The sequence below is a fragment of the Streptomyces aureus genome (genome assembly GCF_000725495.1).
GTDB classification, from domain to species: domain Bacteria; phylum Actinomycetota; class Actinomycetes; order Streptomycetales; family Streptomycetaceae; genus Streptomyces; species Streptomyces aureus_B.
Window position 1 is genome coordinate 344,749 of record NZ_JNZD01000013.1, and the last position, 57,671, is coordinate 402,419.

General features: G+C 72.7%; 44 protein-coding genes and 2 pseudogenes (1 of these 46 running past the window's edge). 30 read left to right on the forward strand and 16 right to left on the reverse strand.

Annotation, left to right across the window (positions count from 1 at the left end; all coding sequences use genetic code 11):
- Positions 1 to 122: 122 nt before the first annotated feature.
- From IO36_RS19980 to IO36_RS20080, 21 genes and pseudogenes are all read left to right on the forward strand, one after another.
- The gene (locus IO36_RS19980) at positions 123 to 1,601 is read left to right on the forward strand and encodes a sugar transferase (RefSeq protein ID WP_037621675.1); all 1,479 of its coding nucleotides are present in this window, start codon (positions 123 to 125) and stop codon (positions 1,599 to 1,601) included.
- Between the two features lie 73 nt (positions 1,602 to 1,674).
- Positions 1,675 to 2,991: a nucleotide sugar dehydrogenase gene (locus IO36_RS19985; RefSeq protein ID WP_037621677.1), complete on the forward strand. Its 1,317-nt coding sequence runs from the start codon at positions 1,675 to 1,677 to the stop codon at positions 2,989 to 2,991.
- A pseudogene (locus IO36_RS19990) lies at positions 2,981 to 4,248 on the forward strand (glycosyltransferase family 4 protein). The gene IO36_RS19985 and the pseudogene IO36_RS19990 overlap by 11 nt, the downstream one beginning before the upstream one ends.
- On the forward strand, positions 4,245 to 5,609 hold the full coding sequence (locus IO36_RS19995; protein ID WP_037621681.1) for a YveK family protein: 1,365 nt from the start codon (positions 4,245 to 4,247) through the stop codon (positions 5,607 to 5,609). Before IO36_RS19990 ends, IO36_RS19995 begins: the two are co-directional and overlap by 4 nt.
- A complete protein-coding gene (locus IO36_RS20000; RefSeq protein WP_037621683.1) occupies positions 5,606 to 7,120 on the forward strand; it encodes a Wzz/FepE/Etk N-terminal domain-containing protein in 1,515 nt (504 codons plus the stop codon). Before IO36_RS19995 ends, IO36_RS20000 begins: the two co-directional genes overlap by 4 nt.
- 3 nt (positions 7,121 to 7,123) lie before the next feature.
- Positions 7,124 to 9,058, forward strand: a complete 1,935-nt coding sequence (gene asnB / locus IO36_RS20005) for an asparagine synthase (glutamine-hydrolyzing) (protein ID WP_037621685.1) — start codon at positions 7,124 to 7,126, stop codon at positions 9,056 to 9,058.
- A 25-nt stretch (positions 9,059 to 9,083) separates the two neighbouring features.
- Positions 9,084 to 11,264, forward strand: a complete 2,181-nt coding sequence (locus tag IO36_RS20010; RefSeq protein ID WP_037621687.1) for a bi-domain-containing oxidoreductase — start codon at positions 9,084 to 9,086, stop codon at positions 11,262 to 11,264.
- Positions 11,261 to 13,216 (forward strand): heparinase II/III family protein, encoded by a 1,956-nt coding sequence (locus tag IO36_RS20015; RefSeq protein ID WP_037621689.1) that lies wholly within the window; start codon positions 11,261 to 11,263, stop codon positions 13,214 to 13,216. The genes IO36_RS20010 and IO36_RS20015 overlap by 4 nt, the downstream gene beginning before the upstream one ends.
- Before the next feature lie 13 nt (positions 13,217 to 13,229).
- On the forward strand, positions 13,230 to 14,750 hold the full coding sequence (locus tag IO36_RS20020; protein ID WP_037621691.1) for a right-handed parallel beta-helix repeat-containing protein: 1,521 nt from the start codon (positions 13,230 to 13,232) through the stop codon (positions 14,748 to 14,750).
- A 1-nt stretch (position 14,751) separates the two neighbouring features.
- Complete coding sequence (locus tag IO36_RS20025; protein WP_037621694.1) at positions 14,752 to 15,987, forward strand: membrane protein; 1,236 nt, start codon at positions 14,752 to 14,754, stop codon at positions 15,985 to 15,987.
- 2 nt (positions 15,988 to 15,989) lie between these two features.
- A complete protein-coding gene (locus tag IO36_RS20030) occupies positions 15,990 to 17,258 on the forward strand; it encodes a glycosyltransferase (RefSeq protein WP_037621696.1) in 1,269 nt (422 codons plus the stop codon).
- A complete protein-coding gene (locus tag IO36_RS20035) occupies positions 17,258 to 18,493 on the forward strand; it encodes a class I SAM-dependent methyltransferase (protein ID WP_037621698.1) in 1,236 nt (411 codons plus the stop codon). The genes IO36_RS20030 and IO36_RS20035 overlap by 1 nt, the downstream gene beginning before the upstream one ends.
- A complete protein-coding gene (locus tag IO36_RS20040) occupies positions 18,490 to 19,320 on the forward strand; it encodes a sugar phosphate nucleotidyltransferase (RefSeq protein WP_037621700.1) in 831 nt (276 codons plus the stop codon). Before IO36_RS20035 ends, IO36_RS20040 begins: the two co-directional genes overlap by 4 nt.
- Positions 19,317 to 19,964, forward strand: coding sequence for a PIG-L deacetylase family protein (locus IO36_RS20045; protein ID WP_037621701.1), 648 nt, complete (start codon positions 19,317 to 19,319; stop codon positions 19,962 to 19,964). Before IO36_RS20040 ends, IO36_RS20045 begins: the two co-directional genes overlap by 4 nt.
- Before the next feature lie 3 nt (positions 19,965 to 19,967).
- Positions 19,968 to 20,993, forward strand: a complete 1,026-nt coding sequence (locus tag IO36_RS20050; RefSeq protein WP_037621704.1) for an NAD-dependent epimerase/dehydratase family protein — start codon at positions 19,968 to 19,970, stop codon at positions 20,991 to 20,993.
- Positions 20,981 to 22,279: a DUF4910 domain-containing protein gene (locus IO36_RS20055; RefSeq protein ID WP_037621706.1), complete on the forward strand. Its 1,299-nt coding sequence runs from the start codon at positions 20,981 to 20,983 to the stop codon at positions 22,277 to 22,279. The genes IO36_RS20050 and IO36_RS20055 overlap by 13 nt, the downstream gene beginning before the upstream one ends.
- Before the next feature lie 5 nt (positions 22,280 to 22,284).
- Positions 22,285 to 23,574, forward strand: coding sequence for an MATE family efflux transporter (locus IO36_RS20060; protein WP_037621990.1), 1,290 nt, complete (start codon positions 22,285 to 22,287; stop codon positions 23,572 to 23,574).
- The gene (locus IO36_RS20065; protein WP_037621708.1) at positions 23,571 to 24,518 is read left to right on the forward strand and encodes a glycosyltransferase family 2 protein; all 948 of its coding nucleotides are present in this window, start codon (positions 23,571 to 23,573) and stop codon (positions 24,516 to 24,518) included. The genes IO36_RS20060 and IO36_RS20065 overlap by 4 nt, the downstream gene beginning before the upstream one ends.
- Positions 24,515 to 25,747: a polysaccharide pyruvyl transferase family protein gene (locus tag IO36_RS20070; protein WP_037621711.1), complete on the forward strand. Its 1,233-nt coding sequence runs from the start codon at positions 24,515 to 24,517 to the stop codon at positions 25,745 to 25,747. The genes IO36_RS20065 and IO36_RS20070 overlap by 4 nt, the downstream gene beginning before the upstream one ends.
- Positions 25,744 to 26,295, forward strand: coding sequence for a dTDP-4-dehydrorhamnose 3,5-epimerase (gene rfbC / locus IO36_RS20075; RefSeq protein ID WP_037621713.1), 552 nt, complete (start codon positions 25,744 to 25,746; stop codon positions 26,293 to 26,295). Before IO36_RS20070 ends, rfbC begins: the two co-directional genes overlap by 4 nt.
- A 10-nt stretch (positions 26,296 to 26,305) precedes the next feature.
- Complete coding sequence (locus IO36_RS20080; protein WP_037621991.1) at positions 26,306 to 27,631, forward strand: glutamate-1-semialdehyde 2,1-aminomutase; 1,326 nt, start codon at positions 26,306 to 26,308, stop codon at positions 27,629 to 27,631.
- Between the two features lie 26 nt (positions 27,632 to 27,657).
- On the opposite strand, the gene IO36_RS20085 is transcribed toward IO36_RS20080, so the two are convergent.
- Positions 27,658 to 28,428, reverse strand: a complete 771-nt coding sequence (locus tag IO36_RS20085) for a phosphatase PAP2 family protein (RefSeq protein WP_078943308.1) — start codon at positions 28,426 to 28,428, stop codon at positions 27,658 to 27,660.
- Between the two features lie 124 nt (positions 28,429 to 28,552).
- Positions 28,553 to 30,883, reverse strand: coding sequence for an FdhF/YdeP family oxidoreductase (locus tag IO36_RS20090; protein WP_037621714.1), 2,331 nt, complete (start codon positions 30,881 to 30,883; stop codon positions 28,553 to 28,555).
- 292 nt (positions 30,884 to 31,175) lie between these two features.
- Here IO36_RS20090 and IO36_RS20095 point away from each other — a divergent pair, with 292 nt between their 5' ends.
- The gene (locus IO36_RS20095) at positions 31,176 to 31,640 is read left to right on the forward strand and encodes a GreA/GreB family elongation factor (RefSeq protein ID WP_037621715.1); all 465 of its coding nucleotides are present in this window, start codon (positions 31,176 to 31,178) and stop codon (positions 31,638 to 31,640) included.
- Positions 31,641 to 31,714: 74 nt separating this feature from the next.
- Here the strand turns inward: IO36_RS20095 and IO36_RS20100 are convergent, their stop codons facing one another.
- The 6 genes from IO36_RS20100 to IO36_RS20125 form a co-directional block, all read right to left on the reverse strand.
- Positions 31,715 to 32,008 carry a hypothetical protein gene (locus IO36_RS20100; RefSeq protein ID WP_037621716.1) on the reverse strand — a complete coding sequence of 98 codons (294 nt, stop codon included), beginning with the start codon at positions 32,006 to 32,008 and terminating at the stop codon, positions 31,715 to 31,717.
- 130 nt (positions 32,009 to 32,138) lie between these two features.
- Positions 32,139 to 34,682 (reverse strand): ATP-dependent Clp protease ATP-binding subunit, encoded by a 2,544-nt coding sequence (locus IO36_RS20105; protein WP_037621718.1) that lies wholly within the window; start codon positions 34,680 to 34,682, stop codon positions 32,139 to 32,141.
- A gap of 236 nt (positions 34,683 to 34,918) precedes the next feature.
- Positions 34,919 to 35,794: a family 1 encapsulin nanocompartment shell protein gene (locus IO36_RS20110; RefSeq protein ID WP_051900696.1), complete on the reverse strand. Its 876-nt coding sequence runs from the start codon at positions 35,792 to 35,794 to the stop codon at positions 34,919 to 34,921.
- Complete coding sequence (locus tag IO36_RS20115) at positions 35,791 to 36,828, reverse strand: Dyp-type peroxidase (protein ID WP_037621720.1); 1,038 nt, start codon at positions 36,826 to 36,828, stop codon at positions 35,791 to 35,793. Before IO36_RS20115 ends, IO36_RS20110 begins: the two co-directional genes overlap by 4 nt.
- Before the next feature lie 119 nt (positions 36,829 to 36,947).
- Positions 36,948 to 37,592: a DUF1345 domain-containing protein gene (locus IO36_RS20120; protein WP_051900698.1), complete on the reverse strand. Its 645-nt coding sequence runs from the start codon at positions 37,590 to 37,592 to the stop codon at positions 36,948 to 36,950.
- Between the two features lie 58 nt (positions 37,593 to 37,650).
- Entirely contained in the window at positions 37,651 to 38,136 is a 486-nt protein-coding gene (locus tag IO36_RS20125) for a PaaI family thioesterase (RefSeq protein ID WP_037621722.1), read from the reverse strand.
- Positions 38,137 to 38,238: 102 nt separating this feature from the next.
- Between IO36_RS20125 and IO36_RS20130 the strand changes: the two are divergent.
- The 3 genes and pseudogenes from IO36_RS20130 to IO36_RS20140 form a co-directional block, all read left to right on the forward strand.
- Positions 38,239 to 38,694: pseudogene (locus IO36_RS20130) on the forward strand (winged helix-turn-helix transcriptional regulator); the annotation flags it as partial.
- Between the two features lie 236 nt (positions 38,695 to 38,930).
- Entirely contained in the window at positions 38,931 to 40,313 is a 1,383-nt protein-coding gene (locus IO36_RS20135; protein WP_037621724.1) for a diacylglycerol/lipid kinase family protein, read from the forward strand.
- Positions 40,314 to 40,536: 223 nt separating this feature from the next.
- Positions 40,537 to 40,977 carry an SRPBCC family protein gene (locus IO36_RS20140; RefSeq protein WP_037621725.1) on the forward strand — a complete coding sequence of 147 codons (441 nt, stop codon included), beginning with the start codon at positions 40,537 to 40,539 and terminating at the stop codon, positions 40,975 to 40,977.
- 47 nt (positions 40,978 to 41,024) lie between these two features.
- Here IO36_RS20140 and IO36_RS20145 read toward each other — a convergent pair whose 3' ends face one another.
- The 6 genes from IO36_RS20145 to IO36_RS20170 all read right to left on the reverse strand — a co-directional run bounded on the left by IO36_RS20145 (position 41,025) and on the right by IO36_RS20170 (position 49,244).
- Positions 41,025 to 42,218, reverse strand: a complete 1,194-nt coding sequence (locus IO36_RS20145; RefSeq protein WP_037621727.1) for a glycoside hydrolase family 6 protein — start codon at positions 42,216 to 42,218, stop codon at positions 41,025 to 41,027.
- A gap of 145 nt (positions 42,219 to 42,363) precedes the next feature.
- Positions 42,364 to 43,518 carry an XdhC family protein gene (locus IO36_RS20150; RefSeq protein WP_037621728.1) on the reverse strand — a complete coding sequence of 385 codons (1,155 nt, stop codon included), beginning with the start codon at positions 43,516 to 43,518 and terminating at the stop codon, positions 42,364 to 42,366.
- A gap of 57 nt (positions 43,519 to 43,575) precedes the next feature.
- Positions 43,576 to 45,033: an NCS2 family permease gene (locus IO36_RS20155; protein WP_037621729.1), complete on the reverse strand. Its 1,458-nt coding sequence runs from the start codon at positions 45,031 to 45,033 to the stop codon at positions 43,576 to 43,578.
- Between the two features lie 328 nt (positions 45,034 to 45,361).
- Positions 45,362 to 47,749 (reverse strand): xanthine dehydrogenase family protein molybdopterin-binding subunit, encoded by a 2,388-nt coding sequence (locus tag IO36_RS20160; RefSeq protein WP_037621730.1) that lies wholly within the window; start codon positions 47,747 to 47,749, stop codon positions 45,362 to 45,364.
- 2 nt (positions 47,750 to 47,751) lie between these two features.
- Positions 47,752 to 48,354: a (2Fe-2S)-binding protein gene (locus IO36_RS20165; protein WP_037621732.1), complete on the reverse strand. Its 603-nt coding sequence runs from the start codon at positions 48,352 to 48,354 to the stop codon at positions 47,752 to 47,754.
- The gene (locus IO36_RS20170; RefSeq protein ID WP_037621733.1) at positions 48,354 to 49,244 is read right to left on the reverse strand and encodes an FAD binding domain-containing protein; all 891 of its coding nucleotides are present in this window, start codon (positions 49,242 to 49,244) and stop codon (positions 48,354 to 48,356) included. The genes IO36_RS20165 and IO36_RS20170 overlap by 1 nt, the downstream gene beginning before the upstream one ends.
- A gap of 343 nt (positions 49,245 to 49,587) precedes the next feature.
- On the opposite strand from IO36_RS20170, the gene IO36_RS20175 reads away from it, so the two are divergent.
- Both IO36_RS20175 and IO36_RS20180 read left to right on the forward strand, forming a co-directional pair.
- Positions 49,588 to 51,261 carry a PucR family transcriptional regulator gene (locus IO36_RS20175; protein WP_037621734.1) on the forward strand — a complete coding sequence of 558 codons (1,674 nt, stop codon included), beginning with the start codon at positions 49,588 to 49,590 and terminating at the stop codon, positions 51,259 to 51,261.
- 136 nt (positions 51,262 to 51,397) lie between these two features.
- A complete protein-coding gene (locus IO36_RS20180; protein ID WP_037621997.1) occupies positions 51,398 to 52,171 on the forward strand; it encodes a hypothetical protein in 774 nt (257 codons plus the stop codon).
- Positions 52,172 to 52,413: 242 nt separating this feature from the next.
- Here IO36_RS20180 and IO36_RS20185 read toward each other — a convergent pair whose 3' ends face one another.
- On the reverse strand, positions 52,414 to 53,289 hold the full coding sequence (locus IO36_RS20185; RefSeq protein WP_107065765.1) for a GntR family transcriptional regulator: 876 nt from the start codon (positions 53,287 to 53,289) through the stop codon (positions 52,414 to 52,416).
- 945 nt (positions 53,290 to 54,234) lie between these two features.
- On the opposite strand from IO36_RS20185, the gene IO36_RS20190 reads away from it, so the two are divergent.
- Positions 54,235 to 55,119 (forward strand): (2Fe-2S)-binding protein, encoded by an 885-nt coding sequence (locus IO36_RS20190; protein ID WP_051900702.1) that lies wholly within the window; start codon positions 54,235 to 54,237, stop codon positions 55,117 to 55,119.
- A gap of 255 nt (positions 55,120 to 55,374) precedes the next feature.
- Positions 55,375 to 56,415, forward strand: coding sequence for a DUF2637 domain-containing protein (locus IO36_RS20195; protein WP_037621735.1), 1,041 nt, complete (start codon positions 55,375 to 55,377; stop codon positions 56,413 to 56,415).
- 68 nt (positions 56,416 to 56,483) lie between these two features.
- Here the strand turns inward: IO36_RS20195 and IO36_RS20200 are convergent, their stop codons facing one another.
- A complete protein-coding gene (locus tag IO36_RS20200) occupies positions 56,484 to 56,936 on the reverse strand; it encodes an ATP-binding protein (RefSeq protein WP_245173355.1) in 453 nt (150 codons plus the stop codon).
- A 215-nt stretch (positions 56,937 to 57,151) separates the two neighbouring features.
- Here IO36_RS20200 and IO36_RS20205 point away from each other — a divergent pair, with 215 nt between their 5' ends.
- Positions 57,152 to 57,671, forward strand: partial view of an alpha-mannosidase gene (locus tag IO36_RS20205; protein WP_037621736.1) — the beginning only. It continues 2,495 nt past the right edge of the window; only the first 520 of its 3,015 coding nucleotides appear in the window; it begins with the start codon at positions 57,152 to 57,154; its stop codon lies off the right edge, out of view.

A 57,671-nucleotide genomic window follows, 5' to 3' on the forward strand; every position in this document is an offset into this window, starting at 1 on the left:
CGGGAGGCGGGGGCCTTCCGGGGGGAGGAACAGCGCGGCGCGGCGCGGGGGGCGGGGGTGCCTCCCGGGGCGAGAAACAGTGTTAGGCGAACACGTCGAACCACTGGAACCTGGGGGGTTCTGTGCGGCAAGGGGGACTAGTACGCCCGTTTCCGTCTGCGCGCGGGCGTCTGGAGGACGAGGCGGTCAACCAGCCTGCGACCGACTGGGAGCAGCGGTACCGCCGTACCGTCATCACCAGCGACACGGTGGCCACCGCCTGCGTGGTGGCGGCGATCGGCAACTTCTTCGGGGCCCGCGACGCGGCCAACTGGCATGAGAAATGGGGGATTCTCGCCTTCGGCACCGAGCTGCTGGTGCTGGGCTCGCTCTGGGTGAGCCGGGCGTGGGCTCCGGCCGTCCTGGGCCAGGGCGCCGAGGAGTTCCGCCGGCTCGGGCGCTCGCTGTTCACGGCGACCGTCGTGCTGGCGCTCGGCGGGATCGCCCTGACCTCGCGCAACATCAAGCTCTGGATCTTCGTGGCGATCCCCGCGATAGCGGTCGTGACCATGACTGTGCGGTATCTGCTGCGTCTGTGGCTGCACAAGCAGCGCAAGGAGGGCCGCTGTCTGCGGCCCGTGCTCGCCGCCGGGAGCCCGGCCACGGTCCGCGACCTGGTCACCCGCACCCGCAAGTTCCCGCATCTGGGCTGGCGGGTGGAGGCGGTGTGCACGACGGACGGGCACGGGCTCGACGGTGACCAGCTGGACGGGGTGCCGGTCGTCGGCCGGCTGGCCGACGTCGCGGGGCACGTCCACCGCGACGGCTACCGGGTCGTCGCGGTCACCCCGGACCCGCACTGGTCGCCGGACAAACTGCAGCGGCTCGCCTGGAACCTCGAGGGCAGCGACGCCGAGATGGTCGTGGCGCCGGTGCTGATGGAGGTGGCGGGCCCGCGGCTGCACGTCGACGCGGTGCTCGGGATCCCGCTGCTGCGGGTCAGCATGCCGACCTTCACCGGGGGCCGCCGCGCGGTCAAGGTGGTCGTCGACCGGCTCGGCGCTGCGGTCCTGCTGCTGCTGTTCGCGCCGCTGATGGTGCTCGTCGGGCTGCTCGTGCTGTTGGACAGCCGCGGCGGGGCGTTCTACCGCCAGCGCCGGGTCGGCAAGAACGGCCGCGAGTTCACGATTCTCAAGTTCCGCACCATGGTCGCCGGGGCGCACCAGGCACGGGCGGAGCTGGCCGGCCTCGACGAGGGCGCCGGTCTGCTGTTCAAGGTCCGCCGGGACCCCCGGGTGACCCGGGTCGGAGCGGTGCTGCGCCGGTATTCGATCGACGAACTCCCGCAGCTGTTCAACGTGCTGACCGGATCGATGTCGCTCGTCGGGCCGCGGCCTCCGTTACCGGAGGAGTCCGCCGCGTACGGCCCGGACATCCGGCGGCGGCTGCTGGTCAAGCCGGGGCTCACCGGTCTGTGGCAGATCAGCGGGCGCAGCGACCTGTCGTGGGAGGAGGCGGTGCGGCTGGACCTGCGGTACGTGGAGGACTGGTCGCTCGCCCTGGACACGGTGATCTTGTGGAAGACGCTGCGTGCGGTGCTGTACGGGCAGGGGGCCTACTGATGCGCGCGGAGCGTCGTCGGGCAGGGGTGCGGAGGGCGGGCCGCAAGGGCCTGCCCAGGGGGAGGAACGGGTCATGAAGGTCAGCGTTTTCGGGCTCGGCTACGTGGGCTGTGTGTCGGCCGCGTGCCTGGCCGGCCGGGGACACGAGGTCGTCGGTGTCGACGTGAACCAGGTGAAGGTCGACCTGGTCAACGACGGCAAGGCCCCGGTGGTCGAGGAGGGGATCGGCGAGCTCGTCGCCGACGTCGTGGGGAGCGGCGCCTTACGCGCCACCACCGACGTGCGGGAGGCGATCGCGAACAGCGAGGTGTCCCTGATCTGCGTGGGCACGCCGTCGGAGCCCAACGGCAGTCTGTGCACCACGTACTTGGAGCGGGTCACCGAGGAGATCGGTACCGCGCTGGCCGAGCGGGGCGGGCGGCACACCGTCGTGTTCCGCAGCACCATGCTTCCGGGCACCTGTCTGAACCTGCTGGTGCCGATCCTGGAGAAGGCCGTCGGCGGCACGGCCGGCGTGGACGTCGGGGTCGCGGTCAACCCGGAGTTCCTGCGCGAGGGCACCAGCGTGCGGGACTTCTTCGACCCGCCGAAGACCGTCATCGGCCAGCTCGACGTCGCGAGCGGCGACGTGGTGGCGGAGCTCTACGAGGGCCTGCCCGGCGAGGTGTTCCGGGTGCCGGTCCCGGTGGCCGAGGCGATCAAGTACGCGGACAACGCGTTCCACGGCCTCAAGATCGGTTTCGCGAACGAGCTGGGCGCGGTGTGCCAGGCGCTCGGGGTCGACTCGCACCAGGTGATCGACGTGTTCCTGGCCGACCGTAAGCTGAACATCAGCCCCGCCTATCTGCGGCCCGGTTTCGCCTTCGGCGGTTCCTGCCTGCCCAAGGACCTGCGCAGTCTGGTCCACGCGGCGCAGCGGGCGGACATCTCGGTGCCGATCCTGTCGCATGTGCTGCCCTCCAACGCCGACCATCTCCAGCGTGCGGTGGAGCTGGTCGAGCGCACCGGCAAGCGCAAGGTGGGCCTGTTCGGACTGTCGTTCAAGCCCGGCACCGACGACCTGCGCGAGAGCCCGCTCGTCGAGCTGGCGGAGCGGCTCTTCGGCAAGGGCTACGACCTGAAGATCCACGACGCCAACGTGAGCCTGTCCCGGCTCCTCGGCGCGAACCGCGAGTACATCGAGACCCGGCTGCCGCACCTCGCGCAGCTGCTCGCGGATTCCGTCGACGAGGTGCTGGAGCACGCCGACGTGTGCCTCGTCGGTACCAAGGATCCGGCCGTGCTCGCGGCGCTTCCCCACGGTGACGGCCCCGTCATCGTCGACCTCGTCCGCCTTCCCGACGCCGAAGCGCGCCGGGCCGAACCGGGATACATGGGCCTTGCTTGGTAATGAGACCAGCGGCGACCGGCACGGCCGGCGCGCGCTGATCCTGGTGGAGAACCTGTCGGTGCCGTTCGACCGGCGGGTGTGGCAGGAGTGCACGACGCTGCGGGACGCGGGCTGGACGGTCCACGTCATCTGTCCGCAGGGAACCAAACGGGACACGGAGGCCTACGCGGAGATCGACGGGGTGCGGATCCACCGCTACCCGCTGCGCGCGGCCACTGGCGGACCGGCCGGCTATCTGCGGGAGTACGGGTCGGCGCTGTGGCACACGCTGCGGCTGGCCCGGAAGGTCGGGCCCGTCCACGTCGTGCACGCCTGCAATCCGCCGGACCTGCTGTTCCTGCCGGCGCGTTGGCTGAAGCGGCGCGGCGCGCGGTTCGTCTTCGACCAGCACGACCTGGTGCCCGAGCTGTACCTCTCCCGGTTCGACCGCGGCGAGGACCTGCTCTACCGCGGGGTGTGCGCCCTGGAACGGATGACCTACCGGGCCGCGGACGTCGTCCTGGCCACGAACGAGAGCTACAAGGACACCGCGGTGCGCCGCGGCGGCCGGCGGCCCGAGGACGTGTTCGTGGTGCGCAGCGCCCCGGACATCGACCGTTTCCATCCCGTACCGCCGGAGCCGGAGCTGAAGCGCGGCAAGCCCCATCTGCTGTGCTACCTCGGGGTCATGGGCCCGCAGGACGGTGTCGACTACGCGCTGCGGGCCCTGGCGAAGCTGCGCGACGAGGTCGGGCGGAGCGACTGGCACGCGGTGTTCGTCGGCGGCGGCGACACCTTCGACGCGATGGTGGAGCTGTCGCGGGAGCTCGGGCTCTCGGAGCAGGTGGAGTTCACCGGGCGCATCCCGGACGCGGATCTGGTGCGCTACCTGTCCACCGCGGACGTGTGCCTCTCCCCCGACCCGCACAATCCGCTCAACGACGTGTCGACCATGAACAAGGTCCTCGAGTACATGGTGATGGGCCGGCCCATCGTCTCCTTCGAACTGCGGGAGGCGCGCGTCTCCGCCGGGGACGCCGCCGTGTACGCGCCCGCCAACGACGAGTTGGCGTTCGCGCGGCTCGTCGCCCAGCTCATGGACGACCCGGAGAAGCGGGCCCTCATGGGCAAGATCGGCCAGGAGCGGATCAGCGGACCGCTGTCCTGGCGCAACTCGCAGGCCTCGCTGCTCGCCGCCTACGCCGCCGCCTGCGGTGACGACGCCCCGGCGTCGGCCGGCGACCCGGACCGTGCACAGGGCGGAGGCCGCACCGTTGAACGATGACACGATACGCCTGGCCACCATCGGGCGGATCATCCGACGGCGCTGGCGGCTGCTCGCCGCGATCGCCCTGGTGGGCGCGCTCGTCGGGTACGGCGCTTCCCTGCTGTTCCCCGCGCGGTACACGACGTCGGCGTCGGTGCTGCTGCCGGGGGCGTGGGAGGAGCGCGAACTGCTGACCCAGGAGGAGATCGCGACCAGTTCGGTCGTGGTCGACCAGGCGGCCGGCACCTTGCACTGGTCCGACGTCTCCAAGAGCGAACTGCGCGACAGTGTGACCGCGAAGACCGCCGACGGGAACATCATCAAGATCTCGGGCACGGCGGACACCCCGGAGCGCGCTCAGCGGCTCTCCGACGCGGTGGCCCAGCAGTTCGTCGCCTTCGCCGCGCGGGTCGTGGACGACAACACCGACCCCGAGGCGGCGGCGCAGCGCGAGGCGCTCCAGCAGACGGTGACCCAGACCAGCCGCCGCATCACGCAGCTGGCCGACGCCGCCGACCCGGGCAAGACGGTGGAGGGCGTGCAGGCGCGCACCGAGCTGGAGAAGCTGCGGACCACGCTGCAGGAGGCCATCACCAAGCTGAACCAGTCCGACCCGGCCGCCAACAAGGCCAACATGGTCGTCATGGGTCCCGCGGCCCGGCCGACCGGCGAGGCACCGCCGACCCGGACGCAGCTCATCGCCGCCGGGGCGCTGCTGTTCTTCCTGCTCGGGGTCGTCGGTCATCTCACCGCGGCGCGGATGAGCCGCCGGCTGCGCACCCAGTCGGAGATCGCCGCCGCGCTCGGCACCTCGCTGCTGGGCACGGTCGACGTGGCCGGTGACGGGTCCGCCCGGCCGCGGGCACGCGGGGCCGGGGCCGGGATCCGCCGGCTGCTGGGCGCCGACGTCCGCTGGGACCTGCCCGTCCCGCAGGCGTACGCCGACGAGGCCGGCCGGCAGATCCGCTTCCAGCGGGTGTGCTCCCGGCTCAGGGACCGGCTGCCCTCTCCCCGGCGGCTGCTGGTCGTCGTGCCCGAGGGCGACGAGAGCGCCCTGCGGGCCGCCGCGGAGCTCGTCGCCGAGGCGGGGAGCGATCCGGCACTGCGGGTCGTGGAGGTCCCGGTGACCCGCCCGCTGGTGCCGGACGGCGGCGGCGAGGCCGGCGCCCTGGTCGTGCTGAGCGCGGGGAGCCGGACCGCGGCGGAGCTCTCCGGTATCGCCGAGGCGTGTGCGGACGCCCGGCACGAGATCGTCGGCGTCGTTCTCGCCGGCGTGGTCCGGGCCCTGCCGGCCCGGTCCGCCGGCCGCCCCCACGACACCGCCACGCCGGTGTTCGCGGTGGGCCATGACGCGAAGGGAAGTTCACGGTGACGACGAGTACGACACCGGAGCCGTCGGCCACCGCTCCGCTGGTGGACCTGCAGGCGCTGGTGGTGGCGGTGCGCAGAAGGCGCCGCTTGTGGTGCTCCGCGGGGGTGCTGGGCCTGCTCGTGGGCGCGGCGCTGGCCGTCGCGATGCCGGCGCCGCCGACCGCGGTGACCAAGGTGCTGGTCGCCCACCAGGAGGACCAGCCGAACGACCCCGGAACGCTGATCCGCACCGACGTGGCGCTGCTGCAGACCACGCGGATCGCCGACCAGGCCCTGAAGTCCCTCCACTCCGCGGAGAAGCCGGAGGACTTCATGAAGGACTACTCGGGTGTCGGCCTGACCAACAACCTGCTGCAGATCACGGTGACGGGTGACAGCGACGCCGACGCCGAGGCCCGTGCCAAGGCGCTGGCCGACGCGTTCGTCGCGGACCATGTGAAGCGGATCAAGGACGCGGCGAACGCCGAGGCCAAGGCGCTGCTCGACCAGCGCGACCGGATGCAGGGCGAGCTGGCCAAGGTCAACAAGACGATCGCGGACGGGTCGGCGCAGACCGGGCCGACGGCGTCGGCGGACCTGGAGTCGCTGTTCGCCCGCCGGGCCGAACTCACCTCGCGGATCACCGACTTCAGCCAGCGGGCGGCGGACGCGCGCATCGGAACGCCGCAGCTCCTCGCGGGCACCCAGATCGTGGACACCCCGGACGCGGTGCGCGGCTCCCTGCCCAAGGCAGCCGCCACCAACGCTGCCGTCGGCCTGGTGCTCGGCCTCGTCCTCGGACTCGCGGTGGCCGCGGTCGGCTCGGTGGTCGCGGACCGCCCGGTGCTGCGCCGGGACATCGCCGCGAACCTCGGCGCCTCCGTCATCACGGAACTGCCGCTGCGCGGGGGCAGGTTGTGGCGGCGCCGGCGGACCCGGACGGCCCGCGAACGGCTCACCACGTCGCTGGCCCGTACCGCGCGCGGCACCGCGGAACCGGTGTCGCTGCTCGAACTGGGCTGCGCGCGCAGCACGAGCGCGATCGCCCTGGACCTCGCGCGGGCGCTGGGGGCCGACGGACCGGTGGCCGTCGTCGACGGTCTGCCCGGTTCGCAGCTGGCCAGGCGCCGGGCGAAGCCGGGAGACCCGGCCGTGGTCGACGGCTCCGCGGCCGTGCCGCACCAGGAGCGCCGGATCGGCGTCGGCTCGGTGGCACCGGGCACGGCGTGGACCGATCTGCAGTACCTCGGCACCCGGACCGTGCTCGTCGTGCGGGCCGGACACGGCAGCGCCGCGTGGCTGCACACCGTGGCCCGTCAGCTCGCGGACCAGCGCATCGAGGTCATCGGGGTGGTGCTGATCGACCCCGACCCGCGTGACCGGACCGACGGCACGCTGTGGGACGGGCTGCACACCGCGCTGCGCGGGCGCGGCGACCGTACGGCCCGGCAGGGCGGGACCGACAGGCCGCGCACGGAGCGGCAGCCGATGTGGGCGGCACGGGTCCCGGACAGCGACCAGGAGGCGCGGTAGTACATGTGTGGCATCGCAGGCACGTACAGGTGGCCGGACGGGAAGGCAGTCGCCGACCGGCTCACCGAGACCCTCGCCCACCGCGGGCCGGACGGGGCCGGCCGTTACAGCCACCCCGCCGGTGACGGCGAGGTCCACCTCGGACACCGCCGGCTGGCCATCATCGACCTGTCCGAGACGGGCGCCCAGCCGATGGTCTCGGACGGGCTCGTCCTGACGTACAACGGCGAGCTGTACAACGCGCCGGAGCTGCGGAGCGAGCTGGAGGCCGGGGGGGCGCGCTTCCGCGGCACCTCGGACACCGAGGTGCTGCTGGAGGCCTGGCGGCGCTGGGGCACGGACTGTCTGCCCCGGCTGCGCGGCATGTTCGCGTTCGGCATCTTCGACGAGCGGACCGGTGAACTGGTCCTCGCACGGGACCAGTTGGGCATCAAGCCGCTGTTCCTGCTGCGGCGCGGCGCGGGCCTGGTGTTCGCCTCGGAGCTCAAGGCGCTGGCCGCCGTCACCGGCGGGACGCTGGAGGTGGACCACGCCGCGCTGGTGGCCTCGCTGCTGTACTACTGGGTGCCGGACTCGCGGTGCGCGTTCCGCGAGGCGGAGAAGCTGCCGCCGGGGAGCTGGATGCGCATCCGGCCGGACGGCCGGGTGGACCGCGGACAGTACTGGAACCTGAGGGACGTCGCCGCCGAGGGCCGGGAGCGGGCGCTGGCCGGCGAGCGGCCTGACCTCGCCGCGATCGTCGAGGAGTCGACCCGGCGTCATCTGCTGTCCGACGTCCCCGTGGCGACCTTCCTGTCCGGCGGTCTCGACTCCAGCTATCTCACCGCCCTGGCGGCCCGCGAGCGGCCCGGGATCTCCGCCTACACGATCGGCTTCCGGGCCGAGGACGCCCGGTTCGAGGCGATGCCGGACGACCTGCGCTACGCCCGGCAGGTGGCCGAGCGGTTCGGGGTCGACCTGCACGAGATCGAGATCGCCCCGAACGTGCTCGACCTGCTGCCGGAGATGACGTACCACCTGGACGAGCCGATCGGCGACCCGGCCGCGATCAACACCTTCCTGATCTGCTCGGCCGCCCGGGAGGCCGGGGTCAAGGTGATGCTCTCGGGGATGGGAGCGGACGAGCTGTTCGCCGGGTATCGCAAGCACCTGGCCAACCTGATCGCGCTGCGCTACCAGCGGGTCCCGGGGCCCCTGCGGCGGGGCGTGTCCGCGGCCGTGGACCGGCTGCCGGTCGCCTCGGCCCGCCGCGGCTACCGGTCGGTGCGCTTCGCGAAGCGGTTCCTGTCCTTCGCGGACCTGCCGGAGGAGACCGCGTTCCGGCGCAGCTACACGATGTACGACCAGGAGGAGCTGCTCGCCCTGATCGATCCGGACCTGGCCGGGACGGTCGAGGACGTGCTCACCGAGCACGCGGACGTCTACGAGGACAACGACCTCGACGACTTCGTCAACCGTATGTGCCTGGGCGACGCCCGGATGTTCCTGCCGGGTCTGAACCTCGCGTACACGGACCGGTCGAGCATGGCCGCGTCGACCGAGGTGCGGGTGCCGTACGTGGACGTCGAGGTGGTCAAGGCGGCGTTCACCGTGCCCGGCGACCGCAAGATCGTGGGGCGGCAGGGCAAGGCCGTCCTCAAGGAGGCGGCCGTCTCCGTCCTGCCCAAGGAGATCGTGTACCGGCCCAAGGGGCTGTTCAGCGCCCCGCTGCGGGCCTGGATGAGCCGGGACCTCGCGCCGCTGGTGCGCGAGGTGGTCAACGACGGCGAACTCGTGCGTTCCGGGCTCCTGCGCCGCGACGCCCTGGCGCGCATGGTCGCCGAGGACGCCGCCGGACAGCGGGACTTCTCCAAGCATCTGTGGCATGTGCTGACCCTCGAGTACTGGTATCGCGGCGCGACCTCCCGGGCCGGCCTGGACTCGCACGCGACGGCGTGAAGACAGTAGAGACAAGAGGACTTCGGTGAAACAGGTCGTACAGAACTACAAGAGCGGCGAGCTCGCGCTGCTCGACGTGCCGGTCCCCGGGTGCAAGGCGGACGGTGTGCTGGTCCGCAGCGCCTACTCGCTGATCTCCACCGGGACCGAGCTCATGAAGGTGTCCGAGGCCGGCATGTCGATGCTCGGCAAGGCCCGCTCCCGCCCGGACCAGGTGGCCAAGGTCGTGCAGAGCGTGGCCACCAACGGGGTGCCCGCCACCTACCGCAAGGTGATGGGCAAGCTGGACTCCTACACGCCGCTCGGCTATTCGCTGTGCGGGGTGGTCGAGCAGGTCGGCGCCGGGATCGACGACGTGAAGGTCGGCGACCTGGTGGCCTGCGCCGGCAACGAGCACGCGCTGCACGCCGAGCTGAACTGGGTGCCGAAGAACCTCTACGCCCCGATGCCGGACGGCCTCGCGCCCCGGCACGCGGCGTTCGGCACCGTCGGGTCCATCGCCCTGCAGGGCGTCCGCCAGGGCGAGTCACGGCTCGGCGAGGTGGCGCTGGTCATCGGCCTCGGGCTGATCGGGCAGCTGGTGGTCCAGCTGCTGACCGCCTCGGGCGTCCGTGTCGTCGGCGTCGACCCCGACCCGGCGCGCTGCGAGCTCGCCGAGCGCCTGGGCGCCGCGGCCTGTGGCGATCCCGCGTCCGCGGCCGTGGAGAGCGCCGTCGCCGAACTCACCGACGGCCACGGCGTGGACCAGGTGTACCTGGCGGCCGGCGGCGCCAGCAACCAGCCCGTGGAGCTGGCCGCGCGGCTGTGCCGGGACCGGGGCCGGGTCGTCGACATCGGCAAGTGCCGCCTCGACCTGCCGTGGAACGCGTACTACGAGAAGGAGCTCGACGTCCGGTTCTCCCGCAGCTACGGCCCCGGGCGCTACGACCCGGCGTACGAGCTGGAGGGCCGGGACTACCCGATCGGCTACGTGCGCTGGACCGAGCGCCGCAATCTGGCCTGCTTCCTGGACCTGGTGGCCCGCGGCAAGGTCGACGTGGAGCCGCTGATCTCCCACATCGCCGACTTCGACGACGCCGTCGAGACGTACCGGTCGCTGAAGGACGGCGAACTGAAGGCCGTGGCCGTGCTGTTCCGCTATCCCGAGCAGACGGTGGAGGCCGAGGCCCCCGCCATGACCGTGCCCGAGGTGAAGCGGCCCGCCACCGCGGCGGCCCCGGCCCGGGCGGTCCGTACCCCGGTGCGGCTCGCCTTCGTCGGCGCGGGCAACTACGCGACCTCGATGCTGCTGCCGCACCTCGCGCAGCGCGACGGTGTGGAGCTTTCCACGGTCGTGACGACGACGGCGCTGTCCGCGGCCAACGCCCAGCGCAAGTTCGGCTTCTCCGAGGCGACGACCGACCTGGACGCGGTGCTCGGCGACAAGTCGATCGACGCGGTGTTCGTGGTCACCCGGCACAGCTCGCACGCCGATCTGACCCGCAAGGCGCTGCTGGCGGGCAAGGCGGTCTTCGTGGAGAAGCCGCTGGCGCTCACCGAGGACGAACTGGCCGGTGTGCTGGCCGCGGTGGAGGAGTCCGGCAACGACCGGCTCCAGGTGGGCTTCAACCGCCGGTTCGCCCCGCTGCTGCTGGAGGCCAGGAAGCGGTTCGGTGCCAGGACGGGACCGGCGAGCCTGCGCTACCTCGTCAACGCGGGCCGCCTCGACCAGGGCAGCTGGTATCTCCAGCAGGGCAGCGAGGGCTCGCGGTTCGCCGGCGAGGGCGGGCACTTCATCGACACCGCGAGCTGGCTGCTCGACGCCGACCCGGTCTCGGTGTACGCGGTCGCCCCGTCCGGCAACGAGGACCTCCAGATCGTCCTCGGCTACCCGGACGGGTCCACGGCCACGATCAGCTATGTCACCACCGGGTCGCCCGGCTACCCCAAGGAGACGCTGGACCTGGTCGCGGACGGCAAGGTGCTGCGGCTCGACGACTTCGTGCGCGCCTCGGTGTACGGCCGCAAGCGCTGGGTCAGTTCGCGGCTGCCCAAGGCCCGGGACAAGGGCCAGTCGGCCGAACTGGCCGCGTTCGTCAAGGCCGTCAGGACCGGCGGTCCGATGCCGGTGCCGCTGGAGTCGCTGGTCGCCACCACGGCGGCCACCCTCGCCGTGCAGGCCGGTCTGGCCGGCGGAGCGCCGGTGACCCTGGCGGGCGCCCGATGACCATGAGCGCGGGCTGGTACCTGCGGCGGCTGTCCCGGATGGGGCCGCGGGAGATCGGCGGCCGGGTGGGCGACACCCTGCGCCGGCGACGCTGGCGGTCGCTGCCGCCGGACGCCCCGGCCGTGACCGGCGCCCGGTTCACCGCGGTCCTGCCCGCGGGCACCGTGGCCGCCCTGGCGCCGGACGCGGTGAAGCGTCTCGTCGCCGAGGCGGACCGGCTGATGGACGGGCACGCCGAGTTCTTCGGGGTGGACCGCGACGACCTGGCCGCCCCGGACTGGTCCTTCGACCCGAAGACCGGGCGCCGGGCCCCGCTGGTGCACGCCTTCGACGTGGCCTACCGCGACGAGGACGCGGTCGGGGACATCAAGCAGATCTGGGAGCCGTCCCGGCACCAGTACCTCACCGTGCTCGCCGCCGCGTACGCGGCCACCGGGGACGAGCGGTACGCCGAGCGGGTCGCCGCGCATCTGCGTTCGTGGTGGGAGGTCAACGCGCCGCTGTGCGGGGTGCACTGGACCAGCGGCATCGAGCTGGGCATCCGGCTGCTGTCCTGGGTGTGGATCCGCCGGCTGCTCGACGGCTGGAGCGGCGCGGCCGCGCTGTTCGAGGACAACCCGGTGGCGCGGAACCAGATCTGGCACCACCAGCGCTGGCTGGCCGCCTTCCCCAGCCGGGCCTCCTCGGCGAACAACCACGTCATCGCGGAGGCCGCCGGGCAGTTCGCCGCGGCCTGCGCGTTCGGCTGGTTCCCCGCCTCGGCGCGCTGGCGTGCCGACGCGCTGCGCTCGCTGGACCGGAACCTGCGGGCCAACACCTTCGGCTCCGGGCTCAACCGGGAGCTGGCGACCGAGTACCACGGGCTGGTGCTGGAGCTCGGACTGGCCGCGCTGGCCGAGGCGGACGCCGCCGGGGTGCAGGTACCCCCGACGGTCCGGCTGGTGCTGCTGCGGATGACCGACGCGCTCGCGGCGGTCGTGGACAACCGGCTGCGGCCGCCGCGCCAGGGCGACGCGGACGACGGGCACGGTCTGATCGTGGACGGCGCGGGCACCGACCGCTGGGGCTCGCTGCTGGCCACCGGGGAAGCCGTGTTCGGCCGGCTCGACTGGTGGCCGGAGGTGACCGGCACCGACGTGCGCACCCCGCTGCTGGCCGCCCTCGTACGGCCGTACGGGAAGGACGGGACCACACCGGCCGTGTCCCGCCCGGCGGGCCTGCCGGCCCACTTCCCCGACGCCGGCATGACGATCCTGCGCGGTCCCGAGGGGATCTGGGTCCGCTGCGACGGCGGCCCGCACGGGTTCCTGTCCATCGCCGCGCACGCCCACGCGGACGCGCTGTCCGTGGAGGTACGGCACGACGGGGTCGACGTCCTCGCCGACCCGGGGACGTACTGCTACCACGGGCAGCCCGAGTGGCGGAGCTACTTCCGCTCCACCCTCGGCCACAACACCCTGGAGCTGGACGGCACCGACCAGTCCGTCTCCGGCGGCCCGTTCCTGTGGACCCGGCACGCGGGCACCCGGGTCCTGGTCGCGGACACCTCCGGCGAGACGGCCCGCTGGTGCGCCGAGCACGACGGCTACGAGGACTCCGTGCACCGCCGCCGGGTGGAACTGACCTCCGCGAGGCGCGAGGTGAAGGTGGTCGACGAGGTACGCGGCCCGCGCCGCACGGTGCGCCTCGCGTTCCACCTCGGTCCGGAGGTCACCGCGGACCTGGAGGGGAACCGGGCACTGCTCACCTGGACCCGGGACGGCGAGGAGCGCTCCGCGGTGCTCGACCTGCCCGGGGAGCTGACCTGGCGGGCGCACCGCGGCGAGAGCGAACCGCCGCTGGGCTGGTACTCCGCGGGCTTCGGACAAAAGGAGCCCGCCACCACGCTGGTCGGCACCGGAGTCGCCGAGGGCACGCGGGAGTTCGGCACCGTACTCGGGTTCCGCGGCTAGGGGGGAAGGACGCTTGGGGATCAAGGGGCGGCGCCGGGCGCTGCCGGCCGCACTGCTGGTACTGGCCCTGTCCGCGGCGACCGGCTGCGACAGTTCGTCGGACACACGGCTGAAGCCGGCCGCGGAGCCGGCCGCGTCCGAGGCACGGGTGTGCTCCGAGCCCGGCTCCGGGCCGGCGAAGGCACCGGCGGGCGCAGTCACGGTCGATCCCGCGAAGCCCGGTGACCTGGCCGCGAAGACCAGGAGCCGTCCGGCGGGCACCACGTTCTGGCTCGAGCCGGGCCGCCACCGGCTCGACAAGGACCGCTACGCCCAGGTCCTGCCGAAGAAGGGGGACGTCTACATCGGCGCGCCCGGAGCGGTGCTCGACGGCAGGAGGACCAATCAGTACGCGTTCGCCGGCAGTGCCCCCGACGTCACCATCCGCTTCCTGACCGTGCAGGACTTCGTCGCCCCGCAGAACGAGGGCGTGGTCAACCACGACTCGGCCGACGGCTGGGTGATCGAGCACACGACGATCAAGAACAACTCGGGCGCCGGACTGATGGCGGGCGCCCGTCAGCGGGTCCGCTCCAGCTGTCTGAAGGGCAACGGCCAGTACGGCATGAACGCGTACAAGGGCAACGGCCGCATCACCGGCCTGGTGCTCGAGGGCAACGAGATCACGGGCAACAACACGGACGACTGGGAGCGCAAGCAGGAGGGCTGCGGCTGCACCGGCGGCGTCAAGTTCTGGGCCGTCGACGGCGCCGACATACGCGGCAACTGGGTGCACGACAACCGCGGTACCGGCCTGTGGGCGGACACCAACAACAACGACTTCCTCATCGAGGACAACGTGCTCGAGGCCAACGACGGCGCCGCGCTCATCTACGAGACCAGCTACAACGCGGTCATCCGCGGGAACACGATCCGGCGGAACAACTGGGTCGAGGGGCGCAAGTACGCCGACCGCGGCGACAATTTCCCCTTCGCGACCGTCTATCTGTCCGAGTCCGGCGGGGAACCGCGGGTCCGGGCCCGCACCGACAAGATCGACATCTATCGCAACGTGCTGGAGGACAACTGGTCCGGCATCACCCTGTGGGAGAACGCCGACCGGTTCTGCAACAGCCCCGCCAACACCTCCTCCGGCGACTGCACGCTGCTGGTGAAGAACACCAAGCGCTGTGTCCGGCCTGCGATCGCCGCCCAGCCGCTCTACGACGACTGCCGGTGGCGGACCCAGCGGGTCGATATCCACGGCAACCGCTTCGTGCTGGACAAGTCCGTCGTCGGCTGCACGGTCCGGTGCGACCGCATGGCGGTGCTGGCCAACTACGGGACCTACCCGGACTGGTCGCCCTACCAGGGCGAGCGGGTGGCCGAGGCGATCACCACCAAGCAGCACAACCGCTGGCACGACAACACCTACGTCGGTCCGTGGAGGTTCGTCGCCCACGACCCGAGCCGGATCCTCGACTCCGCGCAGTGGCAGGGGGCGCCGTACCTGCAGGACGCGGGCAGCACCTTCCGCGCCCAGGACGGTGGTTGAGATGCGCACCGACCGCACACCGAAGATCGTCGGCACCGTCTGGGGACTGCTGATCCTCAACACGCTCGGCTCCGCCGGGGCGAAGACGATCGTCCCGCTGCCCCGGTCCCTCATCCAGATGGTCACGATGGGCGCGCTGGTCACCGCGTTCGCGCTGGCGCTCCTGGTCAACCTCCGGCTGCGGCTGCGGCCCAGCGCCTATCTGTTCCTGCTCACCCTGCTCCTGGTGATGAGCGTGATCTCCAGCTCGCACCTGGAGTCGGGGTTCGGAGCGCTGTTCCGCTGCTTCCGGCTGGCCCTGTTCGTCGGCACGCTGTGGCTGCTGAGCCGCTGGTGGGACGGCGGCACGACGTTCGTCCGGCACCACATCCGGATGTACCTCGCGGTGCTCGGGACGGTGGCCGCGGGTCTGATCGCCTCGCCGGGCGCCGCCCTGCCCGACCTCTACGGCGGGCGGCTGGTCGGCGCGCTGTGGCCGCTCACCCCGCCGCAGATCGGACAGTACGCGGCGGTGATCATCGGGCTCACCGTGCTGCTCCTGCTGGACCGCAGGACCGACGGGAAGAGCGCGGCGGTGGTCATCGTGCCCTCGCTCGTGCTGCTGGCCCTGACCCACACCCGCACGGCCACGCTCGGTCTGCTCCTCGGGCTGGCGCTGGCGATCGGCTCGCTCATGCTGACCAGCGGCGCGGCCCGCCGGTTCTTCACCTGGGCGGTGGCGATCACAGCGGTGGCCGCGGTGGGATTCGCCTCCGCGCTGCAGACGTGGTTCCTGCGCGGCCAGAGCCAGGAGAACTTCTCCTCGCTCACCGGGCGGGCCAAGGTCTGGCACGCGCTGCTGGTGGCGCCCCGGACGACCTCCGAGTACCTGTTCGGCGCCGGTCTGGGCGACAAGTCGTTCGACGGGCTGCCGATCGACAACAGCTGGCTGGCCGTCTACAACGAGCAGGGCGTGACCGGTGTCGGTCTGGTGGCCGCGTTCCTCGTGGTGCTGGGCGGTGTCGCGCTGCTGCGGCCGCCGTCGCTGTCACGGGCCTGCGCCATCTTCCTGATCAGCTACTGCGCGATCGCCTCGTACACCGAGGCCGGTCTGGGTGACGCCTCGCCGTATCTGCTGCACCTGGCCGTGGCCGCGTCGCTGCTCGCGACGCCCGCCCCGGTCACTCCCCTGCCGGTACCCGAAGTGCCCCGACGGCGGCGCGTCCCGCGCTGGGCCCAGAAGACGGAGGTGGGCTGAGCATGCACGTCCTCGTGCTGCACAACCGCTACGCCTCGGCACAGCCGAGCGGTGAGAACAAGGTCGTCGACCAGGAGGTGGCGCTGCTGCGCGAGGGCGGCCACCGGGTCGAGCTGTTCGAGCGGCGCAGCGACGACATCGGCTCCCTGTCGCTGCCGGCCAAGGCCGCGCTGCCGTTGCGGGTGCCGTGGAACGCGGCGGTCCGCAGGGAGCTCGCGGCGAAGCTGCGCGCCGAACGGCCGGACGTGGTGCACGTCCACAACGTGTTCCCGCTGCTGTCGCCGGCGGTGCTGGCCGCCTGCGCGGACGCGGGCGTGCCCGCCGTCGCCACCCTGCACAACTACACCCAGGTCTGCCCGCCGGGCACGCTGCAACGGGACGGCCGGCCCTGCACGGAGTGCGTCGGCTCCACGCCGCTGCCCGCGGTCCGGCACGGCTGCTACCGCGGCTCCCGGCTCGCGACCGTGCCGCTCGCGGTCAGCCTGTCGGCCAACCGGCGGCGGTGGCGGTCCGGGGTCGAGCGCTTCTTCTGCATCTCGGCGGCGCAGCGCGAGGTCCTGGTGGCGGCCGGTATGCCGGCCGAACGCCTGGTGGTGAAGCACAACTTCGTGCCGGAACCGGGGGTCGTGCGGGCCGGGGCCGGCGAGCATCTGCTCTTCCTCGGCCGGCTCGCGGAGGCCAAGGGGGTACGGCTGCTCATGGCCGCGTGGGACGAGATCGCCGCCGGCGGCGGGATCGGCGTACCGCTCGTGATCGCCGGAACGGGTCCGCTGGAGCCTGAGGTGACCGCCTGGGCCGCGGGCCGGGACGACGTGCGCTACGTCGGCCTGTACGACCAGCAGGAGTGCCGGCGCGCGATCGCGCGGTCGGTCGCCGTGGTGGCTCCCTCCACCTGGCTGGAGGCGTTCGGGCTGGTCGTCGTGGAGGCGATGGCGGCGGGGGTCCCGGCCGTCGCCGCCGGTCACGGGGCCTTCGTGGAACTCGTCGAGGACGGGGTGACCGGGCTGCGGCACGTGCCAGGCGACGCCGGCTCGCTCGCGTCCTGTCTGCGCCGGATCGCGGCCGACCCGGACCGCAACCGGGAGATGGGGCAGGCGGCCCGGCGCCGGTACGAACGGGACTTCAGCCCGGCCGTCGGGCTGGAGCGCCTGGTGGAGGGGTACCGCACCGCGATCTCGGTGCGGTCCGGCGGCGGGGACGGCCCGCCGCCGGTAGGGGAAAGAACGGGCTCGTCACGGGTACACCCGGGCGAGCGGGATGGGGGACTTTGATGGCACGTTGCCGACTCTGCGGCGCGGCGTCGCTGGCGAGCGTGGTCGACCTGGGGGCGACCCCGCCGTGCGAGAGCTTTCTCGCCGCGGACCAACTGGACCAACCGGAGCCGGCGTACCCGCTGCACCTGCGGGTGTGCACCGACTGCTGGCTCGCGCAGATCCCGCCGCTGATCTCACCGGAGGAGACGTTCAGCGAGTACGCGTACTTCTCCTCGTACTCGACCTCCTGGGTGGAGCACGCGCGGACGTTCGTCGACGGCGCGGCGGGGCGGCTCGGTCTGGGCGGCGACTCCTTCGTCGTCGAGGTCGCCAGCAACGACGGCTATCTGCTGAAGCACGTGGTGGACCGGGGGATCCGCTGCCTGGGCATCGAGCCCTCGGTGAACGTCGGGGCCACGGCGCGGGAGGCGGGGGTGCCCACGGTCACGGAGTTCCTGTCCCCGGACACCGGCGCCGCCGTCCGCGCCGAGCACGGCCCGGCGGACCTGGTCGTGGCCAACAACGTGTACGCGCACATCCCGGACGTGGTCGGGTTCACCCAGGGGCTGCGTGCCCTGGTCGCCGACGACGGCTGGGTCTCGATCGAGGTGCAGCACCTGCTGACCCTGATCGAGGAGAACCAGTACGACACGATCTACCACGAGCACTTCCAGTACTACACGGTCGCGTCCGCGATCCGGGCGCTGGCCAGCGGCGGCCTCACGCTCGTGGACGTCGAGCTGTTGCCCACCCACGGCGGCTCCATCCGGCTGTGGGCGCGGCCGGCCGAGGTGGCCGGTGAGCCCTCCGACCGGGTGGCCGAGGTGCTCGACCGGGAGAAGGCCGCCGGGCTCCAGGACCTGTCCGGGTACACCGAGTTCTCCGCCCGGGTGGCCAAGGTGCGCCGGGACCTGCTGCGGTTCCTCATCGACGCGGCCGAGCGCGGCGAGCGGGTCGTCGGCTACGGGGCCCCGGGCAAGGGCAACACCCTGCTGAACCACTGCGGCATCCGGCCCGACCTGCTCGCGTACACGGTCGACCGCAACCCGTACAAGCACGGCAGGTTCACCCCCGGCACCCGGATCCCGATCCTGGCACCCGAGCAGATCGCCGCCGACAAGCCCGACTACGTCCTCGTCCTGCCGTGGAACCTGCGGGCCGAGCTGTCCGAGCAGCTGTCGTTCGTGCACGAGTGGGGCGGCCGCCTGGTCTTCCCGATTCCGGAACTGAGCATTGTCGAGGTCAAGGCATGAAGGTCGTACTGTTCTGCGGCGGCTACGGGATGCGCATGCGCAACGGAACCTCCGACGACGTGCCCAAGCCGATGGCGATGGTCGGCCCGCGCCCGCTGATCTGGCACGTCATGCGCTACTACGCGCACTTCGGGCACAAGGAGTTCATCCTGTGCCTCGGCTACGGGGCCCACCACATCAAGGACTTCTTCCTCAACTACGAGGAGACGACGTCCAACGACTTCGTGCTGCGGGGCGGGCGGACCGAGCTGCTGTCCACCGACATAGCCGACTGGACGATCACGTTCGCGCAGACCGGCATCGAGTCGCCGATCGGGGAGCGGCTGCGCCGGGTGCGGCACCATCTGGACGGCGACGAGATGTTCCTCGCCAACTACGCCGACGTGCTCACCGACGCCCCGCTGCCGGAGATGATCGACAACTTCGCCCGGCGCGACGCCGGCGCGTCGATGATGGTGGTCCCGCCGCAGTCCTCGTTCCACTGCGTCGAGCTGGGTGAGGACGGTCTGGTGGGCGGCATCACCGCGGTCAGCGACATGCCGCTGTGGGAGAACGGCGGCTACTTCGTGCTCCGCCAGGAGGTCTTCGACCACATCCCGGAGAACGGGGACCTGGTGGCCGACGGCTGCGGCCAACTGGCCAAGCAGGGACGGCTGGTGGCGCACCAGCACCGCGGCTTCTGGAAGCCGACCGACACGGTCAAGGAGCGGGCCGCGCTCGACGAGGCCTACACCCGGGGCGATCGCCCGTGGGCCGTGTGGGAGCAGGACGGCACCGTGGCACGGGTGCCCGCGAGCCGGGTCGGCGCCACGGCGGGCACCGCGTGATCCGTCTGGGGGCCGGGCGCCTGAACAGCGTCGTCGCGGTGGGCGCGCACTGCGACGACATCGCCATCGGCGCCGGCGGCACGCTGCTGACGCTGTGCGAGGCGCGTCCGGGCATCCGCGTGGACGCGCTGGTGCTCTCCGGCGGTGGCGGCGAACGGGAGCAGGAGGAGCGGGCCGCGCTCGCCGCCTTCTGCCCGGGCGCCGACTTGCGGCTGACCGTGCACAAGCTCCCCGACGGCCGGCTGCCCGCGCACTGGGACGAGGCCAAGGGCGCGGTCGAGGAACTGCGGGACCGGACCGAGCCGGACCTGGTCATCGCCCCGCGCACCGAGGACGCGCACCAGGACCACCGCGGTCTGGCCGAGCTCATGACCACCGCGTTCCGCGACCATCTGGTGCTCGGCTACGAGATCGTCAAGTGGGACGGCGATCTCGGCCGTCCCACGGCGTACCAGCCGCTGTCGCCGGAGATCGCCGAGCGGAAGGTGCGGCTGCTGGAGGAGCACTACCCCTCGCAGCGGCACCGGCCCTGGTACGACCGGGAGGCCTTCCTCGGGCTCGCCCGGATCCGCGGTATCGAAAGCAACGCGCGCTACGCCGAGGCGTTCGCCGTCACCAAACTCACTCTCGACCTGGGGGAATGAACCTTGCGCGTACTGCTGACCGGCCACCAGGGCTACCTGGGCACCGTCATGGCCCCGGTGCTCACCGCCGCCGGCCACGAGGTCGTCGGGCTGGACTCCGGACTGTTCGCCGACTGTGTGCTCGGCCCCGCCCCCACCGACCCGGCGGGCCCCCGCGTCGACCTGCGTGACGTGACGGCCGAGCACGTGGCCGGGGTGGACGCCGTGATCCATCTGGCCGCGCTGTCCAACGACCCGCTGGGGTCACTGGCGCCCGAACTCACCTACGACATCAACCACCACGCGTCCGTGAAGCTGGCCCGGCTGGCCCGCGAGGCCGGGGTGCGCCGCTTCCTGTACGCCTCCACCTGCTCGGTCTACGGCGCCGCCGGCGGTGACGAACTCGTCGCCGAGGACGCCCCGCTGCGGCCGGTGACGCCGTACGCCGAGTCCAAGGTGCGGGTGGAGGACGACCTGCACGAGCTGGCCGACAACGACTTCACCCCGGTGTACATGCGCAACGCCACCGCCTTCGGCTTCTCGCCCCGGCTGCGCGCCGACATCGTGCTGAACAACCTGGTGGGCCACGCCCTGCTGTCCGGCGAGGTGCTCGTCCTCTCCGACGGCACCCCTTGGCGCCCGCTGGTGCACGCCGCCGACATCGCCCGGGCCTTCACCGCCGCGCTGGAGGCTCCGCGCGAGGCGGTGCACGACCGGGCGTTCAACATCGGCAGCGAGGTCAACAACGTCACGGTCGCCGAGATCGCCGAGCAGGTCGCCGAGGCGGTGGCCGGAGCCAAGGTGGTGATCACCGGGGAGAACGGCGCCGACCCGCGGTCCTACCGGGTCGACTTCTCCCGGTTCCGTGCGGCGATCCCCGGGTTCGACTGCGAGTGGACGGTCAAGCGCGGCGCGCTCGAACTCGCCGACGCCTACCGGGAGCACGGGCTGACCCGGGAGGCCTTCGAGCAGCGCTTCACCCGGCTCGCCGTGCTGCGCGCCAACTCCGAGGCCGGCACCGTCGACGACACCCTGCGGTGGCGCCGGTGACCACGCGTGCGGAAAGAGGTGCCGGCGAGGAGATGCACGAACTGGTGCGGCGGCTGTACCCGCTGTGCCGGAGCATCACCGGCGACGGGGTGCGCGCCACCCTGGACATCGTCGGGGAGTACATCCCGCTCACGGTGCACGAGGTGCCGACCGGGACGCAGGTCCTGGACTGGACGGTGCCCCAGGAGTGGAACATCCGGGACGCGTACGTCGCCGACGGCTCCGGGAAGCGGGTCGTCGACTTCGCCGCGTCCAGCCTGCACGTGCTCGGCTACAGCGTCCCGGTGTCGGCGACCATGCCGCTGTCCGAGCTGCGCGGGCATCTGCACACCCTGCCGGACCAGCCGGACCTGGTGCCGTACCGCACCAGCTACTACCGGCCGGAGTGGGGGTTCTGTCTGTCCCAGGACACCCTCGACGCGATGCCGGACGGCGAGTACGAGGTGCGGGTCGACTCCACGCTCGCCGACGGTCATCTCACCTACGCCGAGCACGTGGTCCCGGGGCAGGTCGCCGACGAGGTGATCGTCTCCTGCCACGTCTGCCACCCGTCGCTGGCCAACGACAACCTGGCCGGCGTCGCCGTGGCCACGTACCTCGCGCGGGCGCTCGCGGAGCAGAACCCGTACTACACCTACCGGTTCATCTTCGCGCCCGGCACCATCGGGGCGATCACCTGGCTCGCCCGCAACGCCGAGCGGATCGACCAGGTCAAGCACGGGCTGGTGCTGGCCTGCGCGGGCGACCGGGGGAACCTGACGTACAAGCGCAGCAGGCGCGGTGACGCGGAGATCGACCGGGTCCTCGGGCACGTGCTGAGCGCCTCCGGACGCCCGCACCGGATCGACGAGTTCACCCCGTACGGCTACGACGAGCGGCAGTACTGCTCCCCCGGGTTCGACCTCGGCGTGGGCTCGCTCAGCCGGACCCCGTACGCGGGCTACCCCGAGTACCACACCTCGGGGGACGATCCGGACTTCGTCACCCCCGAGGCGATGGAGGACACGCTCGCCCTGTGCCGCGAGGCGTTCGGCGTCCTCGACCGCAACCGGCGGTACGTCAACCTCAGTCCGCACGGCGAGCCGCAGCTGGGCCGGCGGGGTCTGTACGACTCGCTCGGCGGCCGCAGCGACGCGAAGCAGGCGCAGATGGCGATGCTGTGGGTGCTCAGCCTCTCCGACGGCGAGAACACGCTGCTGGACGTCGCCGAGCGGTCGGGGCTGCCGTTCGACACCGTCGCCGACGCGGCCGACGCGCTGCGCGGCGCCGAACTGATCAAGGCGTGACGCCGATGACCACCGAGAAGGAGAGGACGAGGGCACCGGCCGGGTCCGCCAAGCGGGCCCTCGTCGGCCGGCTGTCCTGGGGACTGGCCGACCAGGCGGCCTCCAGCGTGAGCAACTTCGCGGTGGGCATCTACGTCGCCCGCTCGCTGGGGGTGACCGCGTTCGGTGTGTTCAGCCTCGCCTGGGTGACGTACGGCGTGGTGCTCAACGTCTCCCGCGGGCTGGCCACCGATCCGCTCACGGTTCGCTTCAGCGGCCCGCCCGGCCCGGCCTGGCGGGGGGCGGTGGGCCGCGCGACGGGCACCGCGCTCGGCGTCGGCGCCGTCCTCGGCGCGGTGTCCCTGGTGGCCGGGCTCGGCCTCGGCGGCCGGGTCGGGCCCGCGTTCGCCGCCCTCGGCGTCATGATGCCGGGGCTGCTGCTCCAGGACGCCTGGCGCTACTCGTTCTTCGCCGCGGGCACCGGGCGGAAGGCGTTCCTCAACGACGTCGTGTGGGGTGTCGCCCTGGTCCCGGCCATGGTGGTGGCCGCCCGTGTGGGCAGTGTGGCCGCCTTCGTGCTCGCCTGGGGCGCGTCCGCCACGGTGGCGGCGGGTTACGGCTGGTTCCAGTCCGGCATCCGGCCCCGGATGGCGGAGGCGCGCGGATGGCTGCGCGAGCAGCGTGACCTCGGCTACCGGTACCTGGTCGAGAACGTCAGCCTCAGTGGCGCGAGCCAGTTGCGGGCGTACGGGGTCGGCGTGATCGTCGGGGTGGGCGCGGTGGGAGCCGTGCGGGGCGCCGAGCTCCTCATGGGCCCGTTCCTCGCCGTACTGATGGGGCTGTCGCTGGTCACCGTCCCGGAGGCGGCACGGGTCCTGCGCAGGGCCCCGCACCGGCTGGCCAGGTTCTGCCTGCTCCTCGGCGGAGGCCAGGCCGCGGGCTCGCTGCTCTGGGGCGCGGCGCTGCTGCTGATGCCCGGCCGGCTCGGCGAGACGGCGCTCGGCGACGTCTGGCACTCCGCCTCCCAGCTCATCGTGCCGATCAGCCTCGGCGTCGCCGGGGCGGGCCTCGGTACCGGCGCGGCGGCCGGGCTGCGCGCACTCGGCGCGGCCCGGCGCAGCCTGCGCTGCCAGTTGTTCGCCTCCGTCTGCTACGTCGGCGGCGGGCTCGGCGGTGCGGCCGCCGCGGGCGCGGTCGGCTCGGCCTGGGGCGTCGCCGCCGCGACCGTCAGCGGCTCGGCCGTGTGGTGGCTGCAACTCCGCTCCGCCCTGCGCGAGCAGGCCCAAGAACCGATCCCCGAAGTGAGGACGTCATGACCGCCCATCCCCGGCTGAGCATCGGGCTGCCCGTCTACAACGGCGAGGAGTACCTGGCCGAGTCGTTCGACGCCCTGCTCGGCCAGACCTACGAGGACTTCGAGCTGGTCGTCTCCGACAACGCCTCGGCCGACGGGACCGAGGACATCTGCCGCCGGTACGCGGCGAAGGACTCGCGCATCCGGTACCTGCGGCTGTCGCGCAACATCGGCGCCACGCCGAACCACAACCATGTGCTGGCCGAGTCCCGGGGCGAACTGTTCAAGTGGGCCTCGCACGACGACCTGTACGGCCGGGACCTGCTGCGGCTGTGCGTGGAGGCGCTGGACGAGCGGCCGGAGATCATCCTCGCGCACACCGAACAGGCGGTCATCGACGGCGACGCCCGGGTGAAGGTCCCCTACGAGTACGGTCTGGCCACCGACTCGCCGAGCGCGCCGGAGCGCTTCCGCAGCCTGCTGTTCGAGCCCGGCGGCGACGACTTCTACGGGGTGATGCGGACCGACGTGCTGCGCCGGGTGAAGCCGATGGACAGCTACCACCACGCGGACCGCACCTACGTCGCCGAGATCACCCTGCACGGCCCGTTCCACCAGGTCCCGGAGCTGCTGTACTTCCGCCGCGACCACCCCACCCGGGCCGAGCGGGCGAACCCCTCCAAGCGGTCCCGGTGCGTCAATCTGGACCCGCGCCGGGCGGGCCCGCTGCACCCGACGCCGCGGCTGCTCGCCGAGTACGTCTGGGGCTTCGCGTCGGCGATACGGCGGGCGCCGCTGTCCCGGGCCGACCGGCGCGCCTGCTTCGGCCATCTGGCCTCGTGGATGACCAGCCGCGTCCGGCCGGGCGCCGGCGAGCGGGTCGAGGACCGCGCCCCGGTCGACCCCGACCGGCTCGCCGTCTCCGTCGACGCCCTGGTCGCCGGCCGCGAGGGGAGGCAGGCGTGACGCCCCCGAAGGGGACGCCCGTACGGGTCGGGGTGTTCGGGCTCCTCGGCTCCGGCAACCTCGGCAACGACGGGTCGCTCGAGGCCGTGCTCGGCTATCTGCGGGACCGGCACCCCGACGCGCGCGTGGACGCGCTGTGCGGCGGCCCCGAGGCCGTCACCGCGCGGTACGGGATCCCCGCGACCCGGCTGCACTGGTACCGCGGCGAGTACCGGACGGCGTCGCGGCTGGGCGCGGTCGCGGGGAAGGGCCTCGGCAAGTTCGTCGACGCCTTCCGCACCGCGGGCTGGGTGCGCCGGCACGACGTGGTGATCGTCCCCGGCATGGGGGTCCTGGAGGCCACGCTGCCGCTGCGGCCCTGGGGCTTCCCGTACGCGCTGTTCCTGCTCTGCGCGAGCGGCCGGCTGTCCGGCACCCGGGTCGCGCTGGTCGGGGTCGGCGCCGCCCCGATCGGCAACCGGGCGACCCGCACCCTGGTGCGCTGGTCGGCCCGGCTGGCCGCCTACCGGTCGTACCGGGACGCCCCGTCCCGCGACGCGATCCGGGGAATGGGCGTGGACACCGCGCGCGACGAGGTCTACCCGGACGTCGCGTTCTCCCTGCCGGCGCCGTCCGCGGGCCCGCCGTCGGACCCGCCGGGCCCGGTCTGCGTGGGTGTCATGGCCTTCCACGGCAGCGACGACGACCGCGCCAGGGCCGAGGAGATCCACCGGCGCTACCTCGACGGGACCACCCGATTCGTGCGCGCGCTGGTCGCGGAGGGCAGGCCGGTCCGGCTGGTCACCGGCGACGACGTGGACGCGCCGGTGGTGGAGGCGATCCTCGACGCGGTGGACTCGCCGCTGGTCACCGTGGCCGAGACGGCCTCGCTGGCCGACGTGATGAAGGAGATGGCGGCCGCCGACAGCGTGGTGGCGACCCGGTATCACAACCTGATCTGCGCGCTCAGGGTCGGCACCCCGACGATCGCGCTCAGCTACGCGGCCAAGAGCGACGCTCTCATGGCCCTGATGGGGCTGGACTCCTACCGCCATCCGGCCCGCGAGGTCGACGCGGACCGTCTGCTCGGACAGTTCCGTGAGCTGGAGAGGAACGCCGCGGACGTACGGCGGACCCTCGCCGAGCGCAACGAGGACGCCCGACGGCGTCTCGACCACCAGTTCACCGCCCTGACCTCGGCCGTGTTCCCGACGGCCGACGACGCCCACGCACCGCGGGAGACCCCATGAAAGCGACCGAGGTCCCGGCGATCGCCGGCGCCTATCTGTTCGAGCCGACTCCGTACGCGGACGAACGCGGCTTCTTCTGCCGCACCTTCGACGTCGACGTGGTCCGCTCCGTGGGCCTCGACCCGGGCGCCTTCGTCCAGGACAGCCTGTCCCGCTCGGCCGGGGGCGTGGTGCGCGGACTGCATCTGCGCTCCGGCGCCGGCGAGTCCAAGCTCGTGCGGTGCTCGTACGGGAGGATCTTCGACGTCGTCGTGGACCTGCGGCGCGATTCGCCGACGTACCGCAACGTGGCCACCTTCGAACTGTCCGGCGAGACGCAGGTGACCCTGTACATCCCCGCGGGGTGCGCGCACGGCTTCCAGGCGCTGACCGACACCGCCGACACCTCGTACCGGATCGACCGCCCGCACGATCCGGCGGAGGACGTGACGATCGCCTTCGACGACCCGGAGCTCGCCGTCGGCTGGCCGCTGCCGGTCACCTCGATGTCCCGCCGGGACCGGGAGGCACCGAGCCTCGCCGAGGTCCTGAAGCACGAAGAAAGCTGAGGTGGTCCACGTGGACACCCGAGAACTCACCCTGCCCCTGTCGCGGTCCGCGAACGAGCGGCTGCACGCCATGATCCCCGGGGGCGCGCACACCTATGCCAAGGGCGACGACCAGTACCCGGAGGGCCTGGCCCCGGTCATCAGCCACGGCAGCGGTGCCCACGTGTGGGACGTCGACGGCAACCGCTACATCGAGTACGGCTCCGGCCTGCGGTCGGTCAGCCTCGGGCACGCGCACCCGCGCGTGCTCGAGGCGGTGCGGCGGCAACTGGACCGCGGCAGCAACTTCGTCCGGCCGTCCATCGTGGAGGTCGACGCCGCCGAGCGCTTCCTGGCGACGGTCCCGACCGCCGAGATGGTGAAGTTCGCGAAGAACGGCTCGGACGCCACCACGGCGGCGGTGCGCCTCGCCCGCGCGGCCACCGGACGCCCGCGGGTGGCCCTGTGCGCCGACCATCCGTTCTTCTCCGTCGACGACTGGTTCATCGGCACCACGCCGATGTCCTCCGGCATCCCGGCGGCGACCAACGAGCTGACGGTCACGTTCCCGTACGGGGACCTGGCCGCGACCGAGGAACTGCTCGCCCGGTACCCGGACGAGATCGCCTGTCTGATCCTGGAGCCCGCCACCCACAGCGAGCCGCCGCCCGGCTATCTCGCCGGGCTGCGCGAGCTGGCCGACCGGTACGGCTGCGTCCTGGTCTTCGACGAGATGATCACCGGGTTCCGCTGGTCCGAGGCGGGCGCCCAGGGCCTCTACGGCGTCGTGCCCGACCTCTCCACGTTCGGCAAGGCGCTGGGCAACGGCTTCGCCGTCTCCGCTCTGGCCGGGCGCCGCGAGCTGATGGAGCTGGGCGGACTGCGGCACCCGGGCGACCGGGTGTTCCTGCTGTCCACCACGCACGGCGCCGAGACGCACTCCCTGGCCGCCGCGATGGCCGTCCTCACCACCTACACCGAGGAGGGCGTCACCGCGCGGCTGCACGCCCTCGGCGAGCGGCTGGCCGCCGGCGTCCGCGAGGCGGCGGCCACCATGGGCGTCGCCGACCACGTCGTCGTCCGGGGCCGGGCCAGCAACCTGGTCTTCGCCGCCCTCGACGAGAACGGGCGGCCGTCGCAGGAGTACCGCACCCTGTTCCTGCGCCGGCTCCTGGAGGGCGGGGTGCTGGCCCCGTCGTTCGTGGTGAGCAGCGCGCTGGACGAGGAGGACATCGACCGCACCGTCGACGTGGTGGCCGAGGCCTGCTCGGTGTACCGCAAGGCGCTGGACGCGGCCGACCCGACGGCCTGGCTGGCCGGACGGCCGGTGAAGCCCGTGTTCCGCCGTCTGGCGTGACGCGTGCGGCCCGGCCGTAGGTGACATCAGCGGTGCTCCCGGCGGCCGGCGTCGGCCATGCGCTCGGCCGTGCCCTCGGTCGTGCCCCGGGCCGTCGAGCGGGACGACGGATCCGACGGCCGTCCGGCCCGTGGTCCCGCCGTGCGGTCGGCCATGCGGTCGGCCGCTCTGTCGACCAGCCACGCGGTCGCCGGGGTCACCGCCAGCGCGGTGCACCAGCCGCCGAGGGCGTCGGTCGGGTAGTGCGCGCCGAGGGCGACCTCCGCCCAGCCCATCGCGGCCCCGGCGCACACCACCGCGGCGAGCACGAGGGACCCGGCGGCCGTCCTGCCCAGCGAGGGCCGGCCGGCCGCCGCCAGCGCCAGCGCGAGGGCCGTCGTGGTGGCGAAGGCGGTGTGCCCGCTCGGGTAGGACAGGTTGTCGCCGTGGATGGTGCGGCCCACCAGGGACTTGAGCAGGGTCGCCGCTCCCACGGTCAGGGCGGCGCCGGCGACCAGGAGCACGGCGGTGCGGGGCCGCCGCAGCAGCAGACAGCCCGCCACGAGGGCGGTGACCAGCGCCACCGAGCCCGCCGGCTCCCCCAGGAAGTCCAGGGCCAGGGCGACGTTCCGCCAGGGCGACGTCACACCGTAGGCCTCGGTCCCCAGACGCTCGTCCAGCGGGCCGGGCGTGCTCCGGCCGGTGTACAGGATCCCGAGCGCGAGGACCGCAAGGGCGGCGAGGGCGGCGAGGATTCCGAGCCGGGCGCGCAGCGCCGGGGGTAACGCGGCGGCTTCGGACCGACGCCAACTCCCCACCGAGGCACCCCCGTTGTGTCCGACTTGGCCCGAGCGCGAGCCTTTGTCACCCTAGCCAAAGGCACACGGTTGTCGGCGCCCCGGAGGGTCAACACTTCGCGAAATCTCGACGGGAGGAGGCGCCTCAACCGGACGGCTCGATGGTCACCTTGACGTGTTTCATCAACGGCTGGTCGCTCTGCAGGCTGTAGTCACCGATCGCGCAGAGCACGTTCATCTCCGGCATGTAGCCGGCCGCGCAGCCGCGCGGGATGTCGTAGGGGATGGCCAGATAGCCGTCGAGGCTGCGGTGGCTGCCGTCCTTGGCGGTGCTGACGATGGCGACCGGGGTGAACTCGGAGATCCCGCGGTCGCGCATGTCGTCCTCGTTCATGAAGACCAGCGTGCGCAGGTTCTTGATGCCCCGGTAGCGGTCGTTGTCCGAGTAGATGGTGGTGTTCCACTGGTCGTGGGACCGCATCGTGCCGAGCGCCAGGGTGCCGGGGGCGGGGATCACGTCGGGCAGCGGGGCCGCGGAGAACTCGGCGAGGCCCGAGGGGGTGAGGAAGACCAGTTCGCGGGCGGGCTGCTTGATGCGGAACCCGAGCGGCAGGCGCACCCGGCGGTTGCAGTCCTCGAACCCGTCCAGGACCCGGGCCATCGTGTCGCGGATGCGGTCGTAGTCCTCGATGTACCACTCCCAGGGGGTGCCGCTGTCCGGGAGCGCGGCGCGCGCGATGCCGGCGATGATCGCGGGCTCGGACAGCAGCTGCTTGGAGGCGGGGCGCTTCATCCCGACGGACAGGTGCACCATGCTCATCGAGTCCTCGACCGAGGTGCTCTGCGGTCCGCCGCGCTGGTGGTCCTTCTCGGTGCGGCCCAGACACGGCAGGATGAGCGCCCGGCGTCCGTGCACGAGATGGCTGCGGTTGAGCTTGGTGCTCACCTGGACCGTGAGCTCGCAGGAGCGCAGGGCCGCGTAGGTGTACGGGGTGTCGGGCGCGGCCAGGGCGAAGTTGCCGCCCATGCCGACGAACACCTTCACGTCGCCTCGGTGCATGGCCCGGATGGTGGCGACGGTGTCCTTGCCGTGCTCGCGGGGCGGGTCGATCCCGCAGACCTCGCCGAGCCGGTCCAGGAACGTGTCGCTCGGCCGGTGGTCGATGCCGCACGTCCGGTTGCCCTGGACGTTGCTGTGGCCGCGCACCGGGGAGGGACCGGCGCCCTCGCGGCCCAGATTGCCGCGCAGCAGGAGGAGGTTGACGATCTCCCGAACGGTGTCGACGCCGTGTTCGTGCTGGGTGACTCCGAGGCACCAGCTGATGATGGAGCGGTCGGCGTCGCGGTACACCCGTGCCGCCTTGAGGATGCCGTCGCGGCTCACCCCGGACTGCCGCTCGATCGCGTCCCAGGAAGTGGCCTCGCAGACCGCGCGGTACTTGTCGAAGTAGGCCGTGTGACGGTCGATGAACTCCTGGTCCAGCGCCTTGGGATCGGTCTCGGACTGCTCCAGGACCGCCTTGGCGATGCCCCGGATCAGCGCCATGTCGCCGCCGATGCGCGGCTGGAGGTTCAGGGTGCTGGTCCGGGTGGACTTGAGGACGGCCATGTCCGTGAAGTCGTGCGGGACGATGGTCCGGGTGGCGGCCGCCTCGACCAGTGGGTTGATGTGCACGATCTGGGCGCCGCGGTGGTAGGCCTCGGCCAGGGCGGTGAGCATCCGGGGCGCGTTGGAGGCCGCGTTGACGCCCATGATGAACAGGGCGTCGGTTGTCTCCCAGTCCTTGAGGTCGGCGGTGCCCTTGCCGGTGCCGAGCGAGGCCTGCAGGGCCCGGCCGCTGGCCTCGTGGCACATGTTCGAGCAGTCGGGCAGGTTGTTGGTGCCCAGTTCCCGGGCCAGCAGCTGGTACAGGAACGTGGCCTCGTTGCCGAGGCGGCCCGAGGTGTAGAAGGAGGCCTGGTCCGGGTCGTCGAGCTCGCGCAGCGCCCGGCCCGCGAGTTCGAACGCGTCGCGCCAGCTGACCGGCACGTAGTGGTCCGAGTCCGGGTCGTAGACCATGGGTTCGGTGAGCCGGCCCTGGTCCTCCAGGTCGTAGTCGCTCCAGCCGGACAGCTCGGTCACCGTGTGCGTGGCGAAGAACTCGCGGCCGACCCGCTTGCCGGTCATCTCCCAGGTGACGTGCTTGATGCCGTTCTCGCAGATGTCCAGGTGCAGGCCCTTGGTGTCGTCGGGCCAGGCGCATCCGGGGCAGTCGAAGCCCTTGTTCTCGTGGTTCATGCGCATGATCGCGCGGGGTCCGTCCACGAGGGCGCGTTCGCGCACCAGGAACTGGCTCACGCTCTTGGCCGCACCCCAGCCGGCGGCCGGGTGGTGGTACGGGCGGAACTCCGGTTCACCACGGGGGGCGGGCCCCACATGGGGCTCCCGGCCTTCCCGTACGTCCTGTCCGTCCTGTCCGTCCTGGGATGCGTTCAAGAGACTCACCGAGCTAGCACTGGGGGCGGCGTCCGTGGTTCGCGGCGTGCTTGCGGCGGCTCTTCTTCTTGCGGCGTCGCTTCGAGGACATGGGGACCTCCCTCACTCGCAGGACGGCGCGGGGCGTCCTGAACTCCGGTGCTCCACGATTCCATACATCACATTCCGCCGCGATCCGGCCCATGGATACACATAAGCGCACGGATATGCTGAGAACAGCCCGAAACATCCCATCTTCCCCAGGGCGACCCATCGTTGGGGCAGCCCATCGTTCGCACCCCGAGGAGCGGCCATGTCCGGCGAACCGGCACCGATCAGCGAGACCGCCCGGCAGGCACTGGAGCAGGAACGCGCGGACCTGCGCACCGAACGCGAGAAGGTCGCGGCGACGCTGCGGGACTCCGACTCCGACGTCGGCGACCAGGCGGACGCGGCCGACGAGTTGCAGCGCGCGGACGATCTGCGGCGGCTGGACGACCGGATCGAGCGGATCACCACACGGCTCGCCCAGGCGGAACTCGCCGGCCCCCCGCCCACGGACGTGGTCGGCGTGGGCAGCACGGTCACCGTCCGCTTCTCGGACGGCACCACGGACACCGTGCAGATCGGCGAGGGCGCCGCCGTACTGGACCGGACGCTCGTGACCGCGGACAGCCCGCTCGGCAGCGCGCTGATCGGCCACCGGGCGGGAGACACCGTGGACTTCGAGGCACCCGAGGGAGCCCGGAGCGCGGTCGTGGTCTCGCTGGGCGACTAGGGCGTGCCGCGAAGGTCCCGCCTGCCGCTCGGGCGAACGACGGGACTTTCGCGACACGCCTTCCCGTGGGGGATTCAGTCCCCGTAGCCGGGCGGCGGGTAGCTGGACGGCGGGTACGGGGCCCGGTTCCGGCGGGTGAGGTCGCCCGTCGGGATCCGGCCGGATCCCACCTCCAGGTCGATCTCCATGCGCTCGCGCCGGTAATCGGCCTCGGGATCGTCCATGGGTCCGCCGAGCAGACCGGCCTCCCGGCGCTCACGGACCGTCCGTGCGTGGAGTTCGTCGTCGTCCACCCGCAGGGGCATTCCCCTGTTGTGGGCGTGCTCCGGATCGCCTTCGACAGCCCGGTTGGACTTGTGGTGCGTCATGCGCAGCCTCCTCAAACGACTACCCGGCGTCGGCGCGCACGGGTACGTCCTCGGTGTCAGGAGTCCTCCGTCCCGTCCTTCGTGGTGCGTTGATCACTCGTCTCGTGTGCCGCCCGCGGGGCGGCGGGGCTCAGCCGCCCTGCTCGGCCTCCGCGCTCTCGCCCGAGGGGGTGTCGTCCGGGGCGGCGGCGTCCGAGGTGCCCTTGCGCACGGTGCAGCGCACGGCGCCGTCGCGGTCGTCGGCGACGATCGTGTCGCCGGGTTCGGCCTCGCCGCCCAGCAGGAGCTCCGCGATGCCGTTGTCGAGTTCCGTCTGGATCGTACGGCGCAACGGGCGTGCCCCGAACTCGGGTTGATGGCCGTGGGCGACCAGCAGCTTCTTGGCCGCGTCCGTCACCTCCAGCTTCATGCCCTGCGCGTGCACCCGGCGTTCGCTGCGCCCGAGGAGGTGCTCGACGATCTCGGCGAGATCGTCCTCCTTCAGACCGTGGAAGATGATGATGTCGTCGATGCGGTTCAGGAACTCGGGCAGGAACCGGGTCCGCAGCTCGTCCATCAACGCGTCCTTGAGATCGGACACATCGCCCTTGTGGTCCAGGATCCGGTGGGCGCCGATGTTGGAGGTCATGATCACGACGCAGTGCCGGAAGTCGACGGTGCGGCCCTGACCGTCCGTCAGCCGGCCGTCGTCGAGGATCTGGAGCAGCGTGTTGAAGACGTCGGGGTGGGCCTTCTCCACCTCGTCGAACAGCACGACGCTGTACGGCTGGCGGCGGACCTTCTCGGTCAGCTGGCCCGCCTCGTCGTAGCCGACGTATCCCGGAGGGGCGCCGACGAGCCGGGCGACGGTGTGCTTCTCCTGGAACTCGCTCATGTCGAAACGGACCATGCGGCTCTCGTCGCCGAAGAGCTGCTCGGCGAGGGTCTTGGCCAGCTCCGTCTTGCCGACGCCGGTGGGGCCGAGGAAGAGGAACGAGCCCACGGGGCGGTTCGGGTCGCCCATGCCCGCCCGGTTGCGGCGCACGGCCTGGGAGACGGCGGTGACCGCCTCGTCCTGGCCGACGATCCGGGAGTGCATCTCGTCCTCCAGCCTGAGGAGCTTCTCCTTCTCGCTGGCGGTCAGTTGGGACACCGGGATGCCGGTGCGCCGGGAGACGATGTCCGCGATGTCACGGGCGGTCACGGACACGACACCGGCGCGCCGCTCCTCGATGCCCGCGAGTTCGCCCTCCGCCTCGGCGATCTTGCCCTTCAGCTCCCCGGCCCGCTCGAAGTCCTCGGCGGCCACGGCCTGATCGCGTTCGCGGCGCAGCTTGGCGATGCGGTCCTCGCGTTCGGCGACCTCGGTCGAGCGGCTCGCGCTGCGCAGCCGCACCCGGGCGCCCGCCTGGTCCATCACGTCGATCGCCTTGTCGGGCAGGAACCGGTCGCTGATGTAGCGGTCGGACAGTTCCGCGGCCGCTGCGAGGGCGCCGTCGGCGAAGCGGACCTGGTGGTGCGCCTCGTAGGCGTCGCGCAGTCCCTCCAGGATCTGCACGGTCTCCTCGACCGACGGCTCGGGGACCATCACCGGCTGGAAGCGCCGCTCCAGGGCGGCGTCCTTCTCCACGTACTTGCGGTACTCGTCGATGGTCGTGGCACCCACGACGTGCAGTTCCCCGCGGGCCAGCGCGGGCTTGAGCATGTTGCCCGCGTCCATCGAACCCTCGCCGGTCGCGCCCGCTCCGACGACGGTGTGCAGTTCGTCGATGAAGAGGACGATCTCCCCGTCCGAGGCCTGGACGTCCTCGATGACCTTCTTCAGCCGTTCCTCGAACTGCCCGCGGTACTGGGCTCCGGCCACCATGCCGGACAGGTCGAGCGAGACGACCCGCTTGCCCTTGAGGGTGTCGGGGACGTCGCCGGAGACGATGCGCTGGGCCAGCCCCTCGACGATCGCGGTCTTGCCGACGCCGGGCTCGCCGATGAGCACGGGGTTGTTCTTGGAGCGCCGGGAGAGGATCTCGATGGTCTGCTCGATCTGCTCGGCGCGTCCGACGACCGGGTCGAGCCGGCCGGCCTTCGCCTCCTCCGTCAGGTCCCGTCCGAACTCGTCGAGGGTCGTGGCGGGCTTGTCGGGGTCGGCGGGACGGCTCTCGGGGCGGGCCGTGCGTTCCGTCAGCCCCGCCAGCTTCTGCGCGTCCTGTCCGTCGGCGCGCAGCAGCTGCGCGGCACCGGTGTCGGCGTCGCTCAGCAGCGCGGCGAGGATGTGCTCGGGGCCGATGTAGGACACTCCGGCCGCCTGCGAGCGGGCGTACGCGGCGGCGAGCGTGCGCTTGGCCGCCGGGGTCAGCCCCGGCTCGGAGGACGGTTCGCTGCTCTCCCGGGGAAGGACCTCGGCCAGCTGGGCCGCGAGCGCGTCGGGGTCCAGGTCGGCGCGGGCCAGCAGCGAGCGCGAGGGTTCCACCTGGGTCGAGGCCCACAGGAGGTGCTCCGTGTCGAGGTCGGAGGTCCCGTCCTGCTGGGCCCGCCGTGCGGCCAGGTTCAGCAGTTCCTGCGAGGACTCGGTCAGCAGCCGTCCGATGGGGACGCGCTGCACCGCCGGCGGGGAGGACGCGGGCGACATCCCGAAGAAGCGGTTCAGGAGTTCACCGAAGGGGTCGGACTGGCCGAAACCGTAGGACGACATCGACATGGACAGCTCCCGGTGCGGCGACTAGTCCTTTCCACCATTTCGCGGCGCCTATTGCTCCGCAACCGGAGCGGGGAACGGCCGCACACCGCTCCTGGCCTGCGATGTTTCCCCGTCGCGGACGGAACTCGGCCGGGGGCGGGGCGTGTTGGGGAACGCCGGAAACGGGGCGCGGCGGGGCCGGCGGATCCGTGCCGGGTGCCGCGCCTCGCGGGGCGTCTCCGCCGCTGCCGTCGAGGTCAGGCCTTGTCCGTGCGCGGGGCCCCGGCGCCGCCCCCGCCCGGGTCGGTCCAGGGGTCGAGGGCGACCACGGCCTCGTCCGTGTGGACGAGGAAGGTCAGGGTCTGCCGGAAGTACAGGTCGATGCCGTCGGCGTCGTGGGCGGTGTAGCCGATGGCGAGGTCCTCGCCCAGCCGCAGTTCGTAGTCCCCGCCGCGGGTGGTGAGCAGGAAGGCCCCCTCCACGGCGGGCGCCCAGATCAGCCGTCCGTCGAGCAGCCGGCCGAGGTGGGCGGAGACGGGATAGCCGTGGTCGGAGGTCTCGCTGACCGCCGTGTACGCCTCCGCGCCGAGCAGCAGCGCGTACGGGCCCTGCACACCGGCCAGTCTGAGGGTGCTCAGGGCGTGGCTGACGGCGTCGGGGAAGTCGCGCGGCTGCGCGGGAAGACGGAGCACGGGGTTGGAGGTGCGGGCGCGCAGTCCCACGACTCCGGCGGCGGCGTAGCCGTTGAAGACGGTCTGGTCCTCGGCGAACGCCATGGTCCGGGCCGCGTCCTTGACCGGCTGCCAGTCGGAGTCCTGGGCGCCGCGGTCCACGTCGTCGACGGCGTCGCGGCCGACCCGGAACGGCACCGTCAGCTCGACCAGGGGCTGGACCCGGCGCAGTCTGGCGGCGACGCCGGGCGAGGGCCCGTCGATCCGGGTCAGATGGCCGGTTCCCACGGCGGCGAGCACGGGGCCGTCGGGTCCGGTGACGTCCACGACGCGGCGGCCGGCGAGATTGCGCCGGAACGTGCGGCGGGCCTCGTCCTCGATCTCGTTCCACGCGGCGGGCGTGATGGGCGCGAGTTCCCGGTGCAGGTTGCCGGTGCCGCCGCTCTCGGGTGTGGTCGTCATGTGCGGGCTCCTTTGAGGCTGCCGATGCCCAGTGAGCCGTCCGCCGGCGCGCGCTCGCCGGTCTCGGCGGCCGGCTGCGCGGCGGGCTCGCCGGCCTCCTCCGCGCCGGGGGCGGCGGGGAGGTCGTCGAGGAAGCCGGCGGCCGGTACGTGGAAGAGGCATCCGGTGATCGCGGTCGAGAAGTCGAGGATGCGGTCGTGCGGGGCCGGGCCGTCCCCGAGGAACATGTTGCGCAGCATCTGTTCGGTCACCTCGGGCGTCCGGGCGTAGCCGATGAAGTACGTGCCGAACTCGCCCTCTCCCACGCTGCCGAACGGCATGTTCTCCCGCACGATCTTGCGTTCGTCGCCGTTCTCGTCGGTGACGGTGTTGAGCGCCACGTGGGAGTCGGCCGGTTTCACGTCGTCGGGGAGTTCGGTGTTGGCGAGCTTCGTGCGCCCGATGGCCCGCTCCTGCTCCTCGGCCGGCAGCGCGTTCCAGGTCCGCAGGTCGTGCAGGTACTTCTGGACGATCACATAGCTGCCGCCCGCGAAGGCGGGGTCCTCGTCCCCGACGACCACGGCGTCGACGGCGTCCTGGCCCTCGGGGTTCTCGGTGCCGTCGACGAAGCCGAGCAGGTCGCGCTCGTCGAAGTACTTGAACCCATGGACCTCGTCGACCACGGTGACCGCCCCGGCCAGCCGTTCGGTGATCAGGCGGGCGAGTTCGAAGCACAGGTCCATGCGACGTGCCCGGAGGTGGAACAGGAGGTCGCCCGGTGTGGCCGGGGCCCGGTGCCGTGCGCCGGTCAACTCCACGAACGGGTGCAGGTCCTTCGGGCGGGGTCCGCCGAACAGCCGGTCCCAGACGTCCGATCCGATGCCGACGACACAGCCGAGGTCGGCGCCGGGGGCCCGGAAGGAGACGCTGCGCCGCAGTCCGGAGACGTCCTCCAGAAGACCGCGGACCGTGTCCTCGCACCCGGGCGTGACGGTGACCACGAGGAACACGGTGGCCCCGGCCGGCCGGGAGATCACAGCCTGTGGCTCGGCCAAGGGTCGGCCTCCTCGGGGGACGCGGCGATGTCCGTCGCGCACGGACCGGTCGGGTTCTCCCTCCCATCCTGCTGGGTCCCGCGACAAACCGCACCAGAACGGAACGCGCCGGGAGGCGGTCAGCCGTGCACGAGTCCGACGACGACGTTGATGGCGGTGGCGAGGATGCTGGTGCCGAACACGTACGACAGGAGGCAGTGCCGCAGCACGATCGCGCGGATCCGGGCGCTGGAGACACCGGTGTCGGAGACCTGGTAGGTCATGCCGAGGTTGTAGCTGAAGTAGAAGAAGTCGCGGTACGCGGGCGGGTCGTCGGTGTTGAAGTCGATGCCGCCGTTCGCCTCGTAGTACACGTAGGCGTACCGGGTGGCGTACATCAGGTGCAGGGCGGACCAGGCCAGGAACACCCCGCACAGCGCGGTCAGGGCGGCGGCGTCGCCGTCGGCGTCCTTTCCGCCGCGCAGGAGCATCAGCACGATGGCGCACAGCCCGCACAGGGCGACCGCGACCACCACGAGTTCGTCGGTCACCGGGCGGAAGTCCTCGCGCCGCGCGTTGGCGCGGGTGGCTTCGGCCGTCATCGGCCACAGCACGGCCCAGCCCGCGAGGACGAAGGCCCCTTCCGTCACGGCGATCCCGGCCAGCAGACCCAGATAGGCGTCGTTCGGGACACCGACGGCCACGCCGGCCGCGGCGCCGAGGACCACCGCGCAGACCAGGCGGGGCACGGCGTCCAGGGGCAGTCTCGAAAGGCTGGTCCTCATACGCCGCAACGCTAGTCCCGGGACGGCGTACCGGCCCGGCGAACCCCGGCCGGCCGGGTCAGACGGGGAACAGCAGACAGCTGCTGGTGGTGTGCGCGAGCAGCCGGCCGGACGCGTCGAGGAGCTCGGCCTGGGCGAGGGCGGTGCGACGGCCGCTGTTCAGGACGGTGCCGACCGCGCGGACGGGGCCGGTGTCCACGGTGACCGGCCGCAGGAACTTCACGTTCAGGTCGAGCGAGGTGTACCCGGTGCCCCGGGGCAGCACGGACTGCACCGCGCAGCCCGCGGCGGAGTCCAGCAGGGTGGCATAGACGCCTCCGTGGACGCTTCCGATCGGGTTGTAGTGCTCCTCGCCGGGGACCAGCGCGAAGACCACCCGGCCGTGCTCGACCTCCTCCAGCGTCATGCCGACGGTCGCTGAGACCGGCGGCGCGGGGAGCCGTCCGGCCTGCATCTCGCGGAGGAATTCGAGACCGGTGAACCGGGCCACGGCGGCCGCCGAGACGGCCGGGTCCTCCCAGTCGTACGTACGAGACCTGCCCATGACCGTTCCACTCTCCCGCCTCGGACCTGCTGACTCTGTTTTTCGAAGCTAGCCAGTCCGGCACCTGGCTGTCAATCTCACAGTCAGCCTAGGATGGTGCGCATGACGTGGCTCGACACCCGTACCGACAACTGCACGGTCCAGCGGACCCTCGACCTGATCGGCGAGAAGTGGTCGATGCTGGTCCTGCGGGACGCGATGAACGGCGTACGCCGCTTCGACGACTTCCGGCGGCACGTCGGGCTGTCCGAGAGCGTGCTGGCCGACCGGCTGCGCAAGCTCGTCGCGGCCGGGATCCTGGACACCGTGCCCTACAGCGAACCCGGCAGCCGCACCCGGCACGAGTACCGGCTCTCCCGCAAGGGCTGGGACCTGTGGCCCGTCATGATCGCCCTCAAGCAGTGGGGCGACCGCTACACGGCCGATCCCGAGGGGCCGCCGCTGGAGGTCGTGCACGCGGACTGCGGCGAGCAGGTGCGCGCCGAGGTCGTGTGCGGGGCCGGGCACGGGACGCTGGTCCCGCCGGAGGCACGCACCCGCCCCGGGCCGTCCGCGCGGCCGGCCGCTCCCTCCGACCGACTCCGGCCCCCGGACCCGCGGCAGGACACGGGCCGGGACACACGCCGCCTCGTGGTGCCGGAGCCCGGCTCGTGACAGCGTGACTCCACGAGAGCTGTCCCGGCGCCGGTGACATGGACGTCACCGGCCCGGGCATCTGGTTCGCGTGACCGGCCCGACGGCCCTCCCCCGGGGATGCGACCGCCGCGCCGGACGGACCGAGCGGTGGAGGAACGATGAGCACGCAGACGGGGCCGCCGGCCCGGGAACGATGGGCGGCGAGAGCCTCCCTGGCGGCGGCGGCGCTCGCCGTGGCGCTGCCGCTCGCGTTCGGCGGGGTACGCGGCTTCCTGCTCCTGCTGGCCGCCCTCGCCGCCATGGCCGTCGCGGCGGGGGCCCTGTGGTGGATGCTGAGCCGGCGCGGGCCGGTGCGCTGGATCGCGGGGCTGATCGCGATCGTCCTGCCGCTCGCGGTCGTCGTGGTCCTCGCGGTCACGCTGCTGTGGACGCTGCTGCTGTCCCCCGTGCTGTGGATCGTCGCCGTGTGGTGCGGCCGCTACGCGCTGCGCAGCGCCCGCGGCCGGGTCCGGCCCATGAAGGAGCACCGCACCCCGCCGCCACGACGGCCCTTCGTGATCATGAATCCCCGCTCCGGCGGCGGCAAGGTGGAGCGGTTCGGTCTGGTGGAGAAGGCCGAGCGACTCGGCGCCCGCGTCGTGCTCCTGGACCCGGAGCGGCACCAGGACGTCACCGAGCTGGCCCGGCAGGCGGTCACGGACGGGGCGGACCTGCTGGGCGTCGCGGGCGGCGACGGCACGCAGGCGCTCGTCGCGGCGGTCGCCGCCGAGCACGGCCTGCCGTTCCTCGTCGTCTCCGCAGGCACCCGCAACCACTTCGCCATGGACCTCGGCCTCGACCGCGACGACCCCTCCACCTGCCTCGACGCGCTGACGAACGGCGTCGAGCTGCGGGTGGACCTCGGCTTCGCCGGGGAGCACCCGTTCGTCAACAACGCCTCCTTCGGCGCCTACGCGGCGGTCGTCCAGGACCCGGCCTACCGGGACGACAAGATCGGCACGATCCTGGAGCTCCTGCCGGACCTGCTCACCCGCCAGCGGGGTCCCGTGCTGACCGCCCACGCGGCCGGTACGACCCTCGACGCGCCGCAGGCGGTGCTGGTCAGCAACAACCCGTACCGCACCAACGACCCGGCCGGGCTCGGCCGGCGCGAACGGCTGGACTCGGGCCTCCTCGGCGTCCTCGGCGTCAAGGTGGACAGCGCGGTCGACGCCGCCGCCCTGCTGCTCTCCCCGGCCCCGCACGGTCTGTCCGTCCTGACCGCGCGCGAGGTGATCGTGACCGCGGACGGCGGCGAGCTGGAGGCCGGCATCGACGGCGAGGCCATGGTCCTGCCCACGCCGGTGCGCTGCCGGGTCGAACCGGGCGTGCTGCGCGTCCGCGTCCCGAAGAGGCGTCCGGGCGTTCCCGCCGTCCAGCCCACCCTGGACTGGCGGCGCCTGCTGGCCATGGCCCTGCTCGTGGGCCGCACGGCCGGAGTCCACCGCCCGGGCCACGGGCCCGGGCGAGAACGGGAGCGGGGGACGTCCGGTACGGAGTGAAGGGCGGGCGGCCGGGGTTGTCCGGGCCCGCGGGGCGGGCGGTCGGGTCGCCTGGGCCTTCAGACCCCGGGAGCGGGTGGTCGGCGTCGCCCTGGCCGCCGGGCCCCGGGAGCGGGCAGCCGGGCCCGGAGGCGGGCGGCTTTCAGGGGATGTCGAGCATGCCTCCGCTCACCGCGCGAGACGCCACCCCGTCGGCCGGCCTCCGGGCGCCTACGATCGGGCCGTGGTCCTCTTCGTCCTGGAACGCGTGTCCCGGCACTCCCCCGCCGAGAGCTGGCGGCGGCTGACCGACTGGCCCCGGCACGCGGACGTCGTCCCCCTGACCCGGGTCGCCGTGCGCACTCCGCCGCCGACGCGGGAGGGCACGGTCTTCGTGGCGCGCTCGGGACTCGGACCGCTCGCCTTCGACGACCCGATGGAGGTCGTGGCCTGGCACCCGCCCGGCGACGCGGCCCCGGGAACGTGCCGGCTGGTCAAGCGCGGCACGTTCGTCACGGGCTGGGCCGAGTTCGAGGTGCACCCGGCGGGTCGCGGCGGTTCCCGCGTGGTCTGGCGCGAGGACCTGAGCGTGCGCGCACTGCCCGGATTCGCCGACCCGGTCCTGCTGAGGTCGGCGAGGTGGATGTTCGGGCGGGCGGTGGACGGGCTGCTGGAGCGGGAATGAGCGGGCCGGCCGCCCGGGGATCCCCGGGCGGCCGGACGGCCCCTGGGTCACTTCCCGGGCAGTAGCGGCGGTTCGGCCAACTGGGACAGTTCCAGGGCCTGTTGCGGGAACCAGTCCCCCGCCTTCGGGTCGACCGTGCCGCGCTCGGGGTCCTCGGGCCCGGCGGTTCCGCGCAGGCAGAGTCCGTCGGACTCGCCGGGCGTCTTGATCCACAGGCGGGCGTCCTGGAGCGGGTCGCCGGTGCGCAGCGTGGGGCGGGCGCCGAGACCCCGGCCCGGCGGGTTGCACCAGTCCTGCGCGTCGGTGTACTTGCCCGACGGCGGGGTCCAGGTGCCCCGGCCGTTGCGGCTGGAGTCCGTGACGAAGTGCTTCATCCGGGACGGCGGGGTCGTCACGTGCGTGTCGATCCAGGTCTGGGCGTCGGCCCGGGCCCACCACTGGTTGGGGCACTGGGCGACGTCGCCACCGCCGTCGGCGTACGCCAGACAGGACGAGATCAGCTTGCCGTACCAGGAGTTGGCGTCGTCGGTGTTGTAGTTCGAGGCGTTGGTGTAGAAGCCGGAGGCCCGGGCGACCCCGCCCTCGATCAGCCGCGGCACGATGGAGTTGACGGAGTGCCAGCCCGGGTGCCCGGTGTCGAGGTAGACCCGGGTGCCGCGCAGCGGTTCAAGGGAGTCGACCGCGTAGTTGACCTCGGTGTAGCGCGCGGCGCTCTTCGTGCCCTGTGCGTCGTCCTGGCCGCAGTCGGAGGGGAGCAGGGCGAGGGCGTCGGGTTCGAGGACGACGATCGCGTCGCCGCGTCCGATCCCGCGCGCCACGGCGTCGATCCACTCCTTGTACTGGGCGGTGTCCGCGGCGCCGCCCGCCGAGTAGTTGGAGCAGTCGCGGCCGGGGATGTCGTACAGGGCGAGCGCGGGAACGGCGCCCTTGCGGCCCGCGTCGCGCACCACCGCGCGGACCTCCTTCTCGACCTCGGCCGGGGTCTGGTCGCCGAACCAGACGGCCTGCGGGGTGTTCACCATCGCCACGATGCCCGCCGCGTCGCGGGCCCGGCCGGCCCGGACGAGGTCCAGTGCCTGCCGGTAGGCCGCCGGGTTGGCGTCGGGGACGTACAGCGACGGGCCGCGGCCTGCGGTCCCGGCGGCGGGCGTGGCCCCGGCGGCGTGCGCGGGCGGCACGGCGAGGAGGGCGGCCAGCCCGGCGGACAGAGCGGCGAGCCAGATGGGGGTGCGTCGTCTCATACGGGTTCACTCCGGGTTCGCAATAATCACGAGGGACTTGCGGAGGGAGGTGCGGGAGCGCTCCCACAGGAGGTTGGCCGAGCGGCGCGCGTGCGTCAATACGGGGTACGGAAGAAGCGCCCGGGAAACCGCGGGCGCCCGGGGGTCAGGCCACCGACCCGATCCGGCGTGCCGGGGCCGCGGGGGCGTCGTGGTGGATGGGGGTGTGCGCCCCGGTCAGGGCGACTCCGCTTCCGCCGCGCCGTTCGGCCACGATCTCCGCGGCGATCGACAGCGCGGTCTCCTCGGGGGTCCGGGCCCCCAGGTCCAGTCCGATCGGCGACCTGAGGCGGGCCAGCTCCAGTTCGGTGACGCCGACCTCGCGCAGCCGTTCGTTGCGGTCCAGATGGGTGCGGCGCGAACCCATGGCGCCGACGTAGGCCACGGGCAGCCGCAGCGCGAGCCGCAGCAGCGGTACGTCGAACTTGGCGTCGTGGGTGAGGACGCACAGGACGGTGCGGGAGTCGACCTCGGTGCGCTCCAGATAGCGGTGGGGCCACTCGACGACGATGTCGTCCGCCTCGGGGAAGCGGGCCGCCGTCGCGAAGACCGGGCGGGCGTCGCACACCGTCACGCGGTAGCCGAGGAACTTGCCCACGCGCACCAGCGCGGAGGCGAAGTCGATGGCCCCGAAGACGATCATGCGCGGGGGCGGGACCGAGGACTCCACCAGGACCGTGAGCGGTGCTCCGCAACGAGAGCCCTGCTCCCCGATCTCGACGGTGGCGGTGCGGCCGGCGTCCAGCTGGGCCGCCGCCTCGCCGGTCACCGTGCGGTCGAGTGCCGGGTGGGCGCCGAAGCCGCCCACGTGCGAGCCGTCGGCGCGTACGAGCAGGGCCCGGCCCAGCAGTTCGGCGGGGCCGCTGACCACCCGTGCGAGGGCCGCGGCCTCGCCGGCAGCGGCGGCGGCCAGGGCCGCCGCGAGCACCGTCCGGCGGTCGGTGTCGCGGGAGCGGACCGGGGTGACCAGGATGTCGATGACGCCGCCGCAGGTCAGGCCGACGGCGAAGGCGTCGTCGTCGCTGTAGCCGAAGCGTTCGAGGACGGTCCCGCCGTCCTCCAGCGCCTGGACGCACAGGTCGTAGACCGCCCCTTCCACGCACCCGCCGGAGACCGAGCCGATCGCCGTGCCGTCGGAGTCGACGGCGAGCGCGGCGCCGGGACGGCGGGGCGCGCTGCCGCCGACCGCCACCACGGTGGCGACGGCGAAGTCGCGGCCCTGCTCGACCCACCGGTGCAGTTCTTCGGCGATGTCCAGCATGTCTCGGTCTCCTTGACGGCGGTTGCGCGGAAGGGGGAAGGGACGGGGACCCGGGCGTCAGCGGACGCCGAGCCAGCCCTCGATCGGGTGCAGCGCGAAGTAGACGAGGAACACCGCCGTCAGACCCCACATGAAGGCCCCGATCTCCCGGGCCCTGCCCTGGGCCAGCTTGATGACTACGTAGCTGACGACGCCGGCGGCCACGCCCGCGGTGATCGAATAGGTGAAGGGCATGATCACGACGGTCAGGAAGACGGGGACGGCGGTCGCGCGGTCGGCCCAGTCGACGTGGCGCGCGTTGGTCATCATCATGGCGCCGATGACCACCAGGGCCGCCGCCGCGATCTCGCCCGGGACGATCGCCGTGAGCGGGGTGAAGAACAGACAGGCGGCGAAGAGGACGCCGGTGACGACGGAGGACAGGCCCGTACGGGCGCCCTCGCCGACGCCGGTCGCGGACTCGACGAAGACCGTCTGGCCCGAGGCGCCGGCCACTCCACCGACCGCTCCGCCCGCTCCGTCGATGAACAGCGCCTTCGACAGTCCGGGCATCCGCCCCTGGGAGTCGGCGAGTCCGGCCTCGGTTCCGACGCCGATGATCGTGGCCATCGCGTCGAAGAACCCGGCGAGCACCAGGGTGAAGACGATCATCCCGACGGTCATGGCGCCGACGTGGTCCCAGCCGCCGAACTCGACCTTCCCGAAGAGCGAGAAGTCCGGGGCCGAGACGGCGCTGCCGTGCAGTTCGGGGGCGCCGCCGGCCCACTGTCCGGGGGCGATGACGCCGGTCGCGTCGAGGAGCACGGAGACGACCGTGCCGGAGACGATGCCGATGAGGATCGCTCCGGGGACGCCGCGCGCCTGGAGAGCGAAGATCAGCAGCAGCGTGGCGGCGAAGAGCAGCACCGGCCAGCCGGCGAGTTCGCCGGCCGGACCGAGGGTGAGGGGGGTCGCCTTGCCCTGGTGCACGAAACCGGCCTTGACCAGGCCGATCAGTGCGATGAACAGCCCGATGCCCATGGTGATGGCGTGCTTGAGCGCCAGTGGGATCGCGTTCATGATCATCTCGCGCAGGCCGGTGACGACCAGGAGCATGATGACCACGCCGTACATCACGCACATGCCCATGGCCTGCGGCCAGGTCATCTGCGGGACGACCTGCGAGGACAGCACGCCGGAGACCGAGAGTCCGGCGGCGAGGGCCAGCGGCACCCTGCCGACGAACCCCATGAGCAGGGTGGTGAAGGCCGCCGCGAACGCGGTGGCGGTGATCAGGGCCTTCTGGCCGAGGGTGTCCCCCGCCACGTCCTTGCCGGACAGGATGAGGGGGTTGAGCAGCAGGATGTACGCCATCGCCATGAAGGTGGTGACGCCGCCGCGCACCTCACGCGCGATCGAGCTCTCCCGCCGGGAGATGTGGAAGTACCGGTCGAGCCAGGACCGTCCCGCCGGGACGCGGCTGCCCGCGCCCGCGTCCGGCGCGGTGGCCTTCGGCTCCAGTGACTGCTGGGTCATGTGGGCCTGCTCCCAAGGTTCAAAGGGGCACCCGCACAGCCGTCCTGACGGCTGGTCAGCCGCGTGCGCGACTGCGGGATTTGGGAAGGTGGTTCGGCCGCACGACCCGGGGGACGGCCCGAGACGAACGTGAACGGTGGTGCCGTGGTGCGTGGTTGTGCCCGCTGCGCCAAAGCGGCGTTCCTGCCACCGCCCGGCGCGTCGGGTGTTCTGTCGCCGGCCGTACGCGATGTTCACCGCGTCGGCCGTCCGGTGCCGCGAGCGGTGCGGCGACCGGTGCTCCGGGCGGCGCGGCGGTGTTCCACGCGCCGCCCGGAGAGCCGTGCTCCTACGCGGTCCCCGTGAGGTGTTCGGGGCGTACCGGCGTCCGGTCGAGCTGGAGACCCGTCGCGTTCCGGATCGCCGCGAGGACGGCCGGGGTCGACGACAGGGTCGGGGCCTCACCGATGCCACGGAGCCCGTACGGGGCGTGGTCGTCGGCGAGTTCGAGCACGTCGACGGGGATGGTCGGCGTGTCGAGGATGGTGGGGATCAGGTAGTCCGTGAAGGAGGGGTTCCTGACCTTCGCCGTCTTCGGGTCGACGATGATCTCCTCCATCACCGCGACGCCCAGGCCCTGGGTGGTGCCGCCCTGGATCTGGCCGACGACGGACAGCGGGTTGAGCGCCTTGCCGACGTCCTGGGCGCAGGCCAGTTCGATGACCTTGACCAGCCCGAGTTCGGTGTCCACCTCGACCACGGCGCGATGCGCGGCGAACGAGTACTGGACGTGTCCGTCGCCCTGCCCGGTGCGCAGGTCGAAGGGTTCGGTCGGGCGGTGCCGCCATTCGGCCTCGACCTCGACGGCCTCGTCCTCCAGCACGTCCACGAGGTCGGCGAGGACCTCGCCGCCGTCGGTGACGACCTTGCCGCCCTCCAGGAGGAGTTCGGCGGTGGCCCACGCCGGGTGGTACGTGCCGAGCTTGCGGCGGCCGATCTCCAGGACCTTCTCGCGGACGAGTTCGCAGGAGTTCTTGACGGCGCCGCCGGTGACGTACGTCTGCCGGGAGGCGGACGTCGAACCGGCGCTGCCCACCCGGGTGTCGGCCGGCTGGATGGTCACCTGGGCGACGCCCAGCTCGGTGCGGGCGATCTGGGCGTGGACGGTGACTCCGCCCTGGCCGACCTCCGCCATCGCGGTGTGCACGGTGGCGACGGGCACGCCGCCGACGACCTCCATGCGGACCCGGGCGGTCGAGTAGTCGTCGAACCCCTCGGAGAAGCCGACGTTCTTGATGCCGACGGCGTACCCGATCCCGCGGACGACGCCCTCGCCGTGCGTGGTGTTGGACAGCCCGCCGGGCAGCTGGCGCACGTCGGCGTCCTCGCCCGCGGAGAGCCACTGCCGCTCGGGCGGGAGCGGCATCGCCTTGACACGGCGCAGCAGTTCGGCGACCGGGGCGGGCGAGTCGACGCGCTGGCCGGTGGGCAGCAGCGAGCCCTGCTCCATCGCGTTGAGCTGGCGGAACGCGACCCGGTCCATGCCCACCGCGTCGGCGAGCTTGTCCATCTGGGCCTCGTAGGCGAAACACGCCTGGACCGCGCCGAAGCCGCGCATCGCGCCGCACGGAGGGTTGTTGGTGTAGAGGGCGATGGCCTCGATGTCGACGTCGTCGACCACGTAGGGGCCGATGCCGAGCGAGGAGGCGTTGCCGACGACCGCCGGGGAGGCCGAGGCGTACGCGCCGCCGTCGAGCACGATCCGCGCCTTGACGTGCGTGAGCCTGCCGTCCTTGGTCGCCCCGTGTTCGTAGGTGAGCTTGGCGGGGTGGCGGTGGACGTGTCCGAAGAAGGACTCGAAGCGGTTGTAGACGATCTTGACGGGCTTGCCGGTGCGCAGGGCCAGCAGACAGGCGTGGATCTGCATCGACAGGTCCTCGCGGCCGCCGAAGGCCCCGCCGACGCCGGAGAGGGTCATCCGGACCTTGTCCTCGGGCAGGCCGAGGACCGGGGCGATCTGGCGCAGGTCGGAGTGCAGCCACTGGGTGGCGATGTAGAGCTCGACGCCGCCGTCCTCCGCGGGGACGGCGAGTCCGGACTCGGGGCCGAGGAACGCCTGGTCCTGCATGCCGAAGGTGTACTCGCCCCGGACGACGAAGTCGGCCCCGAGCGCGGCCTGTCCGGCGTCGCCGCGGACGATCGGCTGGCGGTGCACGATGTTGGGGTGCGGGACGTGGCCGATGTGGTGGTCGGTGCGGCCCTCGTGGACCAGGACCGCGCCGGGCGCGGTGGCGGACGCCTCGTCCGTGATCACCGGCAGCTCGCGGTATTCCACCTTGATCTTCGCGGCGGCGCGGCGGGCGGTCTCGGGGTGGTCGGCGGCGACGATGGCGACGGGCTCGCCGTGGTGGCGTACCTTGCCGTGCGCGAGGACCGGGGTGTCCTGGATCTCCAGGCCGTAGTGGCGCACCTCGGTGGGCAGGTCGTCGTACGTCATGACGGCGTACACGCCGGGGGTGGCGAGCGCCTCGGCCGTGTCGATGGACACGATCTCGGCGTGGGCCACGGTGGAGCGCAGGATCTGGCCCCACAGCATGTCCTCGTGCCACATGTCGGAGGAGTACGCGAACTCCCCGGTGACCTTCAGGGTGCCGTCCGGGCGGAGGGTGGACTCGCCGATGCCGCCCCGGGTCCCGGAGCCCTGGGTGATGTTCGTGGGTGTACCGGTCGTTCCCATGGTCAGACCGCCTCGGACTGCCGGGCGGCCGCGAGGCGGACCGCGTCCATGATCTTCTCGTAGCCGGTGCAGCGGCACAGGTTGCCCGACAGCGCCTCGCGGATGTCCGCGTCGGTCGGGTTCGGGTTGCGCTCCAGCATCTCGTCCGCCGCGATCAGCAGTCCCGGGGTGCAGAAGCCGCACTGGACGGCTCCGGCGTCGATGAACGCCTGCTGCACGGGCGAGAGCTCGGCTCCTTCGCCGGTCTGCGAGTCCTGGCCCTTTGCGGCCCAGCGCTGCGCCTCGTCGAGTGAAATCCCGTCTCCGCCGACAGAGTTGCAGGCACCCGTCGCGCAACCGGTGTGCTCCGAGCGCTGCCTGGCGAAGTCGGCCAGCCCCTCGACGGTGACGATCTCGCGGCCCTCGGCCTGGCCCGCGGCGACGAGACAGGAGCACACGGGCACCCCGTCCAGACGGACGGTGCAGGAGCCGCACTCGCCCTGTTCGCAGGCGTTCTTGGAGCCGGGCAGCCCAAGGCGCTCGCGCAGGACGTACAGGAGGCTCTCGCCCTCCCAGACGTCGTCGGCCTCCTGGCGGCGGCCGTTGACCGTGAAGCTGACACGCATTACGCGACTCCCTCCGTGCGGGCGGCGGTGCCGCGGTAGGACTCCCAGGTCCAGGTGAGCGTGCGCCGGGCCATGACGCCGACCGCGTGGCGGCGGTAGCTCGCCGTGCCGCGGACGTCGTCGATGGGGTTGCAGGCGGCGGAGCACAGCGTGGCGAACTGCTTGGCCACCGAAGGTGTGATGATCTTCCCGTTGTCCCAGAAGCCGCCCTCGTCGAGCGCCGCGTTCAGGAACTCCTCCGCTGCCCGGGCGCGGACCGGGGTCGGCGCGGCCGAGCCGATGCCGGTGCGGACCGTGCGGGTCTCGGGGTGCAGGGCGAGGCCGAAGGCGCACACCGCGATCACCATCGCGTTGCGGGTGCCGACCTTGGAGAACTGCTGCGGTCCGTCCGCCTTCTTGATGCGGACGGCGCGGATCAGCTCGTCGGGCGCGAGCGCGTTGCGCTTCACGCCGGTGTAGAAGTCGTCGATCGGGATCAGCCGCGAACCGCGCACCGACTCGGCCTCGACCTCCGCGCCGGCCGCGAGGAGGGCCGGGTGGGCGTCGCCGGCCGGGGAGGCGGTGCCGAGGTTGCCGCCGACGCCGCCGCGGTTGCGGATCTGCGGGGAGGCCACCGTGTGGGAGGCCAGCGCAAGACCCGGGAGCTCGCGGCGCAGGTTCTCCATGATCCGGGTGTACGGGACGGAGGCGCCCAGCCGCACGCTCTCCCCGCCGGCCTCCCACTCGCCCAGCTCGCCGATGCGGGTCAGGTCGAGGAGGTACTCGGGCCTGCGGTGATCGAAGTTGATCTCGACCATCACATCGGTGCCGCCCGCAATCGGCACAGCGGTGGGGTGCTCGGCCTTCGCGGCGAGCGCCTCCTCCCAACTGGCGGGGCGAAGGAAGTCCATGAGTGGCTCTCTTCATTCGGTTCGTGGGGCGTCTCGTCGAGCCGGATCGGGTGCGGCGTCCTCGGCTCTTCCATGAGGTCTCACAGCGGAGTGGGGTCAGTACACAGCGGTGTCCCGGGCCACGGTCAGTCACCAAAACCATGAAGGAGTTCGCTGGCCAGCGCGCGCATCTTGTAGATTCGTATGAACCGAGGCCATCGGCAACCTCTTCGTTTTCCTCCGGAAACAGACACGGAGTCCCCTGGAAACAGAGGCACGGGTCTCCGCTCCGCGGGGCCGTGAGGCCGGCGGGCCTCACCCCGATCCATCGTAGATTTCGAGACAAAGAACGGCGGCGACGAGAATGCGGCTGCGCGCACTGCTCGACACGGACGCGCTGGGCCTGCGGCTGCTCGGCGGCGAGGACGAGCTGGACCGCACCGTACGCGGTGTGATGACCACCGACCTCAAGGACCCGAGTCGTTATCTCTCGGGCGGCGAGCTGGTCCTCACCGGTCTCGCCTGGCGGCACGACGCCGAGGACTCCGAGCCGTTCGTCCGCATCCTCGCGGGCACCGGCGTCGCGGCCCTGGCCGCGGGCGAGGCGGAGCTCGGCGACATCCCCGACGACCTGGTCGTCGCCTGCGCCCGGCACCGGCTGCCGCTGTTCGCCGTGAACGAGTCCGTCGCCTTCGCCACCATCACCGAGCACGTCGTGCGCCAGGTCTCGGGCGAGCGCGCCGGCGATCTGGCCGCCGTCGTCGAGCGCCACCGGCGGATGATGACCTCGGGCCCGGCCGGCGGCGGTCCGGACGTGGTCCTCGACCTCCTCGGCACCGATCTCGATCTGCGCGCCTGGGTCCTCTCGCCCGCCGGACGGCCCATCGCGGGGTCGAAGCTCGCGGGCGGGGCGCTGCCCGCGGACACCCGGGCCCAGCTGGCCGCCGCCCATCTCGCGGCCGTCCGCACCGGGCGCCGGGGACCGCACCGGGTGACGGTCGGCCCGACGATGTACTCGCTCTTCCCGGTCCGCTCCGCGGGGCGCGCCCCGGCCGCCTCCCGGGACGTCCGCGAGAGCGTGCTGTCCGACTGGCTGCTCGCGGTCGAGGCGGACGCCGGGGACTGGCCCGAGGAGCGGCTCGATCTGCTCCAGGGTGTCACCCAGCTGATCGCGGTCGAGCGGGACCGGCGGGACGCGGCGCGCACGGTGCGCAGACGGCTCGCCCAGGAGGTCCTCGAACTGGTGCAGACGGGCGCCGCGCCCGCCGAGATCGCGGCCCGGCTGCGGGTGGCGGCGCCGGTGCTGCTGCCGGGCCTCGGCGCGGCCCCGCACTGGCAGGTCGTGGTGGCGCGGGTCGAGTGGGACGGCGGCGGGATCGAGGCCGGCCCGGTCGCCCAGGCGCTCCTGGAGGAGATCCTGGTCGACCCGCTGTCGCCGGGTCCCGAGCACTCGGACCGGATCGCGGTGGCCCACACGGGGGACGAGGCGGTCGCGCTCGTCCCCCTTCCGGCGGTCCCCTCCGACGAGGACGCCGGCGAGCCCGGCCTGCACGCCGACACCCTGCTCGCCGCCGTACGCGAACCGCTGTCCGCCGGTCTGGACGGCGACGGCCGGCTCACCATCGGCGTCAGCGCCGCCGTGCACTCGGCCGAGGGGCTGCGCGGGGCCCTGGAGGAGGCCCGGCACGCCCGCCGGGTCGCCGCCGCCCGGCCCGGCCGGGTCTGCGCGGCCGGGCACCAGGAGCTGGCCTCGCACGTCCTGCTGCTGCCGTTCGTCCCGGACGACGTGCGCCGCGCCTTCACCGCCCGGCTGCTGGACCCGCTGCGCGAGTACGACGGCCGGCACCGCGCGGAGCTGATCCCGACCCTGGAGGCGTTCCTGGACTGCGACGGCTCCTGGACCCGCTGCGCCGCCCGGCTGCACCTGCACGTCAACACGCTGCGCTACCGCGTCGGACGGATCGAGCAGTTGACGAGTCGTGATCTGTCGCGCCTGGAGGACAAGTTGGACTTCTTCCTGGCACTGAGGATGAGCTGACCCCAGCGGCCTCGCGCGTCCCACCGCGCGGCCCATGACTTTGTGAAATCCTTCACCCACCCTCTTGGCCGGGCCCCGTGATCCATGCTGAGATGCCAGCACTCAACAGCTCAATGGTGTGCTCGGGGAGGGCAACGTGGCGCATACCGCCATGTCTGGTACCGGAACGACTGCAGGGGACGATCCACTCCAGACCGCGGTATGGCGGCTGCGCTCGCGGGCCTGCTGGGCCGACGCGGCAGCGCTGATCCAGCCGCTCGCCGCGGCGCCCGCGCTGCAGAGAGCGTCGCTCCTGGTGGAGCGCTGTCTCTACACCGAGCAGGGCTGGGCCGAGGCGGAGGACGCGCTGCGCACTGCGGAGGCGCTGGCCCAGAGCGACGACGAGCGGGGCGCCGCGGCCTGCGAGCGGGGTCAACTCGCCTACGCCGCGACCCTGTTGAGCGTGCGCGACCGCGCCGACGAGGCACGGGCCGCACTGGGGCGGGCCGCTGCGCTGCTCGCGCCGGGCGCGCCGGGGCGGGCCCTGCTGGACTTCCGGCGCGGGCTGCTCGCCGAGAACCTCGCCCACGCGCCGCAGGCGGCCCGTGCCGCGTACCGCAGGGCGCACGCGGGCGCGACCGCCCAGAACGACGCGCTGCTGCTGTCCTTCACCTGGCGGCACCTCGCCGGGATCGCCCTGCGCGAGGGGGAGTTGGCGGAGGCCCGGCACGGCTTCGCCGAATCCCTGCGGATCCGGGAGGAGCTGGGCTATCTCGTCGGTACGGCACCGGCGCTGGCCTCGCTCGCCGACGCCGAGACCGAACCGGAGGCGTCACGGCTGCGGGCGGAGGCGGGCCGGCTGTTCCGCCTCCTCGGCGGCGTCCCCCTGTGGCTGGCGGACCAGTTGTCGCCCCCGGCGGCAACGGCCTGACGGCACGCACCGGGCGGACACGGGACCCGTGACGGGCATTGCCGCCCCGCGCGGCCCGCTTACGGCGGCTGGGGCGGGGCGGATCGTGTTGCCGGGGACCCGGAAGCCTCAAGGATCTGGAGATCCGGGGTGCGGGTGCCGGGAATCCGGGGTCCCGTGGATCCGGGGTGCAGGGCGCGAGAGCGCCGGGGCACGAGGACCCGGGGTGCCTGGATCCAGGGGTGTCGGGGATCCGGGGTGGCTCAGGTCGCGCCGGTGAAGTGTTCCCGTACCAGTGCCTGGACCACCGTCAGGTCCTCGGCGATCAACGCCTCCAGCAGCGCGGTGTGTTCGGCCGCGTCGGCCACCAGGTCGGCGCGGCCCCGGGAGACGGGTCCGCCGACGAGGGGCCACTGGGCCCGGCGGTGCAGGTCGTCGGCGATGCGTACCAACTGCTCGTTGCCCGCGAGGGAGAGGACCGCCCGGTGGAAGGTGCGGTCGGACTCCGCGTAGGTCGCGCGGCAGCCCGAGGAGGCCGCCCGCACGGTGGCCTCGGCGAGCGGGCGCAGCTCGGCCCAGCGGGCGGCGGGCACGGTGCGCGCGAGCCGGAGCATCACGGGGACCTCGATCAGGCCCCGGATCTCGGCGAGTTCGGCCACTTCCCGGGTGCCGCGCTCGACGACCCGGAACCCCCGGTTGGGGACGACCTCGACGGCGCCTTCGAGGGCGAGCTGCTGCATCGCCTCCCGCACGGGGGTCGCCGAGACCCCGAAGCGTTCGCCGAGCGCGGGCGCCGAGTAGACCTCGCCGGGGGCGAGCTCGCCGGCGACGAGGGCGGTGCGCAGGGCGTCGAGGATCTGCCCCCGCACGGAGGCGCGCTGCACGACGGGCCGCACCCCCTCCGCACGCACGACGGGCCGCGCCTCGCCGGCCCGCACGCCCCGGACGTCGTCCGGCCGCACGGCCGACCGGGCTTCCGCCGCGCGCGCGGAACCGGCCTCCGGCTCGCGCACGGCCGGGCGGGGGTCCTCGACCCGTACGGCGTGCGCGCTCTCCCGTCGTACGGCCGGACGGGTCTCGTCCGCACGCGCGGAACGGGCGCCCTCCGCGCGCGCCGCACCGGCGTCCGGCTCACGCACGGCCCGGCGGGGCTCCTCCGGCAGCGTGGACCGGCCATTGCCGGAGCCCGGTTCCGGGCGGGCGCTCTGCGGGCGCGGTCCGCCCCCGTGTACGGGCCCGGCGTCCGCGGCGGGACGAGGACCCTCGGCGCGTACGGGGCGGGCGTTCTCGGCGCCCGCGGCAGGGCGGGAGCCCTCGGCACGTACGGGGCGGGCGTTCTCGGCGTCCGCGGCGGGACGAGGACCCTCGGCGCGTACGGGGCGGGAGCTCTCGGCGTCCGCGGCCGGGCGGGACCCCTCGGCACGTGCAGGGCGGGAGCTCTCGGCGTCCGCGGCCGGGCAGGGCCCCTCGGTGCGTCCGGGGCGGGCATTCTCGGCGCCTGCGGCAGGGCGGGAACCCTCGGCGCGTACGGGGCGGGTGCTCTCAGTGTCCGCGGCAGGGCCGCGTCCGTCCGTGCGCGCGTCACCGGTGTTGCCGGCGTCCGCGTGTGCGGTGGGGTCCTCGGTCCGCGGGTGCGGGATCGGTGTCTCGCTGTGCGTGTGCTCGCCGCGGGCCGAGGCCAGGACGGCGGGGGTGCCGCTGCCCGGGCCGGCGCCGAAGGCGTCGCCCGTGAGTCCCGCGGGCGTCGGGCCCGCGCCGAAGGCGTCGCCCGTTAGTCCCGCGGGCACTCCCCAGGTCCGCCCCGCGTCCACCGGCCCCGTCTGCCGGGGAACCCGGAAGGGGGCCCAGGACCCGGCGGAGCCGCGCGCGTCGCGCGGACCGGTCTGCTCCACGGTTCCTCCTCCGGGTGGGTGTCACTGGGGTCGGTGGTACGGGGGTCGTCGGGCGGGATCACCGGCCGTGGTGTGGCGCCGGTTGTTACCCGTAGGTCAAGCACGATAGGCGCACGCGGCCCCAGTTCAAACACCCGCACGACGGGGTAAGGTAAGGCTTACCTGCTAACGATCGTGAAGCGATGGTTCCGCATGCCCGCTCCCGCCCTGTCCGCCGAAGCCGCCCCGGCCGCCGCCACCGCCGCGCCGGGCCCCGCTTCACCCGTCGCGGACGCCTACGCGCGGCTGAGCGAGGTGTTCCCCGCCCTGGGCGTTACCGAGCTGGCGGCGGACGAGACGGCCCCCCGGGGCCCGGGCTGGGCAGCCGCCGCCCGGCTCGCGGAGGGCGGGCCGGACCTGGACGCGTTCCTCGCCTGGGACGAGGCCCAGGTGGTCCGCGACTACGGCACCCGCGGCCGGCCCGACGTCGTGGCGGGCTTCGGACTGCACCGGTACGCCTGGCCGGCCTGCCTGCTGATCACCGTGCCGTGGTTCCTGACCCGCCGGGTGCCCCGGCTGACCGTGGACGACGTCACGTTCGGGCGCGAGCAGGGCCGGATGGCCGTCCGGGTCACCACGTTCGCCTGTCTGCCGGACGATCCGGCCGCCACGCTGCCGGGCGCCCGGGTCGTACCGGACGAGGAGGCGCTGCGCGCGGAGGTGCGGGCCGCGGTGGCCGAGCACCTGGAACCCCTGCTCGACGGATTCGGGCCGCGGATGCGACGCCGGGGCCGGGCGCTGTGGGGCATGGCGACGGACGAGGTGACCGAGGGCCTCTGGTACGTGGCGCGGCTGCTCGGCGAGGAGGGGCGCGCGCTGCGCGAGCTGGAGCTGCTGCTGCCGGGCTCGACCGGCCCGTACGCGGGTTCGGCCGGCTTCCGCGAACTGACCGGTGCCGACGGGGAACCCCTGCCGACCCGCGACCGGGTGAGCTGCTGCCTCTTCTACACGCTGCGCCCCGCCGACACCTGCCTCACCTGCCCGCGCACCTGCGACGCGGATCGGATCGCCAAGTCGGCCGTCGCCGAGGCGAGTTGAGACACCGGCGGCACGAAGGTCACAGACGCTTCACATTTTCCTCACCTGTCACGGGAACCGTCCGCGGAACCATCCGTATGGGTAGTCTTATTCGTACTCAACTCCCGTCCCTCGTGCGGCAGTTCGAGCAGACAGTCGCCCTGCGCACCTTCTTGCACTTCCTTGGCGGCCTCTTGCCCCGAAACCCCCTGAGGGCCGATGTGATTGGGCCACTATGGCGGGCGTTACGCCCTATCCCAATGCAAGGGACACCGGATGAGACTGACCGACATATCGCTGAACTGGCTGCTTCCGGGTGCCGTTCTGCTCCTGGGCCTGCTGGCGGCGGTGGCGGTGCTCGCACGCGGCAAGCGGTCCGGGGACAGCACGAGCAGCGACGACTCGTGGGAGCGCACCGAGGAGCGGCGCAGGCGTAAGGAGGCCGTCTACGGCACGGCGTCCTACGTCCTGCTGTTCTGCTGCGCCGCCGTCGCGGCGGCACTCTCCTTCCACGGCCTGGTGGGCTTCGGCCAGCAGAACCTCGGCCTCTCGGACGGCTGGGAGTACCTCGTCCCGTTCGGTCTGGACGGCGCGGCGATGTTCTGTTCCGTCCTCGCGGTGCGCGAGGCCAGCCACGGTGACGCGGCGCTCGGCTCCCGCATACTCGTGTGGACCTTCGCCGGTGCCGCTGCCTGGTTCAACTGGGTGCACGCTCCCCGGGGCGTGGACCACGCGGGCGCTCCGCAGTTCTTCGCGGGGATGTCCCTGTCGGCCGCGGTCCTGTTCGACCGGGCCCTGAAGCAGACCCGCCGGGCCGCCCTGCGCGAGCAGGGCCTGGTGCCGCGTCCGCTGCCGCAGATCCGTATCGTCCGCTGGCTGCGGGCGCCCCGCGAGACGTACAGCGCGTGGTCGCTGATGCTGCTGGAGAACGTCCGGTCGCTGGACGAGGCCGTGGACGAGGTGCGCGAGGACCGGCGGCAGAAGGAGCAGAACCGGCTGCGCCGGCGCAACGAGGAGCGGGTCGAGCGGGCGCACCTGAAGGCGCTCAGCCGGGGCCACCGGGGCTTCCCCGGCCGCGGCGCCGCCCGGGAACTGGAGACCACGACCGTGGAGCGGGCACCCGCCGGAGCCTCCACGGAGCCTGCCATATCCACCGCGGAGCAACTGCCCGTACGATCGCGGCCCTCGCTCTCGCCCGTCCGCAAGAGCACTGAGCCGATCACCGTCGACCTCACCACGGAGGACGACACGATGGCCCTGCCCCGGCTCGACTCCCTGGAGCGCAAGCTCAAGGACCTCGAGCAGCAGTTCGGCTGATCGACCGGGTCCCGGGCCCGGCCGGAGTCCCGGCCGGGCCCGGACACGACGGCGGCGGCGTGGTGTTCCTACACCGCGCCGCCGTTCAGTTCGAACCACACCGCCTTGCCCACCCCGTGCGACCGTACGCCCCACGCGTCGGCCAGGGACTGGACGAGGACGAGACCTCTGCCGTGCGTACCGTCGTCGGCGTTCGGTACGCACAGCCGGGGCCTGCGGGCCACGAAGTCCCGGACCTCCACGCGCAGTCCGCGCGGTCCGATGGTCGCCGTCAGGACGGCGTCGTCGTCCGTGTGGATCAGTGCGTTGGTGACGAGCTCGCTGGTCAAGAGCTCTGCCGTCTCGGCCCCGCCCGGTTTCCCCCAGTACCGTAAGAGCTCCCTCAGCGCCTTGCGCGCCTCGGGCACCGCCCTCAGGTCCGCCTTGCCCAGCCGGCGCCTCAGCTGCGCGCCGTCCGGTCGGTCCGTCGCCCCGTCGGACGCTTCCTCCACTGGATCGGTGGAGATCGCCCCCTTGGTCATGGGACCACCTCCTGATGCCTGCCTTTTCATGACCCCCGCCTGCGTGCCGATGTCGGGTCCCCTCTGCTCGAACACGTTCACGGGATCCATGCCCTCTTCTGGATCGTGACAGTCATGCCGAATCATCGGCCGGCTGCCGTACGGCCGCGGGTGCGCGCCGCCCGCACGGGGAAGTGAAGGGTTCGACAGAGCCGTCCGGGGACGAAGGAGCAGCCGTGCACGACGACCGTTCGCTGGTGGAGGCCCGTCTGGAGCGCGCGCTGCGGCAGTTCCTGCGCCCCGCGCAGTACGGCGAACGGGTGCCGCTCACGCTGTCGGTGTGGCACGTTCCGGGTGAGCCGGTGCCCGTCGGGCAGGCGCTCCAGGCCTCCTACGAGCCGTTCACGACCGGAACCCCATGGGGAAAGCCCTGGTCTACGAGCTGGTTCCGCATCGAGGGCCGGGTGCCCGGGGAATGGGCGGGGCGCCCCGTGGAGGTGGTGATCGACCCCGGGTTCACCGGGGACGGACCCGGCTTCCAGGCGGAGGGCCTGCTGTACGACACCGCGGGCGTCCCCCTCAAGGGCATCCATCCCCGCAACCGCCATCTGACGGTGGGCGCGCCGGCCGGGGGCGGCGAGGCGGTGAGCCTGCTCCTGGAGGCGGCGGCGAACCCCGCCGTCCTGCACGGCTTCGAACCCACGCGTCTGGGAGACGTACTGACCGCGGGGGATCGGCCGATCTACCGATTCGCGG

What these genes read in the sequence shown, in the direction of transcription:
- IO36_RS20165 (WP_037621732.1), bottom strand. Translation starts at nt 48,354, where the DNA reads ATGCGTGTCAGCTTCACGGTCAACGGCCGCCGCCAGGAGGCCGACGAC.
- IO36_RS20065 (WP_037621708.1), top strand. Translation starts at nt 23,571, where the DNA reads ATGACCGCCCATCCCCGGCTGAGCATCGGGCTGCCCGTCTACAACGGC.
- IO36_RS20150 (WP_037621728.1), bottom strand. Translation starts at nt 43,518, where the DNA reads ATGCTGGACATCGCCGAAGAACTGCACCGGTGGGTCGAGCAGGGCCGC.
- IO36_RS20035 (WP_037621698.1), top strand. Translation starts at nt 17,258, where the DNA reads ATGGCACGTTGCCGACTCTGCGGCGCGGCGTCGCTGGCGAGCGTGGTC.
- IO36_RS19985 (WP_037621677.1), top strand. Translation starts at nt 1,675, where the DNA reads ATGAAGGTCAGCGTTTTCGGGCTCGGCTACGTGGGCTGTGTGTCGGCC.
- IO36_RS20170 (WP_037621733.1), bottom strand. Translation starts at nt 49,244, where the DNA reads ATGGACTTCCTTCGCCCCGCCAGTTGGGAGGAGGCGCTCGCCGCGAAG.
- IO36_RS20195 (WP_037621735.1), top strand. Translation starts at nt 55,375, where the DNA reads ATGAGACTGACCGACATATCGCTGAACTGGCTGCTTCCGGGTGCCGTT.
- IO36_RS20015 (WP_037621689.1), top strand. Translation starts at nt 11,261, where the DNA reads ATGACCATGAGCGCGGGCTGGTACCTGCGGCGGCTGTCCCGGATGGGG.
- IO36_RS20120 (WP_051900698.1), bottom strand. Translation starts at nt 37,592, where the DNA reads ATGAGGACCAGCCTTTCGAGACTGCCCCTGGACGCCGTGCCCCGCCTG.
- IO36_RS20160 (WP_037621730.1), bottom strand. Translation starts at nt 47,749, where the DNA reads ATGGGAACGACCGGTACACCCACGAACATCACCCAGGGCTCCGGGACC.
- IO36_RS20145 (WP_037621727.1), bottom strand. Translation starts at nt 42,218, where the DNA reads ATGAGACGACGCACCCCCATCTGGCTCGCCGCTCTGTCCGCCGGGCTG.
- IO36_RS20105 (WP_037621718.1), bottom strand. Translation starts at nt 34,682, where the DNA reads ATGTCGATGTCGTCCTACGGTTTCGGCCAGTCCGACCCCTTCGGTGAA.
- IO36_RS20025 (WP_037621694.1), top strand. Translation starts at nt 14,752, where the DNA reads ATGCGCACCGACCGCACACCGAAGATCGTCGGCACCGTCTGGGGACTG.
- IO36_RS20100 (WP_037621716.1), bottom strand. Translation starts at nt 32,008, where the DNA reads ATGACGCACCACAAGTCCAACCGGGCTGTCGAAGGCGATCCGGAGCAC.
- IO36_RS20155 (WP_037621729.1), bottom strand. Translation starts at nt 45,033, where the DNA reads ATGACCCAGCAGTCACTGGAGCCGAAGGCCACCGCGCCGGACGCGGGC.
- IO36_RS20095 (WP_037621715.1), top strand. Translation starts at nt 31,176, where the DNA reads ATGTCCGGCGAACCGGCACCGATCAGCGAGACCGCCCGGCAGGCACTG.
- IO36_RS20200 (WP_245173355.1), bottom strand. Translation starts at nt 56,936, where the DNA reads ATGACCAAGGGGGCGATCTCCACCGATCCAGTGGAGGAAGCGTCCGAC.
- IO36_RS20040 (WP_037621700.1), top strand. Translation starts at nt 18,490, where the DNA reads ATGAAGGTCGTACTGTTCTGCGGCGGCTACGGGATGCGCATGCGCAAC.
- asnB (WP_037621685.1), top strand. Translation starts at nt 7,124, where the DNA reads ATGTGTGGCATCGCAGGCACGTACAGGTGGCCGGACGGGAAGGCAGTC.
- IO36_RS20175 (WP_037621734.1), top strand. Translation starts at nt 49,588, where the DNA reads ATGCGGCTGCGCGCACTGCTCGACACGGACGCGCTGGGCCTGCGGCTG.
- IO36_RS20135 (WP_037621724.1), top strand. Translation starts at nt 38,931, where the DNA reads ATGAGCACGCAGACGGGGCCGCCGGCCCGGGAACGATGGGCGGCGAGA.
- IO36_RS20110 (WP_051900696.1), bottom strand. Translation starts at nt 35,794, where the DNA reads ATGACGACCACACCCGAGAGCGGCGGCACCGGCAACCTGCACCGGGAA.
- IO36_RS20190 (WP_051900702.1), top strand. Translation starts at nt 54,235, where the DNA reads ATGCCCGCTCCCGCCCTGTCCGCCGAAGCCGCCCCGGCCGCCGCCACC.
- rfbC (WP_037621713.1), top strand. Translation starts at nt 25,744, where the DNA reads ATGAAAGCGACCGAGGTCCCGGCGATCGCCGGCGCCTATCTGTTCGAG.
- IO36_RS20125 (WP_037621722.1), bottom strand. Translation starts at nt 38,136, where the DNA reads ATGGGCAGGTCTCGTACGTACGACTGGGAGGACCCGGCCGTCTCGGCG.
- IO36_RS20030 (WP_037621696.1), top strand. Translation starts at nt 15,990, where the DNA reads ATGCACGTCCTCGTGCTGCACAACCGCTACGCCTCGGCACAGCCGAGC.
- IO36_RS20060 (WP_037621990.1), top strand. Translation starts at nt 22,285, where the DNA reads ATGACCACCGAGAAGGAGAGGACGAGGGCACCGGCCGGGTCCGCCAAG.